Source organism: Staphylococcus sp. GDY8P196P (assembly GCF_017891705.1).
Lineage (GTDB): Bacteria > Bacillota > Bacilli > Staphylococcales > Staphylococcaceae > Staphylococcus > Staphylococcus ureilyticus.
In genome coordinates this window covers 1-57,671 of sequence record NZ_JAESJS010000012.1, presented here as the reverse complement: position 1 = coordinate 57,671, position 57,671 = coordinate 1, and the positions used below count along the sequence as shown (strand labels likewise).

General features: G+C 31.9%; 57 protein-coding genes (1 of these 57 running past the window's edge). 42 read left to right on the top strand and 15 right to left on the bottom strand.

The features are described from left to right. Nucleotides 1–269: the 5' portion of a manganese-dependent inorganic pyrophosphatase gene (locus tag KA814_RS08215; RefSeq protein WP_046207982.1), read on the bottom strand. 658 nt of this gene lie to the left of the window's left edge; only the first 269 of its 927 coding nucleotides appear in the window; its start codon is at nucleotides 267–269; its stop codon lies off the left edge, out of view. Nucleotides 270–324: 55 nt separating this feature from the next. Next, a complete protein-coding gene (locus tag KA814_RS08210; protein WP_064209730.1) occupies nucleotides 325–876 on the bottom strand; it encodes a cysteine hydrolase family protein in 552 nt (183 codons plus the stop codon). A gap of 136 nt (nucleotides 877–1,012) precedes the next feature. Here KA814_RS08210 and KA814_RS08205 point away from each other — a divergent pair, with 136 nt between their 5' ends. Then, nucleotides 1,013–2,095, top strand: a complete 1,083-nt coding sequence (locus KA814_RS08205) for a glycosyl hydrolase family 28-related protein (RefSeq protein WP_046207980.1) — start codon at nucleotides 1,013–1,015, stop codon at nucleotides 2,093–2,095. 132 nt (nucleotides 2,096–2,227) lie between these two features. Beyond that, nucleotides 2,228–3,781 (top strand): SLC13 family permease, encoded by a 1,554-nt coding sequence (locus tag KA814_RS08200; RefSeq protein WP_046207979.1) that lies wholly within the window; start codon nucleotides 2,228–2,230, stop codon nucleotides 3,779–3,781. A gap of 95 nt (nucleotides 3,782–3,876) precedes the next feature. Here KA814_RS08200 and KA814_RS08195 read toward each other — a convergent pair whose 3' ends face one another. Further along, nucleotides 3,877–4,686 (bottom strand): prephenate dehydratase, encoded by an 810-nt coding sequence (locus tag KA814_RS08195; protein ID WP_046207978.1) that lies wholly within the window; start codon nucleotides 4,684–4,686, stop codon nucleotides 3,877–3,879. A 33-nt stretch (nucleotides 4,687–4,719) separates the two neighbouring features. Then, nucleotides 4,720–5,787, bottom strand: coding sequence for a nitric oxide synthase oxygenase (locus tag KA814_RS08190; RefSeq protein ID WP_064209729.1), 1,068 nt, complete (start codon nucleotides 5,785–5,787; stop codon nucleotides 4,720–4,722). A gap of 240 nt (nucleotides 5,788–6,027) precedes the next feature. Between KA814_RS08190 and KA814_RS08185 the strand changes: the two genes are divergently transcribed. The 10 genes from KA814_RS08185 to KA814_RS08140 all read left to right on the top strand — a co-directional run bounded on the left by KA814_RS08185 (nucleotide 6,028) and on the right by KA814_RS08140 (nucleotide 17,588). Then, a complete protein-coding gene (locus KA814_RS08185; protein WP_046207976.1) occupies nucleotides 6,028–7,497 on the top strand; it encodes a nicotinate phosphoribosyltransferase in 1,470 nt (489 codons plus the stop codon). Further along, complete coding sequence (gene nadE / locus KA814_RS08180; RefSeq protein ID WP_064209728.1) at nucleotides 7,490–8,326, top strand: ammonia-dependent NAD(+) synthetase; 837 nt, start codon at nucleotides 7,490–7,492, stop codon at nucleotides 8,324–8,326. The genes KA814_RS08185 and nadE overlap by 8 nt, the downstream gene beginning before the upstream one ends. Nucleotides 8,327–8,395: 69 nt before the next feature. Next, a complete protein-coding gene (locus KA814_RS08175) occupies nucleotides 8,396–8,974 on the top strand; it encodes a DUF2179 domain-containing protein (RefSeq protein ID WP_019469590.1) in 579 nt (192 codons plus the stop codon). Then, the gene (locus KA814_RS08170; RefSeq protein ID WP_046207974.1) at nucleotides 8,971–9,156 is read left to right on the top strand and encodes an NETI motif-containing protein; all 186 of its coding nucleotides are present in this window, start codon (nucleotides 8,971–8,973) and stop codon (nucleotides 9,154–9,156) included. The genes KA814_RS08175 and KA814_RS08170 overlap by 4 nt, the downstream gene beginning before the upstream one ends. A 327-nt stretch (nucleotides 9,157–9,483) precedes the next feature. After that, a complete protein-coding gene (gene purB / locus KA814_RS08165) occupies nucleotides 9,484–10,779 on the top strand; it encodes an adenylosuccinate lyase (protein WP_064209727.1) in 1,296 nt (431 codons plus the stop codon). 85 nt (nucleotides 10,780–10,864) lie between these two features. Then, complete coding sequence (locus tag KA814_RS08160) at nucleotides 10,865–11,167, top strand: YerC/YecD family TrpR-related protein (protein ID WP_046207972.1); 303 nt, start codon at nucleotides 10,865–10,867, stop codon at nucleotides 11,165–11,167. A gap of 296 nt (nucleotides 11,168–11,463) precedes the next feature. Further along, nucleotides 11,464–12,156, top strand: a complete 693-nt coding sequence (gene pcrB / locus KA814_RS08155; protein ID WP_064209726.1) for a heptaprenylglyceryl phosphate synthase — start codon at nucleotides 11,464–11,466, stop codon at nucleotides 12,154–12,156. Further along, on the top strand, nucleotides 12,153–14,357 hold the full coding sequence (pcrA, locus tag KA814_RS08150) for a DNA helicase PcrA (RefSeq protein WP_046207970.1): 2,205 nt from the start codon (nucleotides 12,153–12,155) through the stop codon (nucleotides 14,355–14,357). The genes pcrB and pcrA overlap by 4 nt, the downstream gene beginning before the upstream one ends. 3 nt (nucleotides 14,358–14,360) lie before the next feature. Then, nucleotides 14,361–16,364, top strand: a complete 2,004-nt coding sequence (gene ligA, locus KA814_RS08145) for an NAD-dependent DNA ligase LigA (RefSeq protein ID WP_064209725.1) — start codon at nucleotides 14,361–14,363, stop codon at nucleotides 16,362–16,364. 12 nt (nucleotides 16,365–16,376) lie between these two features. Further along, nucleotides 16,377–17,588 (top strand): CamS family sex pheromone protein, encoded by a 1,212-nt coding sequence (locus tag KA814_RS08140; protein WP_064209724.1) that lies wholly within the window; start codon nucleotides 16,377–16,379, stop codon nucleotides 17,586–17,588. An 82-nt stretch (nucleotides 17,589–17,670) separates the two neighbouring features. Here the strand turns inward: KA814_RS08140 and putP are convergent, their stop codons facing one another. Beyond that, nucleotides 17,671–19,206: a sodium/proline symporter PutP gene (putP, locus tag KA814_RS08135; RefSeq protein WP_064209723.1), complete on the bottom strand. Its 1,536-nt coding sequence runs from the start codon at nucleotides 19,204–19,206 to the stop codon at nucleotides 17,671–17,673. Between the two features lie 381 nt (nucleotides 19,207–19,587). Here putP and gatC point away from each other — a divergent pair, with 381 nt between their 5' ends. The 7 genes from gatC (at nucleotide 19,588) to dinB (ending at nucleotide 27,684) form a co-directional block, all read left to right on the top strand. Further along, nucleotides 19,588–19,890, top strand: a complete 303-nt coding sequence (gene gatC, locus KA814_RS08130; RefSeq protein ID WP_019469599.1) for an Asp-tRNA(Asn)/Glu-tRNA(Gln) amidotransferase subunit GatC — start codon at nucleotides 19,588–19,590, stop codon at nucleotides 19,888–19,890. A gap of 1 nt (nucleotide 19,891) precedes the next feature. Beyond that, nucleotides 19,892–21,349 carry an Asp-tRNA(Asn)/Glu-tRNA(Gln) amidotransferase subunit GatA gene (gene gatA, locus KA814_RS08125; RefSeq protein WP_046207966.1) on the top strand — a complete coding sequence of 486 codons (1,458 nt, stop codon included), beginning with the start codon at nucleotides 19,892–19,894 and terminating at the stop codon, nucleotides 21,347–21,349. A 12-nt stretch (nucleotides 21,350–21,361) separates the two neighbouring features. Next, complete coding sequence (gene gatB / locus KA814_RS08120) at nucleotides 21,362–22,789, top strand: Asp-tRNA(Asn)/Glu-tRNA(Gln) amidotransferase subunit GatB (protein ID WP_046207965.1); 1,428 nt, start codon at nucleotides 21,362–21,364, stop codon at nucleotides 22,787–22,789. Nucleotides 22,790–23,238: 449 nt separating this feature from the next. Continuing rightward, the gene (locus KA814_RS08115; RefSeq protein ID WP_046207964.1) at nucleotides 23,239–24,156 is read left to right on the top strand and encodes a diacylglycerol kinase; all 918 of its coding nucleotides are present in this window, start codon (nucleotides 23,239–23,241) and stop codon (nucleotides 24,154–24,156) included. Between the two features lie 137 nt (nucleotides 24,157–24,293). Beyond that, nucleotides 24,294–25,655, top strand: a complete 1,362-nt coding sequence (gene rlmD / locus KA814_RS08110) for a 23S rRNA (uracil(1939)-C(5))-methyltransferase RlmD (protein WP_064209722.1) — start codon at nucleotides 24,294–24,296, stop codon at nucleotides 25,653–25,655. A gap of 204 nt (nucleotides 25,656–25,859) precedes the next feature. Then, nucleotides 25,860–26,414 carry a DUF3267 domain-containing protein gene (locus KA814_RS08105; protein ID WP_064209721.1) on the top strand — a complete coding sequence of 185 codons (555 nt, stop codon included), beginning with the start codon at nucleotides 25,860–25,862 and terminating at the stop codon, nucleotides 26,412–26,414. 199 nt (nucleotides 26,415–26,613) lie between these two features. Then, the gene (gene dinB / locus KA814_RS08100) at nucleotides 26,614–27,684 is read left to right on the top strand and encodes a DNA polymerase IV (protein WP_064209720.1); all 1,071 of its coding nucleotides are present in this window, start codon (nucleotides 26,614–26,616) and stop codon (nucleotides 27,682–27,684) included. A gap of 38 nt (nucleotides 27,685–27,722) precedes the next feature. Here the strand turns inward: dinB and KA814_RS08095 are convergent, their stop codons facing one another. Further along, entirely contained in the window at nucleotides 27,723–28,277 is a 555-nt protein-coding gene (locus KA814_RS08095; protein WP_046207960.1) for a 3'-5' exonuclease, read from the bottom strand. A 215-nt stretch (nucleotides 28,278–28,492) separates the two neighbouring features. Further along, on the bottom strand, nucleotides 28,493–28,999 hold the full coding sequence (locus tag KA814_RS08090; RefSeq protein WP_046207959.1) for a ferritin: 507 nt from the start codon (nucleotides 28,997–28,999) through the stop codon (nucleotides 28,493–28,495). Between the two features lie 168 nt (nucleotides 29,000–29,167). On the opposite strand from KA814_RS08090, the gene murT reads away from it, so the two are divergent. Then, nucleotides 29,168–30,487 (top strand): lipid II isoglutaminyl synthase subunit MurT, encoded by a 1,320-nt coding sequence (murT, locus tag KA814_RS08085; protein WP_064209719.1) that lies wholly within the window; start codon nucleotides 29,168–29,170, stop codon nucleotides 30,485–30,487. After that, nucleotides 30,484–31,209, top strand: a complete 726-nt coding sequence (gene gatD, locus KA814_RS08080) for a lipid II isoglutaminyl synthase subunit GatD (protein WP_064209718.1) — start codon at nucleotides 30,484–30,486, stop codon at nucleotides 31,207–31,209. Before murT ends, gatD begins: the two co-directional genes overlap by 4 nt. Nucleotides 31,210–31,293: 84 nt before the next feature. On the opposite strand, the gene KA814_RS08075 is transcribed toward gatD, so the two are convergent. Continuing rightward, nucleotides 31,294–32,280 (bottom strand): FUSC family protein, encoded by a 987-nt coding sequence (locus KA814_RS08075; protein WP_064209717.1) that lies wholly within the window; start codon nucleotides 32,278–32,280, stop codon nucleotides 31,294–31,296. 176 nt (nucleotides 32,281–32,456) lie between these two features. Here KA814_RS08075 and map point away from each other — a divergent pair, with 176 nt between their 5' ends. The 5 genes from map to vraR all read left to right on the top strand — a co-directional run bounded on the left by map (nucleotide 32,457) and on the right by vraR (nucleotide 36,077). Next, nucleotides 32,457–33,209 carry a type I methionyl aminopeptidase gene (gene map, locus KA814_RS08070; protein WP_046207955.1) on the top strand — a complete coding sequence of 251 codons (753 nt, stop codon included), beginning with the start codon at nucleotides 32,457–32,459 and terminating at the stop codon, nucleotides 33,207–33,209. Between the two features lie 104 nt (nucleotides 33,210–33,313). Continuing rightward, nucleotides 33,314–33,700 (top strand): hypothetical protein, encoded by a 387-nt coding sequence (locus KA814_RS08065; RefSeq protein WP_019469613.1) that lies wholly within the window; start codon nucleotides 33,314–33,316, stop codon nucleotides 33,698–33,700. Between the two features lie 16 nt (nucleotides 33,701–33,716). Beyond that, complete coding sequence (gene vraT / locus KA814_RS08060) at nucleotides 33,717–34,418, top strand: cell wall-active antibiotics response protein VraT (protein WP_064209716.1); 702 nt, start codon at nucleotides 33,717–33,719, stop codon at nucleotides 34,416–34,418. Continuing rightward, complete coding sequence (gene vraS, locus KA814_RS08055) at nucleotides 34,415–35,458, top strand: sensor histidine kinase VraS (protein ID WP_046207953.1); 1,044 nt, start codon at nucleotides 34,415–34,417, stop codon at nucleotides 35,456–35,458. Before vraT ends, vraS begins: the two co-directional genes overlap by 4 nt. Then, a complete protein-coding gene (vraR, locus tag KA814_RS08050; protein WP_019469616.1) occupies nucleotides 35,448–36,077 on the top strand; it encodes a response regulator transcription factor VraR in 630 nt (209 codons plus the stop codon). Before vraS ends, vraR begins: the two co-directional genes overlap by 11 nt. Nucleotides 36,078–36,146: 69 nt before the next feature. Here the strand turns inward: vraR and KA814_RS08045 are convergent, their stop codons facing one another. From KA814_RS08045 to KA814_RS08035, 3 genes are all read right to left on the bottom strand, one after another. Next, the gene (locus KA814_RS08045) at nucleotides 36,147–37,235 is read right to left on the bottom strand and encodes a YihY/virulence factor BrkB family protein (RefSeq protein WP_046207952.1); all 1,089 of its coding nucleotides are present in this window, start codon (nucleotides 37,233–37,235) and stop codon (nucleotides 36,147–36,149) included. Nucleotides 37,236–37,538: 303 nt separating this feature from the next. After that, nucleotides 37,539–37,823: a YtxH domain-containing protein gene (locus KA814_RS08040; RefSeq protein WP_046207951.1), complete on the bottom strand. Its 285-nt coding sequence runs from the start codon at nucleotides 37,821–37,823 to the stop codon at nucleotides 37,539–37,541. Nucleotides 37,824–37,830: 7 nt separating this feature from the next. Beyond that, nucleotides 37,831–38,295: a low molecular weight protein-tyrosine-phosphatase gene (locus KA814_RS08035; protein WP_046207950.1), complete on the bottom strand. Its 465-nt coding sequence runs from the start codon at nucleotides 38,293–38,295 to the stop codon at nucleotides 37,831–37,833. A gap of 132 nt (nucleotides 38,296–38,427) precedes the next feature. On the opposite strand from KA814_RS08035, the gene KA814_RS08030 reads away from it, so the two are divergent. The 3 genes from KA814_RS08030 (at nucleotide 38,428) to KA814_RS08020 (ending at nucleotide 40,560) form a co-directional block, all read left to right on the top strand. Then, entirely contained in the window at nucleotides 38,428–38,631 is a 204-nt protein-coding gene (locus KA814_RS08030) for a DUF1128 family protein (RefSeq protein WP_046207949.1), read from the top strand. 14 nt (nucleotides 38,632–38,645) lie between these two features. Beyond that, nucleotides 38,646–39,884: an aminopeptidase gene (locus tag KA814_RS08025; protein ID WP_064209715.1), complete on the top strand. Its 1,239-nt coding sequence runs from the start codon at nucleotides 38,646–38,648 to the stop codon at nucleotides 39,882–39,884. A 154-nt stretch (nucleotides 39,885–40,038) separates the two neighbouring features. Then, nucleotides 40,039–40,560: an acyl-CoA thioesterase gene (locus tag KA814_RS08020; RefSeq protein ID WP_046207947.1), complete on the top strand. Its 522-nt coding sequence runs from the start codon at nucleotides 40,039–40,041 to the stop codon at nucleotides 40,558–40,560. A 119-nt stretch (nucleotides 40,561–40,679) separates the two neighbouring features. Here the strand turns inward: KA814_RS08020 and yfkAB are convergent, their stop codons facing one another. Beyond that, nucleotides 40,680–41,840: a radical SAM/CxCxxxxC motif protein YfkAB gene (gene yfkAB, locus KA814_RS08015; RefSeq protein ID WP_191905113.1), complete on the bottom strand. Its 1,161-nt coding sequence runs from the start codon at nucleotides 41,838–41,840 to the stop codon at nucleotides 40,680–40,682. 176 nt (nucleotides 41,841–42,016) lie between these two features. On the opposite strand from yfkAB, the gene KA814_RS08010 reads away from it, so the two are divergent. From KA814_RS08010 to KA814_RS07980, 7 genes are all read left to right on the top strand, one after another. Next, nucleotides 42,017–42,187: an SE1561 family protein gene (locus KA814_RS08010; RefSeq protein WP_019469624.1), complete on the top strand. Its 171-nt coding sequence runs from the start codon at nucleotides 42,017–42,019 to the stop codon at nucleotides 42,185–42,187. Nucleotides 42,188–42,276: 89 nt separating this feature from the next. After that, a complete protein-coding gene (locus tag KA814_RS08005; RefSeq protein ID WP_046207946.1) occupies nucleotides 42,277–42,795 on the top strand; it encodes a type 1 glutamine amidotransferase domain-containing protein in 519 nt (172 codons plus the stop codon). Nucleotides 42,796–43,115: 320 nt separating this feature from the next. Then, nucleotides 43,116–43,928 carry a monofunctional peptidoglycan glycosyltransferase SgtB gene (gene sgtB, locus KA814_RS08000; RefSeq protein WP_046207945.1) on the top strand — a complete coding sequence of 271 codons (813 nt, stop codon included), beginning with the start codon at nucleotides 43,116–43,118 and terminating at the stop codon, nucleotides 43,926–43,928. Between the two features lie 350 nt (nucleotides 43,929–44,278). After that, a complete protein-coding gene (recX, locus tag KA814_RS07995) occupies nucleotides 44,279–45,097 on the top strand; it encodes a recombination regulator RecX (protein WP_046207944.1) in 819 nt (272 codons plus the stop codon). Next, entirely contained in the window at nucleotides 45,075–45,389 is a 315-nt protein-coding gene (locus tag KA814_RS07990; RefSeq protein ID WP_046207943.1) for a YfhH family protein, read from the top strand. The genes recX and KA814_RS07990 overlap by 23 nt, the downstream gene beginning before the upstream one ends. Nucleotides 45,390–45,404: 15 nt before the next feature. Then, nucleotides 45,405–46,937, top strand: coding sequence for an ATP-binding cassette domain-containing protein (locus KA814_RS07985; protein ID WP_046207942.1), 1,533 nt, complete (start codon nucleotides 45,405–45,407; stop codon nucleotides 46,935–46,937). 9 nt (nucleotides 46,938–46,946) lie between these two features. Beyond that, nucleotides 46,947–47,795, top strand: coding sequence for a sugar ABC transporter permease (locus tag KA814_RS07980; protein WP_046207941.1), 849 nt, complete (start codon nucleotides 46,947–46,949; stop codon nucleotides 47,793–47,795). Nucleotides 47,796–47,877: 82 nt separating this feature from the next. Here the strand turns inward: KA814_RS07980 and KA814_RS07975 are convergent, their stop codons facing one another. Beyond that, on the bottom strand, nucleotides 47,878–48,855 hold the full coding sequence (locus KA814_RS07975; RefSeq protein ID WP_046207940.1) for a metal-dependent hydrolase: 978 nt from the start codon (nucleotides 48,853–48,855) through the stop codon (nucleotides 47,878–47,880). Nucleotides 48,856–48,978: 123 nt separating this feature from the next. Between KA814_RS07975 and mutY the strand changes: the two genes are divergently transcribed. The 3 genes from mutY to KA814_RS07960 all read left to right on the top strand — a co-directional run bounded on the left by mutY (nucleotide 48,979) and on the right by KA814_RS07960 (nucleotide 52,567). Beyond that, nucleotides 48,979–50,025, top strand: a complete 1,047-nt coding sequence (gene mutY / locus KA814_RS07970; protein ID WP_210122717.1) for an A/G-specific adenine glycosylase — start codon at nucleotides 48,979–48,981, stop codon at nucleotides 50,023–50,025. A 66-nt stretch (nucleotides 50,026–50,091) separates the two neighbouring features. Then, nucleotides 50,092–50,634: a nucleoside tri-diphosphate phosphatase gene (ntdP, locus tag KA814_RS07965; RefSeq protein ID WP_019469633.1), complete on the top strand. Its 543-nt coding sequence runs from the start codon at nucleotides 50,092–50,094 to the stop codon at nucleotides 50,632–50,634. 196 nt (nucleotides 50,635–50,830) lie between these two features. Then, the gene (locus KA814_RS07960) at nucleotides 50,831–52,567 is read left to right on the top strand and encodes an ABC transporter ATP-binding protein (RefSeq protein WP_064209713.1); all 1,737 of its coding nucleotides are present in this window, start codon (nucleotides 50,831–50,833) and stop codon (nucleotides 52,565–52,567) included. 84 nt (nucleotides 52,568–52,651) lie between these two features. Here KA814_RS07960 and KA814_RS07955 read toward each other — a convergent pair whose 3' ends face one another. Next, a complete protein-coding gene (locus KA814_RS07955) occupies nucleotides 52,652–53,746 on the bottom strand; it encodes an FUSC family protein (protein ID WP_210122716.1) in 1,095 nt (364 codons plus the stop codon). Nucleotides 53,747–53,821: 75 nt separating this feature from the next. Then, a complete protein-coding gene (locus tag KA814_RS07950) occupies nucleotides 53,822–55,111 on the bottom strand; it encodes a glutamate-1-semialdehyde 2,1-aminomutase (protein ID WP_064209712.1) in 1,290 nt (429 codons plus the stop codon). Between the two features lie 81 nt (nucleotides 55,112–55,192). Between KA814_RS07950 and KA814_RS07945 the strand changes: the two genes are divergently transcribed. From KA814_RS07945 to perR, 3 genes are all read left to right on the top strand, one after another. Then, nucleotides 55,193–55,648, top strand: a complete 456-nt coding sequence (locus KA814_RS07945; RefSeq protein WP_064209711.1) for a peroxiredoxin — start codon at nucleotides 55,193–55,195, stop codon at nucleotides 55,646–55,648. Between the two features lie 6 nt (nucleotides 55,649–55,654). Next, nucleotides 55,655–56,605 carry an NAD(P)-dependent oxidoreductase gene (locus KA814_RS07940; RefSeq protein WP_064209710.1) on the top strand — a complete coding sequence of 317 codons (951 nt, stop codon included), beginning with the start codon at nucleotides 55,655–55,657 and terminating at the stop codon, nucleotides 56,603–56,605. A gap of 94 nt (nucleotides 56,606–56,699) precedes the next feature. Next, nucleotides 56,700–57,161, top strand: coding sequence for a peroxide-responsive transcriptional repressor PerR (gene perR, locus KA814_RS07935; RefSeq protein ID WP_046207933.1), 462 nt, complete (start codon nucleotides 56,700–56,702; stop codon nucleotides 57,159–57,161). The last annotated feature ends 510 nt before the right edge of the window (nucleotides 57,162–57,671 follow it).

Genomic DNA, 57,671 nt, shown 5'->3' with positions numbered 1-57,671 from the left:
GATGACTTATCAATTGTATCAGCACTTTGTTGGAATTCATTATGGTCAACTAAGATAACATTTTGATTATTTAAATCATCACTAAGTAATTCTGGTGTGTCTACATTAAAATGATTTAATGCATATTGAGTTTCAGGTCCTACTTCGCCTAAACGATAAGGTGTTGCGTCTGTATTTCCTGTTTGTTGTTCAAAATCTGCCATAATAATAGCTGATGAGATTGCATCTGTATCTGGATTTTTATGACCGAAAATATAAGTTTTTGCCATGTTTTAATTCTCCTTAATTTTTTATTTAATTTTATTTTATCATGATTTTCTATTGTTATTCTACTTCAGCACCTAATGAATTTTTAAAATGATCTAATGCCCATTGATGCCCTGTTGGATTAAAAGAAGCGACACCCTTATGAGAAATTGAAATAGCATATCCCAAATTGTAAGCAGAGATTGCGGTGTGCAGCACGCAAATATCTGTACATACACCAACAATTTCTAAATGCGTAATGTTGCGTTCACGTAACATAATGTCTAAGGGCGTACCACAAAATGAATCATAACGTGTTTTATCTAAATAATGCACATGATCATTAAATAAGATATTTTGAAAAATATCATTTACTTTACCGTAAAGTTCTCTTCCAGTGGTATCAATTATATTATGAGGTGGAAAAAGATTGTTTTCTGGATGATAGCTATTTTCTTCATAATGTAAATCCATAAGAAAAAAGATATTAGCCTGTTTTTTATTATATGCTTCAATTCTTTCAACAATATAACTTTCAATTTGTTGACCCGGAAGGCCACAAGTTAATTTACCATTATCAGCAACAAAATCATTTGAATAGTCAACAATAATAAGCGCGCTATTTTTCATCTAATGTAACACTCCCAAAATTAAGATTATAGTTATTATATACTAAGTACATAAATCATTAAAGGTGCATTTAAAGCGTTTGAAAAACGAACTATTAGTTTATTATAAAGTATTAAGTGAGGAGGAAGAATTACTAATGATAATTAATGCAATGCAGTTCGGCCTAAAAGGTAAGCATAGATGGGCAGATACACGCGCGATTCAAAAAGCGTTAAAATACGCTAGAAAACACAAAAACACAACAATTTATATTCCTAAGGGAGAGTATCATATTCGTAGACCGTTGGTAATATATGATTCAACTACTTTGATAATGGACGACGAAGCAGTATTAAAAAGAGTAGGCAAAGATACTTTATTGAAAAATGGTAGATGGCTGAAATCTTATTATGGATATGAAGGTAATAGTGAAATCTGCATTGCTGGTGGAACATTGGATATGAATGGTTATGAGTATCCATATAACAATACAGCAATGTGCATGGGGCATGCTCAAAATATTCAAATTTTAGGTGTAACATTTAAAGATGTTGTTGGAGGTCATGCAATAGATGCATGCGGCATTAATGGCCTATATATAAATGGTTGCGAATTTTTAGGATTTAAAGACGATAAAGGAGAAAGGTTATTTTCAGAAGCGGTACAAATTGATATACAAGTAAAAGGTGCTTTCCCAAAATTTGGTGCCACGGATGGTACGATAACTAAAAATGTAATAATTGAAAATTGTTATTTTGGAAATTCAAAGACACCAACGATGGGTGCTTGGAATAGAGCAATTGGATCTCATGCGAGTAGATTTAATCAATTTTACGAAAATATACACATTCGTTTTAATACATTTGAAGGTATCAACCAATACGCACTGACCCCTTTAAAATCAAAAGATACTTTTATCCATGATAATATATTTAAAAATTGTGGAGGAGGGATTCGATTTTTAGCAGTGAAAGATGGAAAAAATGCACAAGATCTCACAGGTAAGGCAAGACCAACGCAATCTGGAAGTAATTTAAATATTTATCATAATCACTTTATAGGTCATATGTCTAAAGATGCCATTCGAGTGCAAAGCTATAATAACGTAAAACACAACAATATATTTATAGCACAGAATTATTATGACAATAAGCAGCAAAGACTTTATTTAAAAGATATAGAAGATTTGTATCTCTCAAATCAGGAAAATATAAGCGTTAAAAAAATAAATATAAAATAATGATTCTTTATTTTAGTAGTTCTGAATTAAAACACAATATAAAACATATTGTAATTTAATAGAAATTATATTATGTTAAAGAGTAATAAAGTAAGAAAATTCAGAAAGTAATTGAAATCGGGGGGAATCATTATGAATAATATAAACAAAGGGGAATATAGGCGTTCGCAGTATTTAACATTTTTTTCTAAAAAAAATAAATCTTATAATGCAGGACAGCTTACAGGGTTGATTTTAGGGCCACTACTATTTATTTTGACATTGTTAACTTTTGAACCTGAAAATTTATCGTATAAAGGCGTTTTTGTATTAGCGATTACTATTTGGATCGCTATTTGGTGGATTACTGAAGCAATACCAATTGCTGCAACTAGTTTGTTGCCATTAATTTTATTGCCTGTTGGACATGTACTTAGCCCAGAAGAAGTATCTGCTCAATATGGTAATGATATTATTTTTCTATTTTTAGGTGGATTTATATTAGCTATTGCTATGGAAAGATGGAATTTACATACACGTGTTGCCTTAACAATCATTAGTATTTTAGGTACAAGTACTGGAAAGATTTTATTAGGTTTTATGATAGCGACAGGATTCTTATCTATGTTTGTTTCTAATACTGCAGCTGTGATGATTATGATACCGATAGGTTTAGCGATTATTAAAGAAGCAAATGATTTAAAAGGGGAAGAAATGAATGCTACAAGCATCAGTAAATTTGAACAATCGCTAGTGTTAGCCATTGGGTATGCAGGAACCATTGGTGGTTTAGGAACTTTGATCGGAACGCCTCCACTTATTATCCTTAAAGGCCAATATCAATCTGCATTTGGTGAGGAAATAAGCTTTGCTAAATGGATGGTCATTGGCGTACCTACAGTCATTGTACTATTGATTTTAGTATGGTTGTATCTACGTTATGTTGCATTTAAACATGATATGAAAGAACTGCCAGGCGGTCAGAACTTAATTAGGAAAAAATTAGATGAGTTAGGAAAGATGAAATACGAAGAAAAAGTGGTACAAGCAATTTTTATATTAGCAAGTTTGTTATGGATTAGTAGAGAATTCTTATTGAAAAATTGGTCGTTCACCTCAGAAGTGGCAGACGGTACAATTGCCATGTTTATAGCTGTATTATTATTTTTAATACCGGCTAAAAATAAAGAACAACATACGCGAATTATTGATTGGAATGTTGCCAAAGACTTGCCATGGGGCGTACTCATTTTATTTGGTGGAGGTTTGGCACTTGCTAAAGGTATCTCAGAGAGTGGCTTAGCGAAATGGTTAGGTGAACAATTAAAGTTGATTGAAGGCGTTAGTCCATTAATTATCGTTCTTGTCATTACAATATTTGTGTTGTTTTTAACAGAAATAACTTCGAATACAGCTACTGCGACTATGATTTTACCTATACTTGCAACACTTTCAGTTGCAGTTAATGTACATCCGCTACTACTCATGGTACCTGCTGCTATGGCCGCTAATTGTGCTTATATGTTACCAGTTGGCACACCACCAAATGCTATTGTATTTGGAACTGGAAGGATTAGCATTAAAAAAATGGCGTCAGTTGGATTTTGGGTTAACCTGTTGAGTATTATTGTTATTGTGTTAGTAGTTTATTTCTTAGTACCACCAGTATTAGGTATAGATATTACCAAACCATTACCATTAAAATAAATCAAAAATAATAGAGCCCGAGACAATTAAATGTCTCAGGCTCTATTATTTTTGAAGTATCATATCATGATAAGTTTTTGAATTTTACTTTCTGATTAATCGTGATTTAACTTATTGAAAGATCCAATGATTGTAACTTGAAAATCTAAAGTGTTCAAGATTTTAATGACTTTCGATAACGCTTCTGTTAAACCAGTATCTGCTTGGACGAAAAAATGATACATGCCCAGCTGTGTTTTTAAAGGTCTAGACTCAATCCAAGATAAGTTGATGTTAAAAAGCACAAAAGTGTTTAAAATACTTGCAAGTAAGCCTGGTTTATCAAATTGTGGTGTAATGAGTAACATTGTGTCACTAGCATTGTCCGAATGTTGTGGCTGGTTACTTACGACTAAAAAACGTGTGACATTGTGAGGGAAGTCTTGAATGTTTTGTTCTATAGGTTGAAAGCCATAAGTTTCCCCACTACCTAAAGGTGCGATTGCACCCACTTGGTTGGTTATTTTTTCTAAACTTTGTATCGTGCTATCTACATAATCATATGTGAACTTATGTTGTTGTATATATTGGCTCGTTTGACTAATTGCTGGGCTTATTGAATAAACTTTTGATATATCATTGACTGTTGCATTTTCAGGGCCATATAAAGCAAATTGTATATCTAAATGTATTTCTCCCTGTGCATAAATATTTTGTTGTGTTAAGGCATCGGCAACAATATTGATTGTACCTTCAATTGAATTTTCGATGGGCACAACAGCAATACTATGATTATCTTCTGAGACAGCAGTAACGACTTCATACAAATTAGATTTAGACGTATATTCGAACTCAGATTCTGATAGATATTGTTTTGCCGCTAAATATGAAAATGTTCCTTTTGGACCTAAATAATATAATTTCATGTGACGTTACCCCTTGTATATATGTGTTAAAAATTAATGGAAAGGACACCCAGAAACAGATGATTGTTTTTTATAAAAGAAATTCGGTTCTTTCATCTCATTTTTATACCCGTGATGGTAATTAGATACTAAAGTTGGAGATAAAGATGGTGCCAACCAAGACCATTTTCCGGTTACATCTCTTCCATTTTTCCGTTCGTTTTTTTCAAATCTTTCAAATTGTTTTGACGCAGTTAGATGATCAACCATTGATACGCCTTCATTTTTAAAAGAATGATATACTGCATAATTCAATTCGACTAACGTTCTATCTTTGTTAAAAGAATTATTCTTTAGTGTATCAAATTCAAAAGCTTCTGCAACGGTTTCTAGTAAATTGTAGCGATATGAATCAGTAAAATTTCGCACCGCAATTTCATTTACCATGTACCAGCCGTTGAACGGCGCGGTTGGATATATGATTCCACCAATTTTTAAGTCCATGTTAGATATAATTGGTACGGCATACCATTTTAGCCCAAGCTTTTCTAATTTTGGAAAACGATCATGGGTAATAGGCACTTCTTTTATCATTTCAGGTTGATAATTGTAAAACTTTAACGATTCACCAGGAATTTTATAAATTAAAGGTAAAATGTCAAAATCTGTATGTTTGCCTTGCCAACCTAAATGTTCGGCTAATTGTGTGATTTTTAGTTCGGAAGGGTCACCTACGTCTTCATAACCTGCATATCTGATAAGTTGATTATTATATATTTTTGGAGGATGTTGAGCATCAAAAATAGTGATACATGGTTTTATTTTCCCTCCATTTGTAGCGAATTGAATATGATTTTCTATTGCATCTAAAAATTCTTGTTCAGTCTGGATATGTCTTGCATCATTGACGGTTAATGAGTCCCAGAATGCACGGCCTATACAACGATTTGAATTTCTCCAAGCCATCTTGGCACCATATACAAGTTCCTCGTTAGTATGTTTATACGTACCAGTTAAGTTTATTTGTGTTTCTATCTGATTAATTCGTTTTAAAATAGTATTTTCGTTATAATTTAATTCTTTATACATTGTTTGAATAAATGATTTAGCTTCATTTAACATATAAAACACCTCGCACACATTATACGGTATTTTTTCTATTTTTAATGTTTAATTATAGAATTGTCATGATTTTGTCGCTACTATTTTGAATTTACTACTAACTAAATAATAATTAAATAACAAAATTATATTTAATATTATGATGCGTTATGTTTGAAGTAATATGGATAAATTCATTTCAGATATAAACGTTTAATTTTTTGTGTTAAACTAATGAAAAAGCCGATAGGAGAGATAGCGGTGTACCAATTTGAGGATGATACATTAGTATTACATAATGATTTATATCAAATAAATATGGCGGAGAGTTATTGGAATGACGGGATTCATGAAAGAAATGCTGTATTTGATTTATATTTTAGAAATATGCCTTTCAACAGCGGATATGCAGTGTTTAATGGATTGAAACGAGTGATTGCTTATATCAATAACTTTCATTTTTCAGAATCGGATATTAAATATTTAAAATCCATTGGTTATCAAGAAGACTTTTTAGAATATTTAAAAGATATGAAATTTACTGGTAATATTCGTTCTATGCAAGAAGGAGAATTATGTTTTGGTAATGAACCTTTATTAAGCGTAGAAGCACCACTTATCCAAGCACAATTAATTGAAACGATGTTGTTAAATATCGTGAATTTTCACACGCTAATTACTACGAAAGCAAGTAGAATAAAACAAGTAGCGCCAAATGACACATTAATGGAATTTGGAACAAGACGTGGACAAGAAGCAGATGCTGCTTTGTGGGGTGCAAGAGCAGCATATATTGGTGGATTTGATTCAACGAGTAATGTGCGCGCTGGAAAACTTTTTGGCATACCAGTATCAGGAACGCATGCGCATGCAATGGTTCAAACTTATGGTGATGAATATATTGCATTTAAAAAATATGCAGAACGCCATAAAGATTGCGTGTTCTTAGTTGATACTTTTCATACTTTGAAATCTGGTGTACCAACAGCGATAAAAGTTGCTAAAGAGCTTGGTGATGAAATTAACTTTGTTGGTATACGTTTAGATTCTGGTGATATCGCTTATTTATCAAAAGAAGCACGTCGCATGTTAGATGATGCAGGATTTACTGAAACTAAAATTATTGCATCAAATGATTTAGATGAACAAACGATTACAAGCTTGAAATCGCAAGGTGCAAAGGTTGATTCATGGGGTGTTGGTACTAAATTAATTACTGGTTACGATCAGCCTGCCTTAGGTGCAGTATACAAACTTGTGGCAGTAGAAGATGCTTCAGGGAATTATGTAGACCGAATAAAGCTATCAAACAATGCAGAAAAGGTAACTACACCAGGAAAGAAAAACGTCTATCGTATTATTAATAAGAAAACAAACAAAGCTGAGGGTGACTATATCACGTTAGCGCATGAAGATCCTTATGATGAGTCTCCACTTAAATTGTTCCATCCTGTACATACGTATAAGATGAAATTTATAAAATCCTTTATAGCCAAGCCGTTACACCATGATATTTTTAAAGACGGTGAACTCGTTTATGATTTACCAAATGAAAAGGAAGCACAAAATTATTTGACTAAAAGTCTTTCGTACTTATGGGATGAGAACAAGCGTCATCTTAATCCTCAGGAGTACCCAGTTGATTTAAGTACAGAATGTTGGGAAAATAAACATAAACGTATCTTTGAAGTGGCAGAACATGTGAAGGAGATGGAAGAAGAAAATGAGTGAAATTCAAGATATTATCGTAAGAGAAATGAAAGTCAAGCCCAGCATTGATAGCAAATTAGAAACGCGTAATATTATTCAATTTATTAAAAATTATATCCAATCTCATTCATTTATTAAATCATTGGTTTTAGGTATTTCAGGTGGGCAAGATTCGACTTTAGCTGGCAAGCTATGTCAAATTGCGATAAATGAATTAAAAGAAAAAGATATTGATTGTCAATTTATTGCAGTTAAATTACCATATGGCGAACAAAAAGATGCCGATGAAGTTGAAGATGCTTTGAAGTTTATACAACCGGATCGAACAATTACAGTCAACATTAAACCTTCAGTAGATCAAAGTGTAGAATCGCTAAAAGAAGCTGGAATTGTGTTGACGGATTTCCAAAAAGGGAATGAAAAAGCGCGTGAACGTATGAAAGCACAATTTTCGATTGCATCCAATCAACAAGGAATTGTTGTGGGTACTGATCACTCAGCGGAAAACTTGACTGGATTTTTTACAAAATATGGCGATGGTGCAGCAGATATCGCACCGTTATTTGGTTTAAATAAACGTCAAGGGCGACAAATATTAGCATATTTAGATGCTCCAGCACATTTATATGAAAAAGTACCAACTGCTGATTTAGAAGAAAACAAACCACAATTACCAGATGAAGATGCACTTGGTGTTAGTTATGCTCATATAGATGATTATTTAGAAGGAAAACAAGTGCCAAAAGAAGCAAAAGCTATCATAGAAAATCATTATATTAAAAATGCACATAAAAGAGAATTAGCTTACACAAGATATACATGGCCGAAAAATCAAACAGATTTCGAATGATTTTAGTGACAAAATAATAAGTTACTGATAAAATAATTTGAATTTAATGAGAAAGAAAGGGAAATGAACATGTCAGTAATTACTTCTAATCCATGGTTAATGGTTTTAGCTATTTTTATTATTAATGTTGCTTATGTAACTTGTTTGACAATGAGAACGATTTTAACACTCAAAGGTTATCGTTATGTTGCAGCAGTGGTAAGTTTCTTAGAAGTTTTAGTATACGTTATCGGTTTGGGAATGGTTATGTCTAGTTTAGATCAAATTCAAAATGTCTTTGCATATGCATTTGGGTTTTCAATCGGTATTATTGTAGGAATGAAAATTGAAGAGAAATTAGCGCTTGGCTATACAGTTGTGAATGTTACTTCATCTGAATATGAATTAGATTTACCAAAGCAATTGAGGGATTTAGGTTATGGCGTTACACATAATACTGCTTATGGCAGAGATGGCACGAGATTAATTTTACAAATATTAACACCAAGACGTTTTGAGCTGAAATTGATAGAAACCATTAAGCAAATTGATGAAAAAGCGTTTATCATCGCATATGAACCAAGAACAATTCACGGTGGTTTTTGGGTTAAAGGTGTGCGTAGCAAGAAACTTAAACAATATGATCCAGATAAAGTGGAAAGTATATGAAAAAGCAGCAAAAGTTTAAAGTAGAAGAAAACGAAACGATACAAGCTTGTTTGCAACGTATGCGAGATGCTGGATATATGCCTATTAAACGCTTTGAAAAACCAATTTATAAAGAAAATAAAGATGGTAAATATGAAGTATACAGGCAAGAAATTCAATTTGTTGGAAAATTAATAGAATAATCGTTTAAAACAGATACTTAGTGTTAGATATATAAATGTAATCGTTGGCAGAGATAGAAATCTCAGGTCAACGATTTTTTTATCATATAATCGCAAATTAATATAAAATGATAAATCTTGAGGAGAATAAGGTTTTTATGCACGGCTTTTGATAAAACGTGTTAAAATTTCTATAAAGAAGATAGAAAAGACTTATACATTTATGATCAATTCTGTTAAACTAATAATGACAAGAATAAACACGAACTTTAATTGTATTTTTTGATAGAATGTACATGTTTTTGGAGTTTGTGAACTAAAACTTACGCAAGATAGGAGCTTATTTTAATGATAGAACGTTATTCTAGAGAAGAAATGTCAAATATTTGGACGGATCAAAATCGCTATGAAGCTTGGTTAGAAGTAGAAATACTAGCATGTGAAGCTTGGAGTAAATTAGGAGATATACCTGCTGAAGATGTATTGAAAATTCGTCAGAATGCAAAGGTTGATGTTAACCGCGCAAAAGAAATTGAGGAAGAAACACGACACGATGTCGTTGCATTTACAAGACAAGTATCAGAGACATTAGGTGAAGAGCGTAAATGGGTACACTACGGGTTAACATCAACTGATGTAGTTGATACGGCATTAAGTTATGTCATTAAACAAGCAAACGATATTATTGAAAAAGATTTAGAAAGATTTATTGATGTTTTAGCACAAAAAGCTAAAAATTATAAATATACTTTAATGATGGGACGAACTCATGGTGTACATGCGGAACCAACAACATTTGGTGTCAAAATGGCATTATGGTATACAGAAATGAAACGTAATTTAGAGCGTTTTAAGCGTGTGAGAAAAGAAATAGAAGTTGGTAAAATGAGTGGTGCAGTAGGGACTTTTGCAAACATCCCACCTGAAATTGAAGCGCATGTTTGTGAAAATTTAGGTTTAGATACAGCCGCTGTTTCTACTCAGACGTTACAACGTGACCGACACGCATATTATATAGCTACTTTAGCGTTGATAAGTACTTCTATGGAAAAATTTGCAGTGGAAATACGCAACTTACAAAAAACTGAAACAAGAGAAGTTGAAGAAGCTTTTGCTAAAGGCCAAAAAGGTTCGTCAGCGATGCCACACAAACGTAATCCAATTGGCTCAGAAAATATTACTGGTATTGCTCGTGTTATCAGAGGATACATTACAACTGCATATGAAAATGTAGCTTTATGGCATGAAAGAGATATTTCACATTCATCTGCAGAAAGAATCATGCTGCCAGATGTAACGATAGCTTTAGATTACGGGTTAAATAGATTTACAAATATTGTAGAAAGACTTACTGTATTTGAAGATAATATGTTAGCAAATATCGATAAAACTTTTGGTCTTATTTATTCGCAACGTGTATTATTAGCGTTGATAAATAAAGGTTTAGCACGTGAAGCAGCATATGATAAAGTACAGCCAAAAGCGATGGAGTCTTGGGAAACAAAAACACCATTTAGAACATTAATTGAACAAGATTCATCTATTACAGATTTATTGAGCACTGAAGAATTAGATGAATGTTTCAATCCAAAACACCATTTAAACCAAGTTGATACGATTTTTAAACGTGCAGGATTAGAATAATTGAAATTTACTTATGAAATCGTTACACTTTAATGTATTAGCACGTTGAATTAAGATTAAAATGAAAGTACAGGGGTTGTTTTTAATGCAAATAGAAAAATTAAGAGGAAAAGCATTAGATGAATTATTTGATGCAATTCTTACATTAGAAAACAGAGAAGAATGTTACCAATTCTTTGACGATTTATGTACAGTAAATGAGATTCAATCGTTATCTCAACGATTGCAAGTCGCAAAAATGATTAAGCAAGGATATACTTATGCGACGATTGAACAAGAGTCTGGTGCTTCAACTGCAACGATTTCTCGTGTTAAGAGATCTTTACAATGGGGAAATGATGCTTACACAATGATTCTAGACCGCATGAATATTGAAACGGCCGATTAATTAACAATTCTATATACTGTAGCGAAGTGTAATTTTAATGATTTCATTAGTAAAGCTGTTAGTAAAGAAACTTTCTTTGCTGACAGCTTTTTATGTTGTTAATTTAAAGTGTATTGATAAAATAGATACGAAGCGATTATTTTTCTGAAAAATTTTGAATATATTTAATGAGAAACATGATTAATCTACCATTGATATGTCATGTTAGAATTCAATATAAAATCCTATATCGTTTTAGAACTCAGTGGTTAAAAATGATATAATCAAAAGTATGCTAAAAAAAGGAGTAACATATCATGTATGACATTAAAAAATGGAAACATATTTTTAAATTAGATCCTGCTAAGTCGATTTCTGACGATGATTTAGATGCGGTATGTATGTCTCAAACCGATGCAATTATGATAGGTGGCACAGATGATGTTACTGAAGATAATGTTATTCAATTGATGAGTAGGGTGAGAAGATATCCTTTACCTCTCGTTTTCGAAATTTCCAATATCGAAAGTGTTATGCCTGGTTTTGACTTTTATTTTGTACCGACTGTATTGAATAGTACAGATGTAAAATATCATAACGGTGTACTTTTAGAAGCATTGAAATCATTTGGACATGTCATAGATTTTGAAGAAGTTGTTTTTGAAGGATATGTTGTCATGAATCCTGAAAGCAAAGTAGCACAAGTTACACAAGCTGAAACAAATTTAACAGATGAAGATATCGAAGCATATGCTCAAATGATTAATGAAATGTATAAATTACCAGTTATGTATCTTGAATATAGTGGTGCATACGGAGAAGTTGAAAAGGTAAAGACAGCTGCAAATATGTTAAGTGATACACAATTATTTTATGGTGGTGGCATTAGTAATCAAGAAGAAGCTGAAGAAATGGCTTCGATTGCTGATACGATTATCGTTGGTGATATTGTTTATAAAGATATTCAAAACGCATTAAAAACAGTTAAGATAAAGGAGTCACATAAATGAATGCATTAGTAAATAAGATGAATGATGAACAAAGTTTAGCAGTACGCACTACAGAAGGGCCACTACTTATTATGGCGGGTGCGGGTTCAGGCAAAACACGTGTTTTAACTCATCGTATAGCTTACTTGCTTGATGAAAAGGACGTATCCCCATACAACATTCTAGCGATTACTTTTACAAACAAGGCAGCAAAAGAAATGAAAGCACGTGTGGAAGCTTTAGTAGGAGAACCGGCTCAAGTTATATGGATGTCAACATTTCACTCAATGTGTGTAAGAATACTGAGAAGAGATGCGGATAGAATTGGTATTGAACGTAATTTTACTATAATTGATCCTACGGACCAAAAATCAGTTATCAAAGATGTATTGAAAAATGAAAATATAGATAGTAAAAAGTTTGAACCAAGAATGTTTATAGGTGCTATAAGTAATTTGAAAAATGAATTGAAAACACCAGAGGATGCACAAAAAGATGCTGAAACATATCATGAACAAATGGTTGCTACAGTGTATAAAGGATATCAAAGACAGTTATCAAGAAATGAAGCGTTAGATTTTGATGATTTAATCATGGTTACAATTCGATTATTTGAACGTGTGCCAGATGTGTTAGAATTTTATCAAAATAAATTCCAATACATTCATGTCGATGAGTACCAAGATACAAACAAAGCACAATATACATTAGTAAATCTTTTAGCATCTAAATTTAAAAATTTATGTGTAGTTGGTGATTCTGATCAATCTATTTATGGTTGGCGTGGTGCTGATATTCAAAACATACTTTCCTTTGAAGAAGATTATCCTGAAGCTAAAACGATATTTTTAGAACAAAATTATCGCTCAACTAAAAATATATTAAATGCAGCTAACGAAGTAATCAAAAATAATTCAGAGCGTAAACCCAAAGGGTTATGGACAGGTAATACATCTGGAGAAAAAATTCACTATTATGAAGCTACTACTGAGAGAGACGAAGCGGAATATGTAGTTAAGGAAATTATGAAACAACAACGTAATGGAAAAAAATATAAAGATATGGCTATCTTATACCGTACCAATGCTCAGTCTCGTGTGTTGGAAGAGACATTTATGAAATCTAATATTCCATACACAATGGTTGGTGGTCAAAAATTCTATGATCGTAAAGAAATTAAAGATCTACTTAGCTATTTGAGAATAATAGCCAATAGCAATGATGATATCAGTTTACGTCGTGTAATCAATGTACCAAAACGTGGCGTAGGTCCATCGACAGTAGATAAAATTCAGGCATATGCTGCTCAAAACGAGATAAGTATGTTTGATGCACTAGCAGAAGTAGACTTTATAGGCTTATCTAAAAAAGTAACACAAGCATGTATTTCATTTTATGACATGATACAGAACTTAATTAAACAACAAGAATTTTTAGAGATTACAGAAATCGTTGAAGAAGTATTGGTGAAATCAGGTTACCGTGAGATGTTGGAACGAGAACAAACATTAGAATCAAGAAGTAGATTAGAAAATATAGATGAATTTATGTCAGTCCCTAAAGACTACGAAGAAAACACGCCATTAGAAGAACAGTCGTTAATCAATTTTTTAACAGACTTATCTTTAGTTGCTGATATAGACGAAGCGCAAATAGATGATGGCATAACGTTGATGACAATGCACTCAGCCAAAGGATTAGAGTTTCCTATTGTATTTATTATGGGCATGGAAGAATCATTATTTCCACATATAAGGGCGATAAAAAGTGATGATGATCATGAAATGCAAGAAGAAAGAAGAATTTGTTATGTAGCGATTACACGTGCTGAAGAAACGTTATATTTAACGCATGCGACATCAAGAATGCTTTTTGGAAGACCACAGTCCAATATGGCTTCAAGATTCTTAAATGAAATACCTGAAGATTTATTAGAAAACGAAAATAAATCACGAGCAACTGCACAAGGAAATCGATTTAAATCTGCAACTAAACAACCTGAAAAAAGAGGATATAGTAAACGTGTGACATCCTCGAAAAAAGCACAACAATCGACGGATTGGCATGTTGGTGACAAAGTTATTCATAAATCATGGGGTGAAGGTATGGTAAGTAATGTTAATGAAAAAAATGGTTCGGTTGAATTAGATATTATCTTTAAATCTGAAGGACCTAAACGGTTGCTTGCTCAATTTGCACCTATTGAAAAGAAAGGGGAATAAAGCGTGGCTGAGTTACAATCGCGTGTCGATGTGTTACATCAATTACTAAATCAATATAGTTATGAATATTATGTACAAGACAACCCTTCAGTACCAGACAGTGAATACGATAAACTTTTACATGAATTGATAGATATTGAGGCGAACAACCCAGAATATCGAACAGCTGATTCACCTACAGTAAGAGTGGGTGGCTCAGCTCAATCAACTTTTGAAAAAGTGAATCATGATACACCGATGCTAAGTTTAGGGAATGCTTTTAATAAAGAAGATTTGAAAAAATTTGATCAGCGTATACGTGAACAAATTAATCATGTGGAATACATGTGCGAATTGAAAATAGATGGTTTAGCAGTTTCTCTCAAATACGAGAATGGTAAATTCGTACAAGGTTTGACACGTGGTGACGGTACTACGGGTGAAGATATCACCGAAAACTTAAGAACGATACATGCAATACCATTAAAGATTAATGAAGCTAGAACATTTGAAGTTCGTGGTGAAGCATACATGCCCAGAAAATCATTTTTTGATTTAAATGAAGCTAAAGCACAAAATGATGAGCAACCTTTTGCCAATCCAAGAAATGCAGCTGCTGGTTCACTTCGACAATTAGATTCCAAACTTGCAGCAAAGAGAAAGTTAAGTGTTTTCTTATATAGCGTAAATGACTTTACACAATTTCATGCACATACACAAAGCGAAGCTTTAGATGAATTAGATAAATTAGGTTTTAAAACAAATAAAGAAAGAGAACGTGTCCAAACTATAGAAGAAGTATTCGATTATATTGAAAAATGGACTGAAGCACGTGAACAGTTACCTTATGATATCGACGGCATTGTTATCAAAGTAAATGATTTAGACCAGCAAGATGAGCTTGGCTATACACAAAAATCTCCTCGTTGGGCAATTGCGTATAAGTTTCCTGCTGAAGAAGTCATAACAGATTTATTAGATATTGAACTGAGTATTGGTAGAACAGGCGTCGTTACACCTACGGCTATACTTGAACCAGTTAAAGTTGCGGGCACTACAGTTTCTAGAGCTTCTTTACATAATGAAGATCTAATACATGAAAAAGATATTCGAATTGGTGATAGTGTTGTAATTAAGAAGGCGGGAGACATTATACCAGAAGTCATAAAAAGCGTATTAGATCGTCGACCACAAAATGCTGAAGTTTATCACATGCCTACACATTGCCCTAGTTGTAGTCATGAACTTGTAAGAATTGAAGGAGAAGTGGCTTTAAGATGTATCAATCCAAAATGCCAAGCACAACTTGTTGAAGGTATGATTCATTTTGTATCACGACAAGCAATGAATATAGATGGTTTAGGTACTAAAATTATTCAACAACTTTATGAAAATGAAAAAATAAAAGATGTTGCTGATATATTTTACTTAACTAAAGACGATTTGCTACCATTAGAGAGAATGGGTGAAAAGAAAGTAAACAATCTATTAAATGCGATTGAAGATGCTAAATCAAACTCATTAGAACATTTGCTATTTGGTTTAGGGATTAGACACTTAGGTGTCAAAGCGAGCCAAGTCATTGCTGAAAAATATGGAACCATGGATGATTTATTTAATGTTACAGAAGAGTCATTGATTGAAATCTATGATGTGGGTCAAAAATTAGCACAATCATTAGTCACTTATTTAGAAAATGAAGATATCCGTGCACTTATTAATAAATTAAAGAAAAAACATGTTAATATGACTTATAAAGGTGTCAAAACAACAGAGTTAGAAGGGCATCCAGAATTTATTAATAAGACCATTGTTTTAACTGGAAAGTTATATCAAATGACAAGAAATGAAGCTTCAAAATGGTTAGAGATTCAAGGTGCTAAAGTTACAAACAGTGTTACAAAAAAGACAGATTTAGTAATTGCTGGAGAAGACGCTGGTTCAAAACTTACAAAGGCTGAACAATTTGGTACAGAAGTTTGGACAGAAGATGACTTTGTCCAGAAACAAAAAGAAATAGAGGGATAGAGGAGATAATGCATGAAAAGAACGATTATACTATTCATCTCAGCAATTTTTCTATTATCAGCATGTGGAAATGAGGATAATGAAAAAAGTAAAGAACAATCTAATGACAATAAGCAGCAAGAAAAATCAGGTTCAGTTAAAGAAATTGCCACCGATAAAAATGTTCAAGGCAATAATTATAGAACGATTTTACCATTTAAAGAAAGTCAAGCACGTGGTTTATTACAAGATAATATGGCAAATAGTTATAACGGTGAAGATTTTGAAAACGGGCTTTTAGAATTGAGTAAAGAAGTTTTTCCAACTGACGATTATTTATATCAAGATGGTCAATACTTAGATAAAGATACGATTAACGCTTATTTAGACCCGAAATATACCAAATCAGAAGTAGATGCAATGGATGAAGATGAACGAAAAGAAAAGAAAGCGAATGAGAATTTAGGTTTAAATCCATCACATAATGGTGAAACAGATCCAGAAAAAATTGCGGAAGATTCACCTGCATATCTTTCTAATATTTTGGAACAGGATTTTTATGCGAGTGGTGATACTAAAGGGAAGAAAATTAAAGGTATGACCATTGGACTAGCAATGAATAGTACGTATTACTATCAAAAAGAAAAAGATGGCGAGACCTATAGTAAAGATTTAGATGATAAAGAAATTAAGAAACAAGGAAAGCAAATGGCAGGCGAAATTTTGTCAAGAGTCAGAGAAAATAAAGCTTTGAAAGACATACCTATACACTTTGCAATTTATAAACAAACTGGCGAAAATTCAATTGTACCAGGAGAGTTTATTGCTGGTACGACAGTTGAAGATGGTAAGACACGTATTAATGAATGGAAAGATATTAATCAAACAACAGCATTGTTACCTTCTGATGAAGCAAGTAAAATTGATGAAAATTTAAATAATAATTTCAAACAATTTAATGATGATTTACAGACGTATTTTAATAACTTTACTCAAGCAGTAGGGACAGTTAAATTTGATAATAAAAAAGCGAAGCAACTAACTGTTGATGTACCGATTGATTATTATGGCGAAGCAGAAACAATTGGTATCACACAATATATCACTGAACAAGCAGAGAAATACTTTGATGATATTGACGAATATGAAATTCGTATAAAAGATGGTAACAAGGCAAAAGCTTTAATCAGTAAAACTAAAGATGACAAAGACCCACAAGTCCATATTTATAAAAACAATAATTAATAAGCATATACACATTAAAAGCCACACTTGNNCAAGTGTGGCTTTTAATGTGTTAATTTATAGTGAGAGAGTTATTATACGATTATTCTTTGACAATCTCTTTTACTTTATTTAAATCGTTATTTACAAACTCACCGGGCTTTTTCGTAATTTTACTTATTAGATAAGTAACAATCACACTAGCTAGGAAACCAGGAATTATTTCATACATACCGAAGATTTCATTTATTGATGCTAATGGTTTAATCCAAGCAATCCATACAATAACGACAAAAGCACCGGTAATCATACCGCTCAAAGCACCGGCGTGAGACAAACCCTTCCAGTAAAGTGAGAAGATTACTAACGGACTAAATGCCGCGCCAAACCCTGCCCAAGCATTACCTACAAGGTTTAAAATTGTATCATTTGGAGACCAAGCAATCCAAATTGCAATAATTGCTACTAGTAAAACAGATAGTCTTCCTATCATTACAAACTCTTTTTCGTGTGTTTTTGCTTTCGATTCACCGCGAATAAGTTTATAAAAATCTTCAGTCAGTGAACTAGAAGTTACTAATAACTGAGATGAAATTGTGCTCATGATAGCTGCCAATATAGCTGCTAATAAGAATCCACCAACGAGTGGATGGAATAAAATTTGGCTCATAATGATAAATAGTGTCTCTGGATCTTCCATTTTAATATGGTATTGAGGTATAAATGCGATACCTGTTAACCCTACAGCAACTGCACCTAAGAGCCCTACAACCATCCAGCTTATACCTAAACGTCTAGCTTTTGGTAAAAGTTTATGTGTTTTAATGGACATAAAACGAACGATGATATGTGGTTGTCCAAAATAACCTAAACCCCAGGCAAATAAGGAAATAATACCTAAAAATGTAGTCCCTTTAAACAAGTCCATATTGGTAGGTTTCATTGCTGCTACCTCACTAAATGTATCCAAACCGTTGAGTTTTATAAGTGCTACGATAGGGACCATGACCATAGCAATTAACATAATTACACCTTGAAAGAAATCTGTAATCGATACAGCTAAATATCCACCAAAAAACGTATAAAAAATAACGATTGCTGCAACAATGATAAGCCCCCAATGATAGTTCAAGCCAAAAGCACTTTCAAATAATTTACCACCAGATACAAACCCAGAATGTGTATATAAAGTGAAAAACACAACGATGATTAGACCTGAAATTATTTTTATGTAATTTTTGCGGTCGTTGAGTCGATTTTTAAAAAAATCTGGTAAGGTAATAGCATCTCCTGCAATTTCAGTATAAATACGAAGTCGAGGTGCGACTACAAAATAGTTAACATAAGCGCCAAGCGATAAACCAATTGTAATCCACATTGCAGATAATCCAGTACTATATACAGATCCAGGAAGCCCCATAATCATCCATCCACTCATATCAGATGCACCTGCTGATAGGGCGGTTACATAAGGGCCAATACTTCTACCTCCAAGCATAAATTCACTTAAATTACCTGTGGATTGCTTATAACCGTAATAGCCAATAACTAATAAAATGATAAAATAAATAATAATCATGATATACGTTTGCCAAGTAGCGTGAACTTGATTCGCTAAAGATGTGCCTAGAATAAACATAATACTTCAACTCCCTTATTCCCAGAATATTAAATTGTGTTACATGAATTATTATACAATGAAATTTATAAATAGAGTAGAAATATTTTTTGTTTTTCAAAATAATTAGCTCAATGACAAAAATGAAAATGCTTACATTAAATGAAATAATATTACACTATTTATAAATAATATGGTTTATTATGCAATGATTGATATAAATGCTGTGATACTTAAGTAGATTATGTTCAAAATATATTTAAGTCACATAATTCCAAAAGGTTGAGCAAAAGGAATTAAAATAAACCGGGTTATTTATTGTTATTGGTGAAAAGTTTAGATTTTTGCTTGGAATTTTGATACAATTTTATAATGAATGAGTAAAAAGGAGGCTTTTATTTAATGGCTAAAGTTACACGTGAAGAGGTAGAGCATATTGCTAATTTAGCTAGACTTCAAATATCAGAAGAAGAAACAATTGAAATGCAAGATACATTAGAAAGTATTTTAAATTTTGCTAATCATATAGATACAGCAGACACTAGCTCAATTGAGCCAACTTATCATGTATTAGATTTACAAAACGTGTTAAGAGAAGACAAAGCAATCGAGGGCATTCCTCAAGAGCTTGCATTAAAAAATGCTAAAGAGACGGAAGATGGACAATTCAAGGTGCCATCTATCATGAATGAGGAGGACGCTTAAGATGACCATCCGTTATGAATCTGTGGAAAATTTAATTACATTAATAAAAAACAAAGAAATTAAACCTTCACAAGTAGTAAACGATATCTACGATGCAATTGAAGAAACTGATCCAACAATCAAATCATTTCTTGCATTAGATAAAGATAATGCTATTAAAAAAGCACAAGAATTAGATGAGTTACAAGCCAAGGACCAAATGGAAGGCAAACTTTTTGGTATTCCAATGGGAATTAAAGATAATATTATTACTGAAGGTGTAGAAACAACATGTGCTAGTAAAATGCTAGAAGGATTTGTACCTATCTATGAATCCACAGTTATGAATAAATTACGCAACGAACAAGCGGTTTTAATTGGAAAATTAAACATGGATGAATTTGCAATGGGAGGTTCTACAGAAACTTCTTATTTTAAAAAAACGTTAAATCCATTTGATCACACAGCTGTTCCTGGTGGTTCATCTGGTGGTTCTGCAGCAGCAGTTGCAGCAGGATTAGTTCCTTTTAGTTTAGGCTCTGATACTGGTGGTTCAATTCGTCAACCTGCAGCTTATTGTGGAATCGTAGGCTTAAAACCAACTTATGGTCGTGTATCACGTTTTGGTTTGGTAGCGTTTGCGTCTTCATTAGACCAAATCGGACCGTTAACACGCAATGTTAAGGACAATGCTTTAGTATTAGAAGCAATCACTGGTTTAGATGAAAATGATAGTACAAGTGCACCAGTAGAAGATGCAGACTTTACATCTGATATTGGTAAAGATATTCAAGGACTTAAAGTAGCATTACCAAAAGAGTATCTTGGCGAAGGTATATCTGACGAAGTGAAAGCATCTGTGAAAAACGCTGTTGAAACATTGAAAGAATTAGGTGCTACAGTAGAAGAAGTTTCATTACCAAACACGAAATATGGCATTCCTTCTTATTATGTAATCGCATCATCTGAAGCATCATCAAATTTATCGCGTTTTGATGGTATCAGATACGGTTATCATTCACCAGAAGCAAATTCACTTGAAGAATTATATAAAATGTCAAGAAGTGAAGGATTTGGTGAAGAAGTTAAGCGTCGTATTTTCCTTGGTACATTTGCGTTAAGTTCGGGTTACTATGATGCGTTCTACAAAAAATCACAAAAAGTTAGAACATTAATTAAAAATGATTTCGATCGTATTTTTGATAACTATGATGTTGTAGTAGGACCAACAACACCAACAACTGCATTTAATATAGGTGAAGAAATCGATGATCCACTTACAATGTATGCGAATGACTTACTAACAACACCAGTTAACTTAGCTGGTTTGCCAGGTATATCTATTCCTTGCGGTAAAGCGAATGGACGTCCAATTGGTTTGCAATTTATTGGTAAACCATTTGATGAGAAAACATTATATCGTGTCGCTTTCCAATATGAAACAAAATTTAATTTGCATAATGAATACGAAAATTTATAAGGAGTGGAAATCATGCATTTTGAAACAGTTATTGGACTAGAGGTCCATGTTGAGTTAAAAACAGAATCTAAAATGTTTTCTCCATCACCAGCACATTTCGGAGCAAAACCTAACTCAAACACAAACGTCATTGATTTGGCTTACCCTGGTGTATTACCGGTTGTCAATAGACGTGCGGTTGATTGGGCGATGAGAGCATCAATGGCATTAAATATGGATATTGCAACAGAATCAAAATTTGATCGTAAAAACTATTTCTATCCAGATAATCCTAAAGCATATCAAATTTCACAATTTGATCAGCCAATTGGTGAAAATGGTTATATTGATATTGAAGTAGATGGTGAAACGAAACGTATAGGTATCACACGTTTACACATGGAAGAAGATGCTGGTAAGTCAACGCATAAGGATGGTTATTCACTAGTTGACTTAAATAGACAAGGTACACCATTGATTGAAATTGTATCTGAACCAGATATTCGCTCACCACAAGAAGCGTATGCATACTTAGAAAAATTGCGTTCAATCATACAATATACTGGTGTCTCTGATTGTAAAATGGAAGAAGGATCATTGCGTTGTGATGCTAATATTTCTTTACGACCATATGGTCAAGAAGAATTTGGAACAAAAGCAGAATTGAAAAATTTAAACTCATTTACTTATGTACGTAAAGGGTTAGAATATGAAGAAAAACGTCAAGAAGAAGAATTATTGAACGGCGGAGAGATTTTACAAGAAACGAGACGTTTTGATGAAGCTACAGGTAAAACGAATCTTATGCGTGTAAAAGAAGGTTCTGATGATTACCGTTACTTCCCAGAACCAGATATTGTGCCTTTATATGTTGACGATGAATGGAAAGAACGCGTACGTCAAACAATACCTGAATTACCAGATGAAAGAAAAGATAAATACGTCAATCAATTTGGTTTACCAGCATATGATGCACATGTGATTACATTGACAAAAGAAATGTCTGATTTCTTTGAAGGTGCAGTAGCTGAAGGTGCAGATGTAAAATTAACTTCAAACTGGTTAATGGGCGGCGTTAATGAGTATTTAAATAAACATCAAATAGAATTATTAGATACTAAACTTACACCACAAAATCTTGCAGGTATGATTAAGTTGATTGAAGATGGCACAATGAGTAGTAAAATCGCTAAAAAAGTTTTCCCAGAACTAGCTGAAAATGGTGGAGATGCCAAACAAATTATGGAAGATAAAGGCTTAGTTCAAATCTCTGATGAAGCAACACTGCTTAAATTTGTAAATGAAGCGTTAGACAACAATCCACAATCCGTTGAAGATTATCAAAATGGTAAGGGTAAAGCTATGGGCTTCTTAGTTGGTCAAATTATGAAAGCTTCCAAAGGTCAAGCTAACCCACAATTAGTGAACCAATTATTAAAACAAGAATTAGATAAAAGATAACATCATCATTTATTTTTAAACAGTTTTAATCTAATTAAAGAAAAACCTGAGACTGAAGCATCTTAAATTAAAAAATAAACGTCAATTTCTATTACAAATATAGGAATTGGCGTTTTTTGTTGGTGTAACATTCAGGAATATATCATTATCATCTTTTTTTTAGCGATTTTGGCAATTATTGACACCAGGGGGATTATTTAAAATGAGCAAATGAGGATAAGGTATATTCATGTAAAATGTAGCACAATCAAAACTTTAAAATTTCTAATGTGATCGCAATTCTTAATTATGGATTAATGCTTATGTTTTAGCCATTGGTATGGATGTTTCAAAAACTTTAATATTGAGTAGTATATTATATTTTCTTTTTAAAAACAGCCTAAATGCTTTTATCATTTAACTAAATCATTTAATATATATACTGAGTATAAAAAGTTGAGGGATAAAATATGAGAAAACGAGCTAGAATCATTTATAACCCAACATCTGGTAAAGAATTGTTTAAGCGAACATTACCAGATGTGTTAATAAAATTAGAAAAGGCCGGTTTTGAAACGAGTGCCTATGCAACTGAAAAAATTGGAGATGCTACCACTGAGGCGAAGCGTTGTTTAACACAAGATTATGATGTTTTAATAGCTGCTGGTGGTGATGGGACACTTAATGAAGTCATCAATGGCATAGCAGAACATCCGAATAGACCTAAGATTGGCATTATCCCAATGGGAACTGTAAATGATTTTGGGCGAGCTTTGCACTTACCTAATGATATTATGAGCGCGATAGATGTCATTATTGAAGGTCATTCAACACGCGTTGATATCGGGAAAATGAACAGTAGATACTTCATTAATTTAGCTGCAGGTGGACAATTAACACAGGTATCTTATGAGACACCAAGTAGATTAAAATCAATTGTCGGCCCTTTTGCATATTATATTAAAGGATTTGAAATGTTGCCTCAGATGAAAGCTGTTGATTTACGTATCGAATATGATGATGAGGTTTTCCAAGGAGAGGCGCTCTTATTTTTATTAGGTTTGACCAACTCTATGGCAGGATTTGAAAAGTTAGTGCCTGATGCCAAATTAGATGATGGCTATTTTACCTTGATTATAGTTGAAAAAGCTAATTTAGCAGAATTAGGACATATTATGACGCTTGCATCTCGAGGTGAACATATTAAACATCCTAAAGTACATTATAAAAAAGCCAAATCGATTAATATTTCTTCATTTATAGATTTGCAATTGAATGTGGATGGTGAATATGGTGGCAAGTTGCCTGGTAACTTTTTGAATTTAAAACAGCATATTGAAGTCTATACACCAAACGATATTAAAAACGAGGAGTTAGTTGAGCAATAATAGACAATATATTAAAATAAAGCATCATCGTGAACGAGATTAATGAATAAGATAAAATGAATCTTCCAAAATGTTAATAGACAACGAGGTTAGGTAAAACTACAAATAGCCTAACCTCTTTTATATGGGGTGACAAAATGAGCATAATACAAAAAAATGAAATTATAGAAGGACGCGTAATTGATTTAACACATGAAGGACATGGCGTTGTAAAGTTAGACCGTTATCCTGTGTTTGTCCCTAATAGTTTAATAGATGAAACGATTAAATTTAAAGTGATCAAAGTAAAAAAGAATTTTGCGATAGGTAAATTAATAGAAGTTAAAGAACAAAGTAGTGAACGTGTCGAGCCACCCTGTGTATATTATTACAAATGCGGGGGCTGTCAATTACAACATATGACATACCAAGCTCAATTGAATATGAAGAAAGAACAAGTGGTTAATTTGTTTCATCGAAAAGCAGATTTTAAAGAAACGATAATTAATGAAACAGTTGGTATGGAAAACCCCTGGTATTATCGAAATAAATCACAAATACCCGTTGGAAAGAATAAAGAAGGAGAGATTATCTCAGGTTTTTATAGACAAAGAAGTCACGATATTATAGATATGGAAACATGTTTAATTCAAGACCAATTGCATCAAAAAGTTATGAACCAACTTAAAGTTTGGTTTAACGAATTAAATATTAGTGTTTATAATGAACAAAAAAAACAAGGGCTTATGAGACATGTTGTTATACGTACTGGACACCATTCAAGAGAATTAATGGTTATTTTTGTGACAAACGGCAGGAAATTTAAACAAAGTGATTTACTTGTACAAAAATTAATTGATACATTTCCTGAAATCACGAGTATTAAACATAATATCAACAATACACATTCCAATGTGATATTAGGAGCCGAGTCTAATACCTTATATGGTGAGACAACAATTAATGATAAATTATCAGACGTTACTTTTAAAATAAGCGATCAATCTTTTTATCAAATTAATTCGATACAAACTGAAAAATTGTATCAGCTTGCGATTGAATATGCAAACTTAAATCAAGATGATATTGTCCTGGATACATATTGTGGTATTGGAACAATAGGTTTATATATGGCACCAAAAGCAAAACATGTTTATGGAGTAGAAGTCGTGCCAGAAGCCATTGAAGATGCACAACAAAATGCGACTATAAACCAATTTGAAAATACTACTTTTGTCTGTGGTAAGGCAGAAGAGGTTATATTAAAATGGAAATCACAAGGAATTAAACCAGATGTAGTGATGGTTGACCCACCTAGAAAAGGCTGTGATGAAACATTTTTACAAACATTATTAGAATTAAATCCAAGAAAAATTGTCTATATTTCATGTAATCCATCTACACAGCAACGTGATGCGCAATATTTAGCGCAACATTACAAACTAACGAAAATTACACCAGTAGATATGTTTCCACATACAACACATGTTGAAACGGTTGCACAATTCAACCGTATTTAAAAATAGCTTAATAGATAAGTGTTATTCAATAAACATTGTGTAAAGTTAATTAACTTGTTATTTACTCAGTATTGCAGTTTATTTCATTCTAAGAAGATTTGTTAAAATTCAATTACAAGTCATTAACTTTGTTCAATAGCTCTTTCTAAGTGGATAAAATCATTGTATACTCTAGGTAACAACAAAGCATTTGGAGGGTTGCTAATGTTTAAAATTGAGTTGTTTTCTAATAAAAAGTTATTAGAAGGATTTTTACTATTCCAATTGACAATAGTAATGATCAGTATATTGCTATCGTATAAATTTGCTTATTTATTTGCTTCAGTTATAGAGCAAAATATCTTATTTAATTTAATCTATGGTATTTTAGGTTTTACAATTGTTTATTTCATACATGAATTGATTCATAACTTGATGTTTCGCATTTTATCAAAAGGTCAAAAACCAATTTATCGAGTTAAATATGGTTTGGTAAAGTCACATATGCCACAAGTTTATTTTAAAAAATGGCAATATAGCTTGATTATGTTAGCCCCTTTAATTGTTATATCATCCATTTTATTTATCGTATTTTTTATTACGCCTTTTTCATCTATCATATTTATAGCAAGTTTCCATATTGGCTATTGTATTATGGATTTATATTTACTTTCCGGCGTATTAAATGACAAGGTTGAAGTGATAGAAGACACTGAGGATGGTATTAAATATTATACAAAAAACCCTTCAAATGAATTGCAAACTGAACCAAAATCATAAAAAATAATTAATCTGAGTTAGTATTACTACTATATACGCAGTTGCTTTTATGGATCATTGCGTGTTAAAAAAGTGGTTAGCTAACTCTTTTTTTTTATATGCTTTTTGTTATGAGCATATATTATGTAACAAAATCATTTAGATTGTAAGATAAATATAAAAGCATCATAATATGAATTTTAAAAGGGAGGTGTGTGCATTGTCAGAAAGAAGGATTATTCATATAGATATGGACTATTTCTTTGCTCAAGTAGAAATAAGAGATAATCCAAATTTGGAAGGGAAGCCAGTCATCGTCGGTGGAAAGGCAAGTGGTAGAGGCGTGGTGTCAACAGCTTCTTATGAGGCAAGAAAATATGGTGTTCATTCTGCAATGCCCACCGCACAAGCTCATAAATTATGTCCGAATGGTTTTTATGTATCACCTAGATTTGAAGCCTATAAAGAAGCTTCAAATACAATTATGAATATTTTTAAAAGTTATACTGAAATTGTCGAACCATTGTCATTAGATGAGGCTTATTTAGATATTACGCATTTAGTGCGACCTGATTTACCGGCGTCTATGATTGCACAATATATTCGCAGAGATATATACGAAGCAACTAAGTTAACATCCTCTGCAGGTGTCTCATACAATAAATTTTTGGCGAAGTTAGCGAGTGGTATGAATAAGCCTAATGGTCTAACTATTATTGATTACAAAAATGTACACAATATATTAATGGGATTAGATATTGGAGATTTTCCAGGGGTGGGTAAAGCTTCAAAAGAAAAAATGCATGAACATAAAATTTATAATGGTCAAGATTTGTATAATCAAAGTGAACGTGAATTAATTCGTCTTTTTGGAAAACGCGGTTATGGATTGTACAATAAGGCAAGAGGTATAGACAATAATGAAGTGAAAGCTACAAGAATTAGAAAATCCGTCGGCACAGAACGTACTTTTGCAACTGATATTAACGATGATGATCAAATTCTGCAAAAAATATGGGAATTAAGTCATAAAACAGCTGAACGCTTAGCCAGAATTCAAAAATCTGGCAAAACCGTTACTGTTAAAATTAAAACTTTTAAATTTGAAACTTTGTCAAAACAAAGAAGTTTGAGAGATCCAGTAAGAAATGAGACGGATATTTATAACATCGCCTATAGTTTATATACTGAACTAAAAGATTCAGAAACACCAATTAGATTGGTCGGTGTGACAGTGGGTAACCTAGAAAAGGCGACCTATGAAAATATGACAATTTACGACTATATTTAAGTGAAATACAAAGGAAATATAGACTGATTTTAAATCCGTTAATCTTTATCTTTTAACTGTTTACCAAATATTGATAACATACTGTTTAAATCATCATAGTGTTGTAATAGTCGAAAGGTAATCATTGCACATGCTTTCGCATCATTTAAAGCATCGTGATGACCATGAAAATCTAGATTGTAATAATGCATCATGTGGCTCAACCCATAACGATGACTATTTATTGTTTTTCTAGACAGTTGTAGTGAACAAAAATAAGTAATTGTTGGCGTTTCTTGTCCAATTTGTTTAATGCTGTCATACAACACATTCATATCAAAGGCTGCGTTATGAGCAACTACTGGTAAACCATCAATGAATTGCATCATATATGGATATACTGACTCAAATGTCGGTGCATCTTTCACATCATTTGGATTAATACCATGAACTGCAATGTTTTGTTTTGAAAAATAGTCATTTGGATTAACTAGTGTGTAAAAAGATTCTGTAATTTGATGATTGATCACTTTGACCATTCCCACTGAACATATACTCGTTCTTTTTCCATTTGCAGTTTCAAAATCTAAAGCAATATAAGCATTGGCTGTCATCAAGCAAGAATCCTTTCTCTTATAGAATTTGTTATGACTTTATATAATTCTCTTTTCGAAGTCAAGTGAGTAAAACTCAATGATACAAATAGTTGCATCTGCTAGTCTTTGCTGCTGACTCATAAATACTTAAAAAGCATGCCAACATTATTGGCATGCTTTTGTATAGTCATTAATAATTATATAGAAATAAGTAGTGAGTTACTACACTAACTCTATGCTTCATCTTCATTAAATGAACGTGAGGCTAATTCTTTCTCATATAAATATAAAGTATTACTATCATCACCGATACGTTTTAAGTAATCAATATGTGTATCAAACATTGATTCTTCTTCGACTTGTTCATCTAGGAACCAATTTAAAAATGAAATCGTAGCATAATCTTTATCTTTATTAGCTAAATCAGATAAGTTATAAAATCTGCGTGTTACGTCTTGTTCTTGAGCTAAGCCATCTTCAAAGGTTTCTAAGATACTTGTGAATTCAGATTTAGGTGCTGGTATCGAATTAAAGATTGCTTGTTCACCACGATCATTGATGTAATCATAAATTTTCTTACCATGAAATCTTTCTTCTTTTGCTTGCTGGATATAGAAATTAGCAAAGCCTTCGTAGGATTTGCTATCACAATATGCAGCCATTGCCATATAGGCGTGTGCAGCAAAATATTCGTGATTCATTTGTTCATTTAATGCATCTAATAATTCTTTATTCAACATAAGTCAAAGCCTCCATGTATCATTTTTTATTAGTATAGCAAATTTATTCTCATTCGTAAATAATAATTATTCTAATCTGGGAGGTTGATATATATTTGCATTGAGAATTGTTTGGAATACAACTTAATCGTGTTATAATATTTGAGTGAATAGTAGAGGAGGAAGTAGATGAGACAATGGACTGCAACACGCCTAGCGAGATTGGCAAGACAAGTAAGTCGTACTGTTGGGAAAAAAGGAACAGACTTACCAGGTCAAGTCGCTAGAAGAGTGGATAAAAATATTTTAAGAGAATTAGCATCTCATGTTGATGAGATTGTATTTATAAGTGGTACAAATGGGAAAACGACTACATCAAATTTAATAGGTCATACGTTAAAAGCAAACCAAATTGAAATCATACATAATAATGAAGGTGCAAATATGGCTGCTGGAATTACATCAGCTTTTATTTTGCAACTTAAAAAAAATACTAAAATTGCAGTTATTGAAATTGATGAAGGTTCTATACCAAGAGTACTAAACGAAGTTACACCTACAATGATGGTCGTCACTAATTTCTTTCGTGACCAAATGGATCGATTTGGGGAAATCGATATTATGGTAAATAATATTGCAAAAGCAATTGATAATAAAGGTATAAAATTATTATTAAATGCCGACGATCCTTTTGTTAGTAGATTAAAGATAGCAAGTGATACTGTTACTTATTATGGTATGAAAAAGCATGCGCATGATTTTGAACAAAGTTCTATGAATGAAAGTAGATATTGTCCTAATTGTGGTCGTTTATTACATTATGATTATATTCATTATAACCAATTAGGCCATTATTATTGTGAATGTGGTTTTAAACGAGAAAAAACAAAATATGAAGTATCTCAATTTGATTTAACTCCATTTCTTAACTTAAATGTTGGTACTACAACATTTAATATGAAAATTGCAGGCGATTTTAATGCATATAATGCAATTGCTGCTTATACCGTGCTCAGAGAACTTGGATTAAATGATGCGTCAATTCGAAAAGGGTTTGAAACTTATACTTCTAATAATGGCAGAATGCAGTATTTTAAAAAGGGTACCAAAGAAGCTATGATCAATCTAGCAAAAAACCCTGCTGGTATGAATGCAAGTCTCTCGGTCGGTGATCGAATAGAAGGGAATAAAGTTTATGTTATCAGTTTAAATGATTATGCTGCGGACGGACGTGACACATCTTGGATTTACGATGCTGATTTTGAAAAATTAGTGAATCAACAAATAGAAGCTATTATAGTTACAGGTTCACGAGCGGAAGAGCTACAATTAAGATTAAAGCTTGCAGAGATTAATGTACCGATCATATTAGAAAGTGATATCTACAAAGCGACTGCGAAAACAATGGAATATACAAATAGCTTTACTGTAGCAATACCTAACTATACTTCACTTTCCCCTATGTTAAAGCAATTGAACCACTCTTTTGAGGAGGACAAAGTAAAATGAATGAGTTGACGGTCTATCACTTTATGCCCGATAAATTAAATTTATATAGTGATATAGGAAATATCATTGCACTTAAACAACGTGCTAAACGCCGTAATATCGAACTAAAGGTAGTAGATATTAATCAGACAGAAAATGTTACTTTCGATGAATGTGATATCTTTTTTATTGGTGGCGGTAGTGACAGAGAACAAGCATTAGCTACACAAGAATTAACTAAAATTAAAAGCAAGTTGAAAGATGCGATTGAAGATGGCTTACCCGGTCTAACTGTGTGCGGTGGTTACCAATTTTTAGGACGTAAATACGTTACGCCAGATGGTACAGAATTAGATGGTTTAAATATTTTAGATTTTTATACAGAATCTAAAAAAGATCGTTTGACAGGAGATATTGTAATCGAAAGTAATACTTTTGGCACAATAGTTGGATTTGAAAATCATGGGGGACGTACTTATCATAATTTCGGGACTTTGGGAGAAGTTACGCATGGTTTTGGTAATAATGATGACGATGCCAAAGAAGGTATTCATTACAAGAATTTATTAGGTACGTATTTACATGGCCCCATACTACCTAAAAACCATGAAATTACAGACTATCTATTAGAAAAAGCGTGTGAACGCAAAGGCATTGTATTCGAACCGAAAGAATTAGATAATACTGAGGAAGAAGCAGCTAAGAAAGTCATTATTGAACGCGTTTCTCAACAGAAAAAATAGAATTCCGACTTTATTAAAATATAAAAAATAGCCTAGGACCTTTGTCCTAGGCTATTTTTTATGTTACGTATTTAATGTTATTCTTTAAGCAAATCGACTATTTAAAATTCTATAAATTAATAGTATTTCATAGACAATATGACTTTTTAATTGGTTTTTATCAAACTCATCTAAACCTTTGACCGTGGATTTAAGTAATGACGCTGATTCAGGATGACGTTCAAAATGTCCGGTACTATGTATATTATTTATACTGTCAGCAATATTCAGCATAGCAAGTTGCTCTTCTTTAGTAAAGGTAACCTGCGTGTCTTTTGGCAAATAAACTAAGTTAGATAGGTGAGTTATGAATAAGCGATTTGTATGTGTACGTGTAGTTAAAGACTTTAAACGAATCCATTCTGAATGATGATGTTTATGATAACTGAGTTCGTCTTTTTGATAAGAAAGCAACGTTTCGACTTTTTGATTTAAATTTAATAAAGTGGCAAGTTGTTGATTGGTCGATCCATTATAAAATTTACCAACAACTAGTTGGCGTATACGCTTATGAAATAGTGCATACATTTTTTCTTCTGTTAAATTAATAGCATCATCCAGTTGATCATAATATTTGGGTGGTAAGACAATAAAGTTTACTAATCCAGCTGTTACTAATCCAATAATAGCTGTTAATAGTCTGGAAAAGAAATTAAAATAATAAGCATCATGTATACCAGGAATCATAGCCATTGCGGTTAATGTTGCTACAGTAGTACCAACTTGTAAGTTCAATTTTGTACATAAAATAATGGTGAATGTTGCACTAAATGCATAGGCAAAAGCAGATTGATCACCAAAAATAAAAGTGAAAATCACGGCAAATAATGCACCAATAATTGTAGCAGGAAGTCTTCTATACCCTTTTATTAATGAAGCCTTAGCGGTTGGTTCAATTGTGACTATAGCTGTTAATATAGCGAAAATTGGGTTTAAATTTAAGGCTAAACAAAAAAGAGCAGTTAAAAATGTAGCTAAACCTGTTTTTATTGTACGTGCACCAACAATATTTTTATACCAAGAATCATTCATATTAAAACTCCTATATAAATAAACGTTTAATGATTTAACCAGAATTGTAAAACTGGTTATGTCATTACTTCGTTAAAATGTTAAACTATATATGATAAAAATTTTCTAATTTATTATATCAAAAAAAGTCTGCTATAATAAGAAGGAATATAATTTACAAAAAGGAACGGGATAAAATGATTGTAAAAACAGAAGAAGAATTAACAGCACTAAAAGATATTGGATACATTTGTGCACTTGTCAGAGACAAAATGCAAGAAGCTACTAAACCTGGTATTACTACAAAAGAACTTGATGATATTGCAAAAGATTTATTTGAAGCACATGGAGCTATTTCTGCGCCAATTCATGACGAAAACTTTCCAGGCCAAACTTGTATCAGCGTAAATGAAGAAGTGGCACATGGTATTCCTGGAAAACGAAAAATTCGTGAAGGCGACTTAGTAAATATTGATGTTTCTGCCTTGAAAAATGGCTATTATGCGGACACAGGGATTTCATTTGTAGTTGGTGAAGCGGATAATCCATTGAAACAAAAAGTTTGTGATGTTGCATTAGAAGCATTTGATGCAGCTATGACCAAAATCAAGCCTGGTGCGAAGCTAAGTCAAATTGGTAAAGCAGTCCATGCGACGGCACGTAAAAATGATTTAACTGTGATTAAAAATTTAACAGGTCATGGTGTAGGTCAGTCATTACATGAATCTCCAAGCCATGTGATGAATTATTATGATCCAAAAGATAAAACATTGCTTAAAGAAGGCACTGTAATTGCTGTTGAGCCATTTATTTCTTCAAAAGCAACATTTGTCACAGAAGGTAAAAATGAATGGGCTTTTGAAACGCAAGATAAAAGCTTTGTTGCTCAAATTGAACATACCGTTATAGTAACGAAAGAAGGACCAGTTTTAACTACTAAAATAGATTAGAATAAGTTTCGGTCTAAAGTCCTAATATAAGATGGTTCCGGAGCCTATACTAATGGTTCCGGATATTTTTTATAATAGAATCTAATCAATCATGAGGTGATTCTATGAATTATATTACGACTTATTTAGAAAAAATGACCAAACAAACCTTTTATTCAAGCTTAATTGAGTATAGACAATATCTTGATAAAAAATTAAGAAGTATAGAAATGTACATAAATTATCTATTTGAAAGAAAAACTTATGTAGCTAGGCTAATAGATCATTTAACATTATCTTTAGAAAATAAATATATCGACATTTTAGATGAATCTGATATTGAATGTGCACAGGAAATTGAGCACTATGATATAGAAAAAATTAAAAATGATTTGAATGAAATGGAAGCAGACTACGCACGTATTGTAGCCGATTTATCACAACAAGCTAAAGAAAAAGTAAATGTTGAAACAGAATGTGATTTAATCGAACAAATTAGTTTAGTCGCTTGAAGAAAGGTGGCGAAACATGACTCATAAATATATATCAACTGAGATGTTGATTGTGTTTACAGCATTAATGATAATAGCTAATTTCTACTATATTTTCTTTGAAAAAATTGGCTTTATTTTTGTATTATTATTAGGCTGTATATTGGTTTATGTAGGATATTTATATTTTCATAAAATACGAGGTTTATTATCATTTTGGATAGGGGTATTACTTATTGCTTTTACCTTATTATCTAATAAATACACGATTATTATATTATTTATATTTTTAATTGTGTTAATAGTGAGATATATCTTTTATAGATTTAAACCGTTGAAAATTATTGCGACAGAAGAGGCAGTAGAATCTCCAGAATTTATTAAACAAAAGTGGTTTGGTGAGCAACGTACACCTATTTATGTTTATAAATGGGAAGATTTACAAATACAGCATGGTATTGGTGATATTCATATAGATATGTCTAAAGCTGCTAATATTAGAGAACATAATACGGTAGTAATCAGACATTTTTTAGGTAAAGTGCAAATTATTGTGCCTTTAAATTACAATATAAAATTACATTTTTCAGCACTTTATGGCAATGCATACGTCAATGAAACATCATATAAAGTTGAAAACAACAATATTAAAGTTATTGAAGAAACAAAAGAAGATAATTATGCTGTTAATGTCTATTTGTCAACATTCATAGGAGATGTTGAGGTGATTTATAAATGAATCACTACATAAGAGCAATAGGGTCGATGTTGATATTAGTTTATAGTACATTTTTCGCTATGTTTTTTATAGATAAAGTATTTGTGAATATTATATATTTTCAAGGTATGATTTATACACAAATCTTTGGTATTCCAGTTTTACTATTTATTAATTTATTAGTTATATTACTATGCATCATAGTTGGCTCAGTATTAGCATATAAAATCAACCAACAAAATCATTGGTTACAAGATCAAATTGAACGTTCTATTGAAGGACAAACAGTTGGTATCAACGACCAGAATATAGAATTATATAATGAAACAATTGAATTATATCAGACACTTGTACCGCTCAATCAAGAAGTTCATAAATTACGTTTAAAAACACAAAATTTAACGAATGAATCATATAATATGAACGATGTGAAAGTTAAAAAAATAATTGAAGATGAAAGGCAAAGACTGGCTCGTGAGTTACATGATTCCGTTAGCCAGCAACTATTTGCAGCAAGCATGATGCTCTCTGCCATTAAAGAAACTGATTTGAAAGCACCTTTAGATCAACAAATTCCAGTATTGGAAAAAATGGTCCAAGATTCACAATTAGAAATGCGTGCCTTGCTATTACATTTAAGACCAATTGGCTTGAAGGATAAATCACTTGGCCAAGGTATCAAAGATTTAGTAGTTGATCTACAGAAAAAAGTGCCAATGAAAGTCGTACATGATATTGAGGATTTCGACGTTCCTAAAGGCATTGAAGATCATTTGTTTAGAATTACACAAGAAGCAATTTCAAATACATTAAGACATTCAAAAGGTACAAAAGTTACAATTGAATTGTTTAATAGAGAAGAATATTTATTATTACGTATACAAGATGATGGTAAAGGCTTTAACGTTGATGATAAGGTAGAACAAAGCTATGGGTTAAAAAATATGCGTGAACGAGCACTTGAAATTGGCGCAACATTTCATATAGTATCACTGCCAGATTCAGGAACACGGATTGAAGTTAAAGCCCCATTAAATAAGGAGGATTCGTATGCCGATTAAAGTATTATTTGTTGATGATCATGAAATGGTCAGAATTGGTATTTCTAGTTATTTATCTACTCAACCAGATATAGAAGTAGTCGGAGAAGGGCAATCGGGGAAAGATGCAATTGAAAAAGCACATGAACTTAAGCCTGATTTAATTTTAATGGACTTACTCATGGATGATATGGATGGTGTAGAAGCTACAGAACAAATCAAGAAAGATTTGCCACACATTAAAGTTGTTATGCTAACCAGTTATATTGAAGATAATGAAGTATACCGTGCTTTAGATTCTGGTGTAGATAGTTATATTTTAAAAACGACAAGTGCCAGCGATATCGCCGAAGCGATACGTAAAACATATCGTGATGAATCTGTGTTTGAAGCAGAAGTGTTGGTTAAGATGAGGAATCGTATGAAACAACGCGCTGAATTATATGAGATGTTAACTGAACGTGAGATGGAGATATTATTATTAATCGCTAAAGGATACTCAAATCAGGAAATTGCTAGTGCTTCACATATTACAATCAAAACAGTTAAAACACATGTCAGTAACGTGTTGAGTAAATTAGAAGTACAAGATAGAACTCAAGCTGTAATTTATGCATTTCAACATAATTTAATACAATAAAAAAAGCTAAAACCTAAGCAAATAATGTGTGCCTAGGTTTTAGCTTTTTAAATTTATATATAAAGAAAATTAAGTCGTTTCATTTACATCGTTATTTTTTTCTTCTTCAAGTTGATCAATGGTAATTTCTTCTGGTGTCTTACCTGCAACAACTTTTCTTTGATGCATAATAGCATTGATTTCAGCACCAATGATGATGATAAAACCAGTGATATAAAGCCATAGCATTAATATAATGATACCGGCAATACTACCATATGTTTTAGAATAATTAGCAAAGTTTGAAATATAAATACCAAATAAATAAGAGCCGCCTAAAAATACGATAGTTGCAAAAATAGCACCGGGTATAACTGAAAGCATTTTAATTTTAACATTTGGCGCTAATGTGTATAAAACCATAAATGCAATTAGAACGACAATAACGGGCAATACAAAACGTACTGTATCAAATACCCATTTCACTTGTTCACCAAGTCCAATAGGCCCAAATAATAGATCGCCAATTTGTTGACCAAATGTAGGTAAAACAAGCGCAACTGGCATTACGATTATCATTGCTAAGGTGAATAACACGCTATATAGTTTAGAAACTACAAAGTTTCTACTATCTTCAACATCATATGCGACATTGAACGAATTCATTAATGCAGTCATACCGTTGGATGCAGACCATAATGCTGCGATTAACCCAATAGATAGTAAGCCACCACTAGCATTGTCCATAATATCACCGATAATAGATGATACTTGTGGTGCGTAATCTTGTGGTACATGTTCCTTAATCATGCTTCTAATTGAACCTTGTTTAATACCGAGATATGGCACAATAGATAACAAGAAAAGTAACATAGGAAATAGTGACAGCATAAAATAATAGGATAATTGTGCTGATAATCCTGATGCATCGTCTTTTCCTATTCTATATACTAAATAAGAGAAAAAATTTGAATCTTTAGTATATTTTGCTGGTTTATTGATACGTGAGACAAAAAATTCTTGATTATCTTTTTTTGGTGATTTCGATTTGAATTCATTTGGTGTTATGTATATGCGATCACGTTCAATTTGTTCGTGCTTATCTTTTTTGTTCTTTTGTTCTTCAACTTCTTTAGTTTCATTCAGAAAATTAGAAGATGTTTTTTCATTTTTAGACATATCAAATCTCCTTGTATACTGATATTTTACGTATACAGTTTAATATACTGTAAAATCTATTAAAGGTAAATATGTGTTGCCACATTCTTTTGAAATAAAGTATCTTTTGAGAAATAAAATATCAGATAATAAATCAAAAATAAAGAGGGTAGGAAAGAAATCATAACTAACAAGTTGATTTCCAATTCCCACCCCCGCTAAGTTGACTATGTTATATTTCTGCTAGTCATCTTTGACGATTCACTTCAATTTATAAATATGAAATAGATAAACATTTATAATGTTCATTAGTAAAGCTGTTCCTTAATTTTTCAAACGATTATTTTTGCGTTCAACAAATGTATCCTTTGCATCTTTTAAAGAGCGTTCTAACTCAGGATTATTACGTCTAATTTCTTCAATTGCATCTTTCCAATATGAAACTTCATCTTTAATGTTAGAAAATGCTGAAGGCTTTTGTGAACGATTACCTTCTTTAATATCTTTAATTGATTGTTTTAATGATTGGCGTGTAGATTTGTCAGCAAGTGTTGCTGCGCCTCCTATTACAGCACCTAATAATATACCTGGAATTAATTTGTTTTGCATGATGTTGTTACCCCTCTCTTAAATTAGCATCTTTAATAATGAAATCAATTAAATTATCACAAGACGATTGTACCATTTTATACACGCCTTCGAAATTGTTTGTATAATAAGGATCTGGTACATCAGTTTCAGTCATATCACTGAAATCTAACAATTTAAATAATTTTCCTTTAATATTTGGATTAATACTTTGAATATCATCAACGTTGCTTTGATCCATAGCAATAATATAATCAAAGTCGTCGTTAGAATCAAATAGTTCACTAATCATCCCATCAAATGGAATATGATGTTCAGTTAATATTTTTTGTGTCCCTTCGTGAGGTGATTGACCAAGATTCCATTTACCTGTACCTCTTGAAGTGACTTCTATACCATCGATACTTCTATCTTTTAATCTTTGGCGCATTATAGCTTCTGCCATAGGTGAACGACAAATATTTCCTAAACAAACAAATGCAACTGTAATCATATATTGACCTCCAAATTATATAATCCTATTTCCCATTTTAATGTTTTTTTAATCATTTCTAAAGAGGAATTATGATAAAAGTTTTACAAGGTTAGCAAATTTGATAAAATAAATTAAAAAGAGGTGAGAGTTGTGACTAAAAATAACGAAGAAATGATTGAAGAAATTCGTGATCGTTTAAATCTAGTTAATCAAAGTTTAATCAATCCCGAAAAATATAAATCTGCTGATGCGCAAGAAGTAAAAGAGGTATATGATTATGTAACTTCGAAAGCCTCATTTACGCCAAGTGAAGCTTCAGCAATTGCAGATGCGCTTGGACAAATTCGTAAATAAGGAAGAGTTTAAATATGGGGCAATTACAACATAAAATGAAACAGTACGCTGAATTATTAGCAGGCATTGGCATGAACGTACAAGAAGGCCAACCAGTATTCATCCGTTCAAGCGTAGATGCTTTAGAATTGACACATTACATAGTTGAAGCAGCATATAAAAGAGGGGCTTCAGATGTGAAAGTAGAGTATAGTGATGATCGTTTAGCACGTCTTAAATTTGAAAATGAAACAGTTGAACATTTTGAAAAAAATGAAGTTAAGACATACGAGGTAGCTAAACGCATGGATTATGTTAACCGTGGTGCAGCAAATCTAGCATTAATTACTCAGGATCCAGATTTATTAAATGGTATAGATAGTGATAAATTAGCCACGTTCCAAAGACAATACGCTACAGCATATAAAGGTTATATGGAAGCAAGTCAGAAAAATCAATTTCCTTGGTGTGTAGCTGCATTTCCATCAAAAGCGTGGGCAGCACGTGTATACCCAGAATTAACTGTAGAAGCAGCATATGAAAAATTTATTGATGAAGTCCTAGACATTGTACGTGTAGACGGAAATGATCCAGTGGTAAATTGGGAAAAGCATATTGCAAATTTAAGTAAACATGCAGATAAATTGCAACATAAAAGCTATGAGGCTTTGCATTATATCTCTGAAGGAACTGATTTAAAAATTGGACTTCCAAAAGGGCATATTTGGGAAGATGCAACGAGTTATACAGAGAATGGTCAAGCATTTGTTGCTAATATTCCGACAGAAGAAGTATTCACAGCACCGCATCGATTGAAAGTGAATGGATATGTAACGAATAAATTACCATTAAGCCATAACGGTAATATTATTGATGGATTTACACTTACATTTAAAGATGGTGAAGTAGTAGACTTTAAAGCCGAACAAGGTGAAGAAGTGCTACGTGATTTACTGAATACAGACGAAGGAGCCAAACACTTGGGTGAAGTGGCTTTAGTACCAGACGATTCCCCAATTTCTAATCGGAATACAATATTTTATAACACGTTATTTGATGAAAATGCCTCTTGTCATATTGCATTAGGTTCAGCTTATGGCTTTAATATTGAGGGTGGCACAACGATGACTACTGAAGAAAAATTAGCACATGGATTAAACGATTCACTGGTTCATGTCGACTTTATGATTGGTAGTTCTGATTTAACGATTTATGGAATCACAGCAAGTGGCGAGCAAGAACTGATTTTTGAAAATGGTAATTGGGCTAATTAATCATTTTAAAATAAAAATAGTTTAATCATTAGATATTTTCCAATTAAAATCATCATTTTCGGGGTGGGACGGCGAAATCTTTTTAATAAAAATAGGTTTCTGTCCCACTCCTAATTTATATTTGCTTAAGTTTAAAAAAGGGAAGGAATATATTATGGGAACTACTAAAATGAAATCGATGTCTGAATCGAGAAGTGTTAAAGCAAGACAAGTATTTCCGCAAGATACGAATCATCATCATACGATGTTCGGTGGAATGTTGATGGCTAACATTGATGAAATAGCAGCAATTACAGCAATGAAGCATAGTAACGCACAAGTTGTTACGGCATCTACAGATTCTGTTGATTTTTTAAAGCCAATTAAAACGGGCGATATCGTATCATATGAGGCAATGGTGTCATATGCAGGTACATCATCAATGGAAGTATGTGTACAAATTACAATTGAGGATGTTTTGAAAAATGAAAGGCACCTAGCAGCACTGAGTTTTTTGACTTTTGTTGCACTGGACAATGAAGGTAAACCATCAAATGTACCACAAGTGTATCCAGAATCAAAAACTGAAAACTGGTTTCATGAAACAGCATTAGCGAGGGTTAAACGCCGTAAAGAAAGAAGACAAGAAAGTAAAGAAACAATTGAGTTTTTAGCTAGTGTGCAGCATATTGAATAAAGATAAGGAATGTCTATTCCGAATATGATGATTGAAATCTTAGTTTTGACTAAGGATATTCATCTTATTTGAAAATGACATTCCTTTTTTGATTGAATTATCAAATTTAATAGAGATGATCAAAGCATAGGATAACGTCGATGCATATCTATTTCATTTTGTTTGAAATTTGTATCAGGATAATACATATTTTTCACAAGTACATTTGGTCCTAAGCAATTAAATTTAGGGCAATGGCAGTTTAATGATTGTGCTAAAGGTGTCTTTAACCATGCATCAAAAACATCTGTGAGTTTATCATTTTTAATATTTGATAAAGTACCATTTTCATCACCAAAATCAGTCACTATAATGTTTCCAGAGAACACATTCACATTTAATCTATTTCTACCATCTGGATCATTTCGCATCGTAACATTTTTGGAATTTCTTAATCTATGTAGTAATGCTTGATCATCTTCGTTGGAAATACATGGATAAATGGGTAATGTACCAAAAAGCATCCATATATCTGGATGTCGAATATCTAGTAAGTGATGAATTGCTTCTTTGATTTCAGCTAATGATAACACCTCTAATTGACTAGCAAAGTCAGAAGGATACATCGGATGAATTTCATGTCTTTGACATTTCATATCATTAACAATTTCATTATGTATTTTATTCAGATAAGGTCTTGTACTTTTGTTTAACATTGTTTCAGCAGAAATGAACATGCCTTGTTCAGAAAGTGTTTGAGCGTTTGATAACATTTGATCATAAAGTCTCAATTTTGCTTTCAATGGTGGCTGTTTTTCCATTGCTCCAAATCCAACTTCTGTAAATTCATCTATCGTTCCCCAATTATGTGAAATATGCATTACATCAATATATTCAGCTATATCTAAATATCTGTCGATAGGTAATGTAAGATTTGAATTCATTTGAACATAAATCCCGCGTTCATAGGCGTATTTCAATAGTGGTTTCACAACATTTTTAATAGATTTCTTTGAAAACATAGGTTCACCACCAGTGATGGACATCGTTTTTAAATTTGGGATTTCATCCAAACGTCGATAAATTAAATCTATTGGTAAAGGAGAAGGGTCTGCAGTTTGAAGTGTGTATCCTACCGCGCAATGACTGCAACGCATATTACAGAGATTCGTCGTGGTGAATTCAATATTACTTAAAGTTAATGCATTATGTTCTTGAATATCATTATAGGTTTCCCATGGATCATTAAATATAGATATAGGTTTTTTAATACTAGATAATATAGATTTTTGATATGTCATTTAAAACATCCTTTTATTAAAGCTTGGTTTAGGTTTAAATATATGAAATGGTTAAACATATAGAAATTATTCTAATTTTGTTAAATTATTTCAGTTTATAATTATTAAGACTTTAGCAAAATTTGTCAAATCCATGTTAGTATAATAATATCTGAAAAAAAGGAGTTACTAATACAATGGATGACAATCAAACAATAGATCAAATAAAAAAGAGATTAGAAAAATTTATGAATGATATCGATCATGTGAACCCAAATGAAGTAAAAGTAGAAGACATAGACGAATGGATTGGCTTATTAGATCAATTAGAAGAAAAAGTTAAATCAGTTTCGAAATCATCAGATTAAATTTCGGAGTATTGAAAGTTTTTATGTTTAAAAAACTCTAGTTTCGTCTATACAGAGTATATAACATAAATATGGAAAGGTGATAATTCATGGCTAAAAAAGTAGCAATTATTGTAACGAATGAATTTGAAGATGTAGAATTAACAAGTCCTAAAGAAGCAATTGAAGAAGCAGGACACGAAACTGTTGTTATTGGAGATGAAGCCAATAGTGAAGTTGTTGGGAAACATGGTGAAAAAGTTTCTGTGGATGTAAGTATTGCTGATGCAAAACCAGAAGATTATGATGGATTATTAATTCCAGGTGGTTTCTCACCTGATCATCTACGTGGTGATTCTGAAGGCAGATACGGTACATTTGCTAAATACTTTACCAAAAATGATGTCCCAACGTTTGCAATTTGCCATGGACCACAAATTTTAATAGATACAGACGACTTATCAGGTAGAACAGTAACTGCAGTACTAAATGTTCGTAAAGATTTAGCGAACGCTGGTGCACAAGTTGTTGACGAATCTGTAGTTGTTGATAAGAATATTGTAACTAGTCGTACACCTGATGATTTAGATGACTTTAATAAAGCAATCGTAGATCAATTAAATGCCTAATCATTTGTGGTACGTCAATTTTAAAAAATGGTATTAATGAAATAGTTGTCTATGTTTTAGATGAATTTACTTTGAATGTGCTAAAGTGGTTCATTATAAAATATAGGCAACTTTTTTGTTTCTTATTAGCATTGAATTTTAAATTCAAACCGTATTTTGGTATTGAGATATTATAAATTTTAAAAGCTTTGATCATAATGCCATGATAGGAGTTACATATACACCCTTGGACCGATTTTTATGATTTACTATAGATAAAAATTCCAACAATTGATAAACTCACTTATAATGATATGAGAGCAATATAAAGGAGCTACCGCATGAAAAGAAGCGATCGTTATAAGCAAACAACCAAAAAATCTCAAGCTGATACTGTAAACGAACCTCAATATAATACTTATTTTCAGCCAGTAACAAAAACAAAAAAACAGAAAAAAGGAAAAGGACTTTTCTTCAAATTACTTATTCCTATTTTAATTGTTTTAGGAATATTTATTGCTATAATGTATGCTTTGAGTACGCGCGCAGATATTGATGAATTAAAAAAAATAGAAAATAAGAATTCGTTTGTATCTGTCTCAAACATGCCAGAATATACTAAAGGTGCATTTATAGCTATGGAAGATGAACGCTATTATAGGCATCACGGATTTGATATAAAAGGAACGTCAAGGGCACTTTTTTCGACATTAAGTGATAAAAATGTACAAGGTGGAAGTACAATCACGCAACAGGTAGTAAAAAATTATTTTTATGATAATGAACAGTCTATTACACGTAAAGTTAAAGAATTGTTTGTAGCTCATCGCGTTGAAAAAAACTACAGTAAAGATGAAATACTTAGTTTTTATATGAATAACATTTATTACGGTAGTGATAATTATTCAGTAGAATCAGCTGCAAATTATTACTTTGGGGTTACGACAGATAAAAATAATCAAGAGTTGCCACAAATTTCAGTTTTACAGAGTGCCATTTTAGCAAGCAAAATTAATGCACCTAGTGTTTATAACATCGATGATATGTCGGATAATTTCATAAATCGAGTGAAAACTGATTTAGAAAAAATGAAACAACAAGAATTTATTTCAGATGAACAATACAAAAATGCATTATTAGAATTAGGCGTATGATTATAGTAATATCAGCAAGTATCACGAGAAGTATAAGATAAGTTGTCAAAGAGAAGTCCCTGCCTTAGTAGTCATGAAAAAATGAATGCTTGGAAGGGGCTTTTTTAAATATTTTAAAAATACAAAATACGTTAATTTCAACTGTGCAATGAAGGTTTTTTAAATGCTTGTTAAGTACTATAAAATATATTGAAATTTGTAGATTAACGATGTCATTTTGTGAAAGGAATAAACCTTGAACCATGATATAATTTGTATATAAAAATAATGAAGTTGAAGTTTGCAAATAAAAATCACTATAATTCCATTCATAAACAATATAAGTTATTCTTATAAGTGGAGTGAAGATAATGCCGAAAATCACAAAAATAGAAGTTCAAAAAAACAATAAAGAACGTTTTAATTTATATTTAGATGATGAATTTGAGATGGGTATTGATATTGATACTTTTGTCTATTTCAATCTTAAAAAGGGACAACTTGTTGAAGCAGCTGAAATGGAAAAAATTCAAAAGTATGAGCAATATAGACAAGCGATTAATATAGCGATTCAATATCTGTCATATAGAAAAAGAACTGAGCACGAAGTGGCACAGCATCTAGCAAAGAAAGATATTTCAGAAAGTGTTATTGCAGATGTATTAGATTATTGCCATAAGCAAAATTTAATAGATCATAAAGACTACGCGAATAGTTTAAAAAACACAATGATTTTAACTACGGATAAAGGACCAGAAATTTTCAAACAAAAATTACGCGAAGCTGGTATAGAGCAAAATATCATTGATGAATATGCGCTTTTATATAATGAAGAACAACCTTTAGACAAGATTATAAAATTAGCAAATAAAATATTGAAACAAAAAAAAGGGCCACAAATAAAGCGTGAAGAAAAGTTGAAACAATCTTTGATGCAAAAAGGTTATACATTTGAAACGATTAACATTGTGATGGAAGAATTAGATTTTTCACAATCAGAAGAATCATTAGACATGTTATTACAAAACGATTTAGAAAAAGCGTATACTAAGAGTTCGAAAAAGTATACAGGTAGAAAATTAGTCAATAAAACGATTGAAACACTTATGAGAAAAGGCTATCAATATGATAAAATAAAATCTAAACTAGAAGAGAGTGGAATTGAGAATGGAACGGAAGAAATTGAGTGAAATGAGTGAAATAGAATTACGTCATGAAATTCAAGGGTATAAAGAACAAATGCGCAAAGCAGAAATGAATGGTATTTATAACGAGTATGACGTATATGCAAGTAAAGCAATCATAGCAGAAAGCTATTTAGTAGATAGAAATAAAGTAGAACTTGGCAAAATTTATCAACTGAATGATGGTACAAAAAGTTATTTTAAGGTAGAACGACTTAAAGGTATTTTTGCATGGGGATTCAGAATCAATAGTTCAGAGCCAGAAGAAGGTTTGCCCTTAGCATTATTAAAACTGTAGAAGGATGAAGATAGTATGGGTAGTTCAATTATTTTAAAGTTACTTAATGTAACACATTACTATAGAAATAAAAAATCAAAAAAGTGGTATCAGCCTTTTGGTTATGATGCAGATAACATAGAGTTAAATAATATTAATCTACATATCTATCAAGGTGAATCACTTGGCATCATCGGTGAGCCTGCGTCTTCAAAATCTCTTGTAGGTCGGATATTAAGTGGTGAAATTAAACCTGATAAGGGAAGAGTTGTGCGCAAAACAGATTTGTTTTATGCAGATATAGACGATAAATATGCTCAAAATATATCGGTTGAAGATTACATATCTAATGCAGTTACATTATTCCCATACAAAGTCAATACGCATAAAGTTGAACAAGTTCTAAAATATGCACATGTCGAAGCGCAAAGTGATACGCCTATATGTGAATTACCAGATGAAGTATATGCCCGCATACTTTTTTCACTTGCCAGAACATCTAAAGCAAGTATTATTATTTTTAATAAAATACTGCAAAATTTAACGGATGAATATTTTGAAAAAGCAATTGAACTATCAGATGAATACATAAATAATAATTTAACCATTGTTATGATAGATGACAATGTTGAAAGAGTTAGTAAGGCAAGTAATTATATAGCGTGGGTTTCGCATGGTCAACTTAGAATGGAAGGTTCTATTAAACAAGTCATTCCTGTATTTAATGAACATGAGAGAGATAGAGCATCTTTAGAAAGTGATGAAGAAAAACGAAATTTTGATTTAGATTGGAAAAAAAGTAGAGCGCGTACGCCTGAGTTAACTTATAATTTCAAACGAATTGAAAGATATAACCACGTTAAACCACCGGTTGTACTAGTTAGATTCTGGACATTTATAACTATTTGTATGCTAGGTGTGCTTTTAACAGCAGTGTTAATATTTAATGATATTGGTAAAATTAACATAGGACAAAATGAAGACCAAGCCACTATTCAAAACCAACCTAAAAATCCTTACGAAGTTAAACTATCATACGGAATCGTATTAGATGATTCAGTTAAATTAAAGAACCTAAAAAAAGGAAAAGAGTTAAGTCCTAACAAGTACGCTTTGCTTACCATTACTGGTGAAAACACAAAAAATTATCGTGTTAGTGTCGATAATCAGTCTTATAAAGTCGGAAAAAAAGATATTCGTTATTTTGATCCAGCAGGTTTATTTGAAGAACATAGTGGGGATGCACTCGCACCATTTATGAGTAAAAATTATAGTAATTATTTTGAATTTTTTAATAGTCACTTACATAAAAAGCATGGTACTGTGACAGATTCACTAGTTCCAGAAGAAGGGAAAAATGATCGCTTTATTGTACCTATCGTTCAACAACCGATTGCAATGATATTTAATGATCAAAATAAACTTTCCGGGTTTACAATTCCGATGAAAGATAAAGCGAAGTTAAAAGAGAAATTTAATATTGATAATAACTTCTGGATTACTAAATCAGGTGATGGTTATTTCATGGCAGATTTTAAAAATGATAAATGGATATATATTGAATTGTAGGTGTAGTAAATGATAGATAATTTAATTAATTTTTATAAGAATGCACCATTTTTAAGTAAACACTTGTACCATCGATTAAAGGGGCAATGGAAATGGTTTGTAATACCATTTATTATTAGCATCCTGTTATTATGTCTGCTAATGTTCATATTTAATGTGAATGGTACAGAAGAAATAAAACAAGCACGTGGTTATTTTAGATTAGCAGCATTAATAAGTTTTTCATTTATCTGGATAGCTATTTATCAAAGTTATCAATTGTTTAAAAAAGAGTATTTTACTGCTAAAGTTTTTAATTTGAATCCAATTTTTCAAACGATTATGATAGCTATTATTTCTAATTTATTAATGTTTATTGCGTTAATGATGATTATATTAATGACACCAGTTAATATAGAGAGTTCCATTCCATCGACAATATACTTTGTTATAATGTCAATTATCTTTGTCGTAGTTATTTCTACAGTATTTGGTTTACTAACTATTACAAAAAATAATGTAGATATCATATTTTATATATTATCAGTCATTATGTTTTTTCTCGTACCAATTGTGTATATTCCGTCCAGTAATTCAACAGTAATTTCTCATATTTTAATGTTGAACCCGTTATTTTATCTTATAGAGGGAATCTCACAGTCTGTTGTTTTAGGTGCATTAAGCTTAAATAATATACCATACCATTTTTATTTTATATTTTTAATGGCGACAGCTTGTGCATTGATATTTGCTCTGTTTAGAACGACAGCATATCAGAAATTTAGAGTTGCGCATGAGAAAAAGGATACTGATGACAAATTAAAAAATGATTCAAATCATAACGAAAATGTAATTGCTCAAAATACAAACCATAAATAATGATTTTAGTCATTTTCAATCTTATTAGTAAAGGCTGAGACACAATCTTGTGTCCCAGCCTTTGTTACTACCAATAAAATTTTTACTTTGCAAATAATTTTTTTTGTAATTTATCTTCACTAAACACCCAACCAATATAAGAATGATCAATATTCATAAATTCGTCTAGATGTGCGATTGCTACAAAAGAATAGTGACCATTTTTTAGATAGCGTAAATCGATTAGTCTAATTTCTGTCGTGTCATCATCTAGCTTTCTAGCTTGCCAGCGATATATAGATGAAAAGTTAAGGAAAGTTTTTATGTTTTTATCATCTTTAACAAATTGCATTAAATCATTACTAGGAAAAGGATGACGCTCAGATTTATCACTAAAAACGATATTTCTACCATAACTGCGTCCAACATAATCGTGATTTTCTGTTTGAATAGCAACACGCCATTCCATAAATCGCATGGTAGGTGCAACGAAAACTTTAACAGGGTTATGTTCTTGCTTTATTTGTTTAAGCGCTTGTTGTTTAATGATGGCTTGCATCCTAAACCGAATAATATAATAAACAACAAGAATACCAAAAATAGGGAAAAATGAAAGGTATGGATGTAAGCCTAATACCCAAAGTAAAATGCCGACACACCAAAGGATGAATATGATTGGGTCAAATGTATTGATGACACTGAGTTGAATCCATTTATTTGTGATGGGTCTGAGCGCTTGGGTTCCATATGAATTAAATATATCAACAAAGACATGAAGAAAGACCGCAAGCTGAGCCCATAACCAGATATGGCTAGCATCAATATTTTTAAAAAATGTAAATATAAATAAAGTTATAAGTAATGGCCACAGAATCGTAAAAGGTATTGAATGTGTTATACCTCTGTGATTTGATATATAAGTGGCATTATCCTTAAGTTTTAAAACTGTGTCTCCATCTGGTATTAGAGAACCGATGATTAGAGTAGTTGCAGTTGCTGCAAATGAACCAGTCATCGCTGGGTCTTGTGTTGCCAAAGCGGTTAATCCAATACCCATGACAATATGCGTACCTGTATCCATAAGTATCCTCTCATTTCATTTCAATATTATTTCTATTATAATCTAATATACTAAATAATAAAATTAACATACTAAAATGAAGAAAAAAAGTTTTAGAATCACGTAGAGAAAGAGATGTATAACATGTATAACGAATCAGAATTTAAAAATAATCTCGTAAAATGGTTTGAGAAAAATCAAAGACAAATGCCATGGAGAGAAACTAAAAATCCATACTATATTTGGTTAAGTGAAGTAATGTTACAACAAACTCAAGTGAAGACGGTTATCGATTATTATCATAAATTTGTAAGTAGGTTTCCAACAATAACTGATTTAAGCAACGCACATGAAGATGAAGTGCTAAAATATTGGGAAGGGCTCGGCTATTATAGTCGTGCATGTAACTTCCATAATGCAATCAAAGATGTAGCGGTAAATTATAATGGTGAGGTACCTAATGATCCGAAGCGTTTTGGGGAACTGAAAGGCGTTGGTCCATACACACAAGCAGCAGTTATGAGTATTGCTTTCAACCTTCCATTAGCAACAGTCGATGGTAACGTTTTTAGAGTGTGGTCAAGATTGAATAATGATTATCGCGATACTAAATTACAAACCACGAGAAAAGCATTTGAAAAAGAATTAGAAACATATGTTCAAGAAGATTCAGGTACTTTTAATCAAGCGATGATGGAACTAGGCGCATTAATTTGCACACCAAAAAATCCGTTATGTTTATTTTGTCCTGTACAAGAACATTGTGAAGCCTTTGAACAAGGAACAGTTGAGCAGTTACCTGTAAAAACGACAAAAGTGAAGAAAAAACATATAAAACAAAATGTCTATATAGTGCGTAACGAAAAGGGTGATTTACTTATTGAAAAAAGAACTCAAAAATTATTAAATAATATGTGGGAATTTCCTATGTATGAAGCGGAAAGCAACGAAAATATTAATACACAATTATTTACAGAAATTGAATTTCAAGCTAAACCTGTTTATTCTTTAAAACATCAGTTTACACATTTAACATGGGATATTGATGTGTATATATCTAAAAGTTGTGTTAATCGGCAAGAGATTACATTAGCTAACAATATGCAGTGGATGCCTGTAGATGATAAATTTAATTATAACTTTCCAGTAAGTATGTCAAAAATATATAATTTTTTAATAACAAATAATTAAGGTCGTTCTGTAATCGTTAATTATGTTATAATTCAATATGTGAAATCAGAAAAGGTGGTGTGGAGCATGGTTAAAGAGTCCATACCTAAAGAGGGTCAGACGATAAAAATTCAAAGTTATAAACACGATGGAAATATACACCGTGTTTGGTCTGAAACAACTATTTTAAAAGGTACGGATCATGTAGTCATTGGTGGTAATGACCATACATTGGTAACAGAAAGTGATAATCGCACATGGATTACAAGAGAACCTGCAATTGTATACTTCCATTCCGAATATTGGTTTAACGTTATTTGTATGTTTAGAGAAGATGGTGTTTATTATTATTGTAATTTATCCTCACCATTTGTCTGTGATGAGGAAGCACTCAAATATATAGATTATGATTTAGATATTAAAGTCTATCCCAATGGTAAATATCATTTATTAGATGAAGATGAATATGAACAACATATGCGTCAAATGAATTATTCATCTGATATTGATGTAATTTTACGAAGAAACGTAGATATTCTTCAACAATGGATTGAACAAAAAAAAGGTCCTTTTGCACCGGATTTTATTAAAGTTTGGCGTGAACGGTTTAAAAAGATTAGAGATTATTAAGCATATTTAATGTAATTGATAGTTATATCCGATATAGTATTAAAGGTATATATGATACAAGTTAATTGTATAGAATAAATCTTAATAGCAAATGCTTAACTAAATGATCTGATTGTAGATAATTGTAATAACAGCCTCGTTGAATTTCAACGAAGGCTGTTTCATTTGCTGAAATAAGCAGGGAGGTATAGTTTGTATGATTCGCAGATATATACAATTCGTAAAACCATATAAATGGCGGATCATTGCCACAATTCTTGTTGGTATATTAAAATTTGGTATTCCAATGCTTATTCCGTTATTAATTAAATATGTTATTGATGACATTATCAATAACGGTGCAATCTCGGTAGAAGAAAAATTTGCTAGATTGGGAATTGCGCTAGGAATAGCCGTATTTATTTTTGTAATCGTAAGGCCCCCTATAGAATTTTTAAGACAATATTTAGCTCAGTGGACAAGTAATAAAATATTATATGACATTCGTAAGCGTCTATATAATCATTTACAAGCACTAAGTGCAAGATTCTATGCTAATAACCAAGCTGGGCAAGTTATTTCACGGGTTATTAATGATGTTGAACAAACAAAAGATTTCATCCTGACAGGCCTTATGAATATTTGGCTTGATTGTATCACTATCATTATCGCTTTATCTATTATGTTTGTACTAGATGTAAAATTAACACTAGCTGCAATTATAGTATTTCCAGTTTATATTTTGACTGTCTACTTCTTCTTTGGACGTTTAAGAAATCTGACACGTAAGAGATCTCAAGCCTTGGCTGAAGTACAAGGATTTTTACATGAACGTGTACAAGGCATGTCAGTCATTAAAAGTTTTGCAATAGAAGATAACGAAGCAGTGAATTTTGATAAGCATAATAGCAATTTCTTACAACGCGCATTTACGCATACGAGATGGAATGCCTATTCATTTGCTGCAATTAATACAGTAACTGATTTAGGGCCATTAATTGTAATAGGTTCTGGTGCGGTTTTAGCTATTAACGGTTCCATTACAGTTGGTACGCTCGCTGCATTTGTGGGTTACCTCGAACAATTATTTGGACCTTTACGTAGATTGGTTTCTTCATTTACAACATTAACGCAAAGTTTTGCATCGATGGATCGTGTGTTCCAACTTATGGATGAAAGTTATGACATAAAGAATAAAAAAGGTGCCTTACCATTAGAAATTCAAGAAGGACGTATTGAAATTAATAATGTGAGTTTCCGATATAATTCGGATGAATCTACGATATTAAACCATATTAATTTGGATATCGAACAAGGCGAAACAGTAGCGTTTGTCGGTATGAGTGGTGGAGGTAAATCAACACTTATCAATCTCATACCAAGATTTTATGATGTTACAGATGGTGAAATTAAAATTGACGGCACCAATATTAAGTCCTATTTAACAGGTAGCCTCAGACATCAAATTGGATTAGTTCAACAAGATAACGTACTATTCTCAGATACGATTAAAGAAAATATTTTATTAGGCAGACCCGATGCAACAGATGAAGAGGTCATTGCTGCTGCAAAAATGGCAAACGCACATGATTTCATCATGGAATTAACAGATGGATATGATACAGAAGTGGGTGAAAGAGGAGTTAAACTCTCTGGAGGCCAGAAGCAACGTATATCTATAGCGAGAATCTTCTTGAATAATCCACCGATTATTATCTTAGATGAAGCAACGAGTGCATTGGATTTAGAAAGTGAATCTATTATACAAGATGCATTAAATATCTTAAGTAAAGATCGTACTACGTTAATTGTGGCACATAGATTATCTACAATTACTCATGCAGATAAAATTGTTGTTATAGAAAATGGTGAAATAGTAGAAAGTGGCACACATCAAGAATTATTAGCGAAAAAAGGTGCTTATGAACATCTTTTTAGCATTCAAAATTTATAAAAAGACTTTGAACGAACTAATAAATATAAAAGACCAGAGACAATTTTAAATGTCTCTGGTCTTTTTAGTTAAAATATTGAGTTTTTATAGATCAAAATCTTCTTCTTCAATTTCAATTTCATTATCATTAGAATGATATGAGAAGAAACTGATAACTAAACGATCCAAGTGTTCTATAGTATAACGATATTCTTCTATAGCTGAAATAATCTGCATTATATTAGTGAATGAATATGTTGTCTGATAAGAATCTTTAATGATTTCGCGTTGGAAAGCATCCATTAAATCTTTTTTTTGTGGATTTTCTATCTGACTATCAAAGTGACTAATATCATAACGTGCTTTCTTTGAAATACTAATAAAGATTTGTTCGTGATAGGCGATTAGCAAATCTATTTCTAATTTTATTTGAAGTAACAGCTCGTTATTCAAATTATGAAGATCGTTTTGATAACGATTCATTCGTTTTAAAACATCGTATGCTTGCCGTGTGCTACGGACAACTTGTTTAAATAGAATTTTTTTTCTATTTTGCGCATACATTTGCTTTTTCGTCCAAGGTCGTTCTTCTTCGTAGTATTCAAAGATTTGTTCTAATTTTGTAATACGTTTGCTGATTAGCCCTCTATCCTCTTTTATATGATGATATTCAGAGGTATCATTTAATACAAGTTTGAACCATACAAAGATATCTGAACAAATGTTTAAAGAATTATAATAAATTTTAGACTCGAATTTAGGGGGTAAGAATAAAAGATTAACTGCAGAAGAACTAATTACACCTACCATAACAAGGACAAATCTGTAAAATGCAGAAATATAAAAGTTACCAGTATGTGTTCCCATAATAATTAATGCAGTTATACTTGCAAGTGTAGCTACATGTTCCAATTTAAAACGGAATAAAATAGCAATTAATAATATAACAGTAACCCCCATGATTACTGGATTATTACCAAAAACAGTAACCATAACAACTGCCAGTATTGCACCGATCAGGTTACCAATTGCTCTTTCAGAAATTGTTTTAATGGAACGAAAAACACTTGGTTGCATCGCGATTACCGCACTGACAGCAGCGATTGCTTTTAATCCTGCTTCATCAGGGAACAGAGAAGCGATAAACAAAGCAAGTATAATAGCTATACCTGTCTTCAGAATGCGTGCTCCTAATTTCAAATGTACCGCTCCTTCATATATTTAATAAATTTATGTTTATACTTGTTATACAACGATTCCCTATAAAATTCAAGTTTATTTCATTTGACTAAAAGCATAATCTACAGCATCTAATGTTTTTTCAATATCATTTTTAGTGTGTTCAGTCGTTAAAAACCAAGCTTCAAATTTTGAAGGGGCGAGATTAATACCTTGATGTAACATAAGTTTAAAGAATCGTGCAAAAGCATCACCATCTGAATTTTCAACTTGATCATAGTGTGTGACAATTTCGTTTGTAAAATAGAGCGTTAATGCACCATAAACTCTATTGACTGTAGCAGTGATATTGTGTTTTTGTATTAATTTATTTAAACCATCTTCTAATTGTTGACCTAGGCTATCTAAATATTCATAAATACCATCTTGTTCTAATACTTCTAATAATGCGATGCCTGCTTTCATGGATAATGGATTTCCAGCCATCGTTCCAGCTTGATATGCAGGGCCTAGGGGAGCAACTTGTTCCATAATATCTTGTTTACCACCATAACCACCGATAGGTAAACCACCACCTACAATTTTACCGAAGGCAGTTAAATCTGGATAAACTTGGTATAAGTCTTGTGCACCACCATAATGGAAACGAAAAGCGGTAATAACCTCATCATAAATCACTAAACTTCCATTATTATGTGTAATTTCATTTACTTGTTCTAAAAATCCTGGTTTAGGTTTAACCATACCAAAGTTACCTACAATAGGTTCAACGAGTACTGCTGCAATATCATCTCCCCAATAATCAATGGCTTCTTTATAAGATTCTATATCATTATAGGGTACTGTGATGACTTCTTGGGCTACACTTTGAGGTACACCGGCAGAATCGGGTGATCCTAATTGGGAAGGTCCGCTCCCAGCTGCAACTAAAACTAAATCTGAATGACCATGATATTGGCCAGAAAATTTAATTATTTTATTTCTTTTAGTATACGCACGTGCCACACGTATTGTCGTCATTACAGCTTCAGTACCAGAATTAACGAAACGAATCTTTTCTAATGAGGGGATAGCATCGCGTAATTTCTTAGCGAAGTTTATTTCAAGTTCTGTTGGCGTTCCATATAATACGCCAAGTGCTGCTTGTTCTTGAATAGCTTGAGTTACATGAGGATGAGCATGACCAGTAATTATTGGTCCATAAGCTTGTAAGTAATCGATATATTTATTGCCATCTACATCATATAAATAAGCGCCTTGGCCAGATTTCATCATTACAGGAGCACCACCACCTACAGCTTTATATGAACGAGAAGGTGAATTTACGCCTCCTAATATATATTCATTTGAGTAATTTTGAAGTCTTTCACTTTCAGTAAATTTCATTAATATCAACCTCTTTTATTTAATATTTTCGTTTATTATCGTATCATATAATTATTAATAAAAAGAAATAGGGTGAGTTATTTGTTGAAAAAAGGAGATCAATTTCCGGAATTTAGACTTGAGAATCAAAATGGTGATATTATTTCTAATGATACATTAAGAGGAAATAAAGCAGTGCTTTATTTTTATCCGAGAGATAACACGCCAACATGCACGACAGAAGCCTGTGATTTTAGAGACAATTTATCATATTTTAATGAACTTAATACAAAAGTTTATGGAATTAGTGGAGATACAAAGAAAAAACATCAAAACTTCAGCGAAAAACATAGTTTGAATTTTGATTTATTGGTAGATAAAAATTATCAATTATCCGCGGAAGTGGGTGTATATCAACTAAAGAAAAATTTTGGAAAAGAAAGTATGGGAATAGTAAGAACTACGTTCATTATTGACGAAGATGACGTTATTATCGATGTCATAGAAAAAGTGAAAGTAAAATCACAAATGGACGAATTAAAAGCAATTCTGGGGTGATTAGAGATGAAGGCAGTCAGTTTACAAAGAATGGGAGATTTAGAAAATGATTTAGTTGAAGCTTTTCCAAACGTTAAGTTTATATTTACACAGGGTGTTTCTGATATTAATGACCATGATAAAAAGGATTTGGACATACTATTTGGATATGATGGTAAATTAGATGAAGACTTTTTGAAGACATGCTCGAATCTGAAATGGTTGGCCTGGTATGCTACCGGTGTAAATAAGCTTCCTTTAAACTATATCGATAGTAATAATATCTTGTTGACGAATGGTCGAGGTGTACACGCAAAACAAATGTCTGAATTTATCATGGCGTTTATATTAGATGACTATAAAAAAATGAAGACTTCATTTATTAATCAAACAAATAAAAAATATGATTCGAAGCTAACTGGAAAAAGAGTAAGCGGGCAAACCCTTTTATTTTTAGGGACAGGAAGTATAGCGCAAAAAACAGCAACCATTGCTAACGCGATGGACATGATTGTACAAGGTGTTAATACAACTGGTCATGATGTAGAAGGGTTTTCCAAAACGTATACTATCGATAATTTATTTCAAGCACTAGAAGAAGCAGATATTGTTGTTAATACATTACCAGAAACGAAAGAAACAATACATCTACTACTAAGAGAACATTTTGAAAAGATGAAAAACGCTGCTTTATTTATTAATGTAGGAAGAGGAACAATCGTAGACGAAAATGTAATAGCAAATGTAATGAAAGAAAACATCATACGACAATCATATTTAGATGTGTTTGAAAACGAGCCACTTACTCCAAATAACCAATTATATAATATAAATAATATTACAATTACAGCACATATTACGGGCAATGGGACAGAAAACAAACAAGAAGTTACTCAGATATTCAAACGAAATCTTAGTTATTTTCTCAATAACAATACTTTAATTGAGAATGAAGTTGATCCCAATACAGGATATTGATTGAAATGGTCTTTGTTTATTGACAATTCGATAATGCAACAGTTATATTAATATTAAGTAATAATTATTATTAAATAGAAAGATGGTGAGGGACATGAGTGCAGAGATGGAAACAGTTGAACATCAATTAGAAGACTCGATTGCGTCTTTAAGAGATAATGGAATAAGAATAACACCACAAAGACAGGCGATATTGAAGTTTTTAATTGTTTCAGAAACACATCCCACTGCTGATGAGATTTATCAAGCACTTTCACCCGATTTTCCAAATATAAGTGTTGCAACGATATATAATAATTTACGTGTATTTAAAGGAATAGGCATTGTTAAAGAGTTGCCTTATGGCGACGCTTCAAGTCGATTCGATTTTAATACACATAATCATTACCATGTTATATGTGAAAATTGTGGAAAGATTGTTGATTTTCATTACCCACAACTAGATGAAGTTGAGCAATTAGCTCAACACGTAACGAATTTTGATGTGACACATCATCGTATGGAAATTTATGGTCTATGTAAAGAATGTAAAGATAAAGAGAATTTACAGCAGTAATTATAATTGAACAATTACGAAAAAACTATTAAGTTAGAAAGTGCTATATTTATAAATGTAGCACTTTCTATTACTATGAGCTTGTTTTATATCAATATAAAGTGAAAGCAAAAAATGCAATTTTAATTGACGGTACAGTGGTTAATGTGTCCCAACAGCACTGATATAATTATACAATTTGACATATTTATACATATAAAAAATAATTAGTTATTACAAAGGTAAAATTTAACTAAAAAGTTATTGAAATTGAATTGACGAGTGAGATTAATCTTGATATTATATAAAAGTCGTCAAAACGAGACGGCTTTAAAACAAACCAAAATAAAAATAATAGAAAGTGTAAATTTGACACTTGTTAAAATTATTGAATGGTTTTACAATGTTAAATGTTGAGTTAACAAACGAAACAAACTTAACAATAACAAATGAAAATTTATTATTGACTTAACAAAAACTTAATGTTACAATTAATTCTTGTAACACATCAATGAACATTGAAAACTGAAT

Excerpts from the sequence above, each read along its gene's own strand:
- KA814_RS08210 (WP_064209730.1), bottom strand. The coding sequence starts at position 876 with ATGAAAAATAGCGCGCTTATTATTGTTGACTATTCAAATGATTTTGTT.
- KA814_RS08205 (WP_046207980.1), top strand. The coding sequence starts at position 1,013 with ATGATAATTAATGCAATGCAGTTCGGCCTAAAAGGTAAGCATAGATGG.
- KA814_RS08200 (WP_046207979.1), top strand. The coding sequence starts at position 2,228 with ATGAATAATATAAACAAAGGGGAATATAGGCGTTCGCAGTATTTAACA.
- KA814_RS08195 (WP_046207978.1), bottom strand. The coding sequence starts at position 4,686 with ATGAAATTATATTATTTAGGTCCAAAAGGAACATTTTCATATTTAGCG.
- KA814_RS08190 (WP_064209729.1), bottom strand. The coding sequence starts at position 5,787 with ATGTTAAATGAAGCTAAATCATTTATTCAAACAATGTATAAAGAATTA.
- nadE (WP_064209728.1), top strand. The coding sequence starts at position 7,490 with ATGAGTGAAATTCAAGATATTATCGTAAGAGAAATGAAAGTCAAGCCC.
- KA814_RS08175 (WP_019469590.1), top strand. The coding sequence starts at position 8,396 with ATGTCAGTAATTACTTCTAATCCATGGTTAATGGTTTTAGCTATTTTT.
- KA814_RS08170 (WP_046207974.1), top strand. The coding sequence starts at position 8,971 with ATGAAAAAGCAGCAAAAGTTTAAAGTAGAAGAAAACGAAACGATACAA.
- purB (WP_064209727.1), top strand. The coding sequence starts at position 9,484 with ATGATAGAACGTTATTCTAGAGAAGAAATGTCAAATATTTGGACGGAT.
- KA814_RS08160 (WP_046207972.1), top strand. The coding sequence starts at position 10,865 with ATGCAAATAGAAAAATTAAGAGGAAAAGCATTAGATGAATTATTTGAT.
- pcrB (WP_064209726.1), top strand. The coding sequence starts at position 11,464 with ATGTATGACATTAAAAAATGGAAACATATTTTTAAATTAGATCCTGCT.
- pcrA (WP_046207970.1), top strand. The coding sequence starts at position 12,153 with ATGAATGCATTAGTAAATAAGATGAATGATGAACAAAGTTTAGCAGTA.
- KA814_RS08140 (WP_064209724.1), top strand. The coding sequence starts at position 16,377 with ATGAAAAGAACGATTATACTATTCATCTCAGCAATTTTTCTATTATCA.
- putP (WP_064209723.1), bottom strand. The coding sequence starts at position 19,206 with ATGTTTATTCTAGGCACATCTTTAGCGAATCAAGTTCACGCTACTTGG.
- gatC (WP_019469599.1), top strand. The coding sequence starts at position 19,588 with ATGGCTAAAGTTACACGTGAAGAGGTAGAGCATATTGCTAATTTAGCT.
- gatA (WP_046207966.1), top strand. The coding sequence starts at position 19,892 with ATGACCATCCGTTATGAATCTGTGGAAAATTTAATTACATTAATAAAA.
- gatB (WP_046207965.1), top strand. The coding sequence starts at position 21,362 with ATGCATTTTGAAACAGTTATTGGACTAGAGGTCCATGTTGAGTTAAAA.
- KA814_RS08115 (WP_046207964.1), top strand. The coding sequence starts at position 23,239 with ATGAGAAAACGAGCTAGAATCATTTATAACCCAACATCTGGTAAAGAA.
- rlmD (WP_064209722.1), top strand. The coding sequence starts at position 24,294 with ATGAGCATAATACAAAAAAATGAAATTATAGAAGGACGCGTAATTGAT.
- KA814_RS08105 (WP_064209721.1), top strand. The coding sequence starts at position 25,860 with ATGTTTAAAATTGAGTTGTTTTCTAATAAAAAGTTATTAGAAGGATTT.
- KA814_RS08095 (WP_046207960.1), bottom strand. The coding sequence starts at position 28,277 with ATGACAGCCAATGCTTATATTGCTTTAGATTTTGAAACTGCAAATGGA.
- KA814_RS08090 (WP_046207959.1), bottom strand. The coding sequence starts at position 28,999 with ATGTTGAATAAAGAATTATTAGATGCATTAAATGAACAAATGAATCAC.
- murT (WP_064209719.1), top strand. The coding sequence starts at position 29,168 with ATGAGACAATGGACTGCAACACGCCTAGCGAGATTGGCAAGACAAGTA.
- gatD (WP_064209718.1), top strand. The coding sequence starts at position 30,484 with ATGAATGAGTTGACGGTCTATCACTTTATGCCCGATAAATTAAATTTA.
- KA814_RS08075 (WP_064209717.1), bottom strand. The coding sequence starts at position 32,280 with ATGAATGATTCTTGGTATAAAAATATTGTTGGTGCACGTACAATAAAA.
- map (WP_046207955.1), top strand. The coding sequence starts at position 32,457 with ATGATTGTAAAAACAGAAGAAGAATTAACAGCACTAAAAGATATTGGA.
- KA814_RS08065 (WP_019469613.1), top strand. The coding sequence starts at position 33,314 with ATGAATTATATTACGACTTATTTAGAAAAAATGACCAAACAAACCTTT.
- vraT (WP_064209716.1), top strand. The coding sequence starts at position 33,717 with ATGACTCATAAATATATATCAACTGAGATGTTGATTGTGTTTACAGCA.
- vraS (WP_046207953.1), top strand. The coding sequence starts at position 34,415 with ATGAATCACTACATAAGAGCAATAGGGTCGATGTTGATATTAGTTTAT.
- vraR (WP_019469616.1), top strand. The coding sequence starts at position 35,448 with ATGCCGATTAAAGTATTATTTGTTGATGATCATGAAATGGTCAGAATT.
- KA814_RS08045 (WP_046207952.1), bottom strand. The coding sequence starts at position 37,235 with ATGTCTAAAAATGAAAAAACATCTTCTAATTTTCTGAATGAAACTAAA.
- KA814_RS08040 (WP_046207951.1), bottom strand. The coding sequence starts at position 37,823 with ATGCAAAACAAATTAATTCCAGGTATATTATTAGGTGCTGTAATAGGA.
- KA814_RS08035 (WP_046207950.1), bottom strand. The coding sequence starts at position 38,295 with ATGATTACAGTTGCATTTGTTTGTTTAGGAAATATTTGTCGTTCACCT.
- KA814_RS08025 (WP_064209715.1), top strand. The coding sequence starts at position 38,646 with ATGGGGCAATTACAACATAAAATGAAACAGTACGCTGAATTATTAGCA.
- KA814_RS08020 (WP_046207947.1), top strand. The coding sequence starts at position 40,039 with ATGGGAACTACTAAAATGAAATCGATGTCTGAATCGAGAAGTGTTAAA.
- yfkAB (WP_191905113.1), bottom strand. The coding sequence starts at position 41,840 with ATGACATATCAAAAATCTATATTATCTAGTATTAAAAAACCTATATCT.
- KA814_RS08010 (WP_019469624.1), top strand. The coding sequence starts at position 42,017 with ATGGATGACAATCAAACAATAGATCAAATAAAAAAGAGATTAGAAAAA.
- KA814_RS08005 (WP_046207946.1), top strand. The coding sequence starts at position 42,277 with ATGGCTAAAAAAGTAGCAATTATTGTAACGAATGAATTTGAAGATGTA.
- sgtB (WP_046207945.1), top strand. The coding sequence starts at position 43,116 with ATGAAAAGAAGCGATCGTTATAAGCAAACAACCAAAAAATCTCAAGCT.
- recX (WP_046207944.1), top strand. The coding sequence starts at position 44,279 with ATGCCGAAAATCACAAAAATAGAAGTTCAAAAAAACAATAAAGAACGT.
- KA814_RS07990 (WP_046207943.1), top strand. The coding sequence starts at position 45,075 with ATGGAACGGAAGAAATTGAGTGAAATGAGTGAAATAGAATTACGTCAT.
- KA814_RS07985 (WP_046207942.1), top strand. The coding sequence starts at position 45,405 with ATGGGTAGTTCAATTATTTTAAAGTTACTTAATGTAACACATTACTAT.
- KA814_RS07980 (WP_046207941.1), top strand. The coding sequence starts at position 46,947 with ATGATAGATAATTTAATTAATTTTTATAAGAATGCACCATTTTTAAGT.
- KA814_RS07975 (WP_046207940.1), bottom strand. The coding sequence starts at position 48,855 with ATGGATACAGGTACGCATATTGTCATGGGTATTGGATTAACCGCTTTG.
- mutY (WP_210122717.1), top strand. The coding sequence starts at position 48,979 with ATGTATAACGAATCAGAATTTAAAAATAATCTCGTAAAATGGTTTGAG.
- ntdP (WP_019469633.1), top strand. The coding sequence starts at position 50,092 with ATGGTTAAAGAGTCCATACCTAAAGAGGGTCAGACGATAAAAATTCAA.
- KA814_RS07960 (WP_064209713.1), top strand. The coding sequence starts at position 50,831 with ATGATTCGCAGATATATACAATTCGTAAAACCATATAAATGGCGGATC.
- KA814_RS07950 (WP_064209712.1), bottom strand. The coding sequence starts at position 55,111 with ATGAAATTTACTGAAAGTGAAAGACTTCAAAATTACTCAAATGAATAT.
- KA814_RS07940 (WP_064209710.1), top strand. The coding sequence starts at position 55,655 with ATGAAGGCAGTCAGTTTACAAAGAATGGGAGATTTAGAAAATGATTTA.
- perR (WP_046207933.1), top strand. The coding sequence starts at position 56,700 with ATGAGTGCAGAGATGGAAACAGTTGAACATCAATTAGAAGACTCGATT.